Source organism: Enterococcus xiangfangensis, assembly GCF_005405365.1.
Lineage (GTDB): Bacteria > Bacillota > Bacilli > Lactobacillales > Enterococcaceae > Enterococcus_A > Enterococcus_A xiangfangensis.
In genome coordinates this window covers 56,643-114,313 of record NZ_BJDX01000010.1, presented here as the reverse complement: position 1 = coordinate 114,313, position 57,671 = coordinate 56,643, and the positions used below count along the sequence as shown (strand labels likewise).

Here is a 57,671-nt window from a genome sequence, read left to right as displayed (position 1 = left end):
GGTTAGAGGCTTCAATTTTAGCAGATTATGGTACACTAATGATAAGAAAATTGTTGGAAATGTAGGTGAGAAGTTGGTTCACAAGATAGACACAATCGAGCATCATAAAATTATTTCTGATTTCCGTCTCTTGTCAGGGCTGACCGTCTCAATTGAAGACTGTGCCAAGCTGACGAAAGCGTTTCGAAAATACGGCGTCGATGATTATTATATCAGCGGTTATGAAGGAAACAGCTACTTGACGCGGTATGTTGATTATTTTATCGAAGGCATTCCTTGTTGGGAATACAAAAAGCAATACTTGATTCCGCTAATTTTTCGCGACATGCCTGATACACAAAAAATGTTTCATGATACTTATCGTTGGGAAGCCTTTTTTATTCTCTTAGATTGGTATTTGAAATACAATCCAGAAAAAGTCATCATCAAATGCAAAAAGCAAAAAAAACAGCAAATGATCGATACAGCTTTTTTAGTCTTTCGTTTATGGGAGATTTGTGATGGGGCGGCTTTTCCAATCGCTAATTTTAATAATCTTTCTGAATTTGAACAGTGGAATCAGATCTTTCACTTGATCGATACAGGGAAATCCTTTAGACGCACCAAAGAATTTGATGCGACTAGAGTAGAGGATCTAACTCAGTTAGAAGCTGTTATTGCAATCATTAAATTAAAATATCAAGCACTTTTACAAAAACAAGGCTACCAAGTTTAAGTTGGTAGCCTTGTTTGGTGGGCGCAAAAGCGCATTTTTTTAAGATAGATGGTAAAATAAAAGAAATAGATTTCCTCTGTAGGTGATGAGAATGAAATATTTTATAGCAGACACACATTATTTTCATGAGAACCTGTTAGGCGACAATGACTTTGCGCCGCGCTTATTTGATACTGTCGAAGAGATGAACCAGCAGATGGTCACCGCTTGGAACGCAGTGGTGAACGAAAAAGATACAGTGTATCATTTGGGCGATGTAGCGATGCATCCGTTGTACGAAAAAGGGTTTCCCGCCATTTTAGAACAACTGCTACAATTGGAAGGAAAAATCATATTTATTAAGGGAAACCATGACTCGCGCACTTTTTTCAAATATTTGGCAGCTCATAATCCAAAACTTGCAAATGGTACGGCTAAGTTTGAATTTGAAGATGTCGGAGCAATCGTCAAATTTAATCACCATCAATATTATTTGACCCATTATCCAATGCTTTTAGGCAAAACGGTGAATATTCGCAACTTGCATGGTCATATCCACAATTATAGTATGCCGATTGCAGAAGATATCAACGTTGGAGTCGACGCGCCTGAACGTAATTTTTTGCAGACGCCATTGCCATTTGGAACGCCCATCTCTGAAAACTTGATCGATGAGATTGCGGCTTATAAAGAAATTGAAGTAAAAAAATTAAAATAGCCAGAGTTACCACTAAAAAAACCATCAGACTTATTCACGAATCAATGGAATAAGTCTGATGGTTTTTTAGTGATTGAAGTGTTGGATCATTTGATACAACTTTTTCGTTTCTGCTGGTTTTTTATTTGTATAGTAATAAGAACGATCTTTGGTATGGATTATTAAAATGGGTTTTGACTGATGGTCAACGAATAAAATTGCAGATTCTCCTGCGATTCGATAATGACCAATGTCATAGTCATTAGTTGCAAGCCCATTTGTTCGAACACCTGTCGGTAGTTGTTTGGTCAACTCTACTTTTGTGATTTGATCAAATGGAATGTTCTGCTCTTTGACAAAATGACCATCGAGGATGACTGTTTCATTTTTTATTTCATAACTAAGCGGATCGGGATGATAATCCAATACGTATAATGGGACAAAGGTAACCGCCATAGCCGCGATCAAAATTATCGGGACCAATCCCAAAAAGATTTTTCCAGCGGTTTTGCCTAAATTAATGGAGATATTCATACCAATTCGATCGGGAATCATCAAGCGATTATCATCTGGATTATAATACATCCCATAACGCCAATAATAATCCTCACCGAAATAACGAAAAGTAGCGGTACTAGTCAATAACTGATCTTGCTTTCTCCGAAGTCGGATCAACCACCACAGAGAAACACCACAAAATAAAAGGATCAAACTGATTTCGAAAATCGTCAGGATAGTAAAAAATGAGGCCGCCATTTTCATCGTCAACAATGGAACAAAAACGATCAAGCTGATAATGCCACTCATGAAAACGGAGAGACTTGACCAGTAAAATTTCGTGAGATCATTGTATTGTTGATTGATTTTTTGATCGTCGGTCAATGGGCGAACCGGCAAACGGTTAATGACCCGCCAAGTAAAAAACATCATGCCCCAGATGAGTATGTTAACAATCAAGAACATCAGTGCCAGATCCGGCATCGCTTGTTGATAAAGCAGCCCGCAAAGTAACAGGATCAGACCTAAAGACAATAGAAACCACCCGGCCGAGACAAGTTTGCGATTTTTTTCAAGGACTAGACGAGTATCGATCTGGATCGGTTGAGCAGTTAGCTGCCAATGATTTTCAGCAATCAGCTGATGTCCCTTACGGATGTAGCGCAAGGTGATCAAATAATTTGTACCGATAGTCAAATATAAGAGTAGGAAGAACAGCAGCATAAAACTAGAATCTTTCATAGGAATCAATAGCATGAAATCGAGAAGCGTTAAGATCAATGCTGCTTGGAATTGCCGAGTACGGAAACTTTTTGAAAAGTTTAGTACCTTTGGATCATTGATTTTATCTGCTGGAAAAGTATTTTCAACAATCACATAATTATGTGGTTTCGCAGCCAAACTGCTGACAAAAGCCATAATAAAGTTGCAAGCGATTAAGACTACTAAAATAATTGGAGCCATCATTAGTTCTCACCCTTTCTAAAAGAAGATAAAATTGTTTGAATCTTATCACGCAATTTCTCTTCATCCGGTTCAGCCAAATAAAGTTCGGCTAATAAAAGTGTTAAATTTTCTTCATTGGTTTTACTTGAAGGAACGGGTAGCGGCGCAACGATAGTTCCTTTGCGGCGATCAGTCAGCAAATAGCCTTCTTCGCGCAACTGCTGATAGCCCTTTGAGACAGTCATTGTGTTGATGCCGATCTCATCAGCGATTTGGCGAACAGTGGGCAGTTGTTCAGCGGGATTCAAGTCACCTTTTGCAATCCCAATAATGATTTGTTTGCGCAACTGTAAATAAATGGGTTCATCTGAATGAGGATTGATTTCTAAAATCATAGTAGCAACCTCCTTTGTATTGTTTATATTAATACAAACGATACAAAAAGACAAGAAAAACGCCAATGAGGAATAATTTATCGAAAATTTAGGATTTATGTTGTATAATGCATGTTACTGAAAAGTTGCGACCTTCAAATCGTAGAGTTTTCGGAATCTAGATTGAAATGATGGTGATACTGTGTCTAACAGCAACACACGAGTCGTCGTAGGAATGAGCGGCGGCGTCGATTCATCAGTAACTGCTTTGTTGTTAAAAGAACAAGGTTATGATGTAGTCGGCATTTTTATGAAAAATTGGGACGACACCGATGAAAATGGTGTTTGTACCGCGACGGAAGATTACAAGGACGTGGCGAAAGTCGCTGCCCAAATTGGGATCCCTTATTACTCTGTCAACTTTGAAAAGGAATATTGGGATCGTGTCTTTGAATATTTCTTAGCAGAATATCGTGCCGGACGCACGCCTAATCCAGACGTAATGTGTAACAAAGAAATCAAATTCAAAGCTTTCTTAGATTACGCGATGGAATTAGGAGCAGATTATGTAGCAACTGGACATTACGCCCAAGTCGAAAAAGACGAAAATGGTGTCGTCCATATGTTGCGCGGTGTTGATAACAACAAAGACCAAACCTATTTCTTGAGTCAATTATCACAAGAACAGTTGGCAAAAACGCTATTTCCATTAGGCGGAATGCAAAAACCAGAAGTTCGTGCGATTGCTGAACGTGCTGGCCTTGCAACGGCTAAGAAAAAAGATTCAACGGGTGTTTGTTTCATCGGTGAAAAGAATTTCAAACAATTTTTAAGCAACTATCTGCCTGCCAAAAAAGGGAAGATGGTAACATTAGACGGCGAAGAAAAAGGCGAACACGATGGATTGATGTATTATACGATCGGCCAACGTCAAGGCTTAGGTATCGGCGGCGGCGGAAAAACGCAAGAACCGTGGTTTGTTGTTGGTAAAGATTTAACAACAAATACATTGTATGTCGGTCAAGGTTTCCATCATGAAGCATTGTATGCGACGAGTTTGGATGCTAGTGAAATTCATTTTACAACGAACGAAAGTCAACCAAAAGAATTCAAGTGTACCGCGAAATTCCGCTATCGTCAGCAAGATGTTCCTGTGACGGTTCGATTGTTGGATGGCGACCGGGCTGAAGTAATTTTTGATGAACCCATTCGTGCGATCACACCAGGACAAGCAGTTGTCTTTTATGAAGGAATGGAATGCTTAGGCGGCGGATTGATTGATCACGCGTACCAAGCAACAAAAGAATTACAATATATTTAAAAAAAGTTGGCAACAAAAAAAGTAGTCACCGTTGAATTTGACGGGTGACTACTTTTTATTATGCAAGGCCTTGAGAAAAATGGGCCATTGCGACTTTGACTTCATCTAATTTTTCCGGTTTGATTAAGGGAAAAAGTTGTTCTTGCAATTGTTTGAATTCTTGTAAGTTTAACGCAGTTGTTTCTTGGTCCGCAAAACTTTTAATTAAGATTTTCTTTGCCTCGTCCTCTTTACCTTCAATGGTGTTGTTAAGGAAGAAATCAAGAAATTTTAATTGTCCATCAAGCATGTTCGTCACTTCTTTCATTAGAATTATTTATTAGTATAAAAAACTAACGAAAATTTTACCATTAATAAGACTTATAATTTATAAGTTTCTTGTCGAAGGAAGGCCTGCTGAATGCCAAGAGGGCTCCAAAACAGTTTTCATTCTTCTTGCAAAAATTATATAAAATTCTTTTGCGTTGTGGTAGGATACAATTAAGAAAAAAGCAACATTTTTCTGCAAAAATTTTATAGTTTTCAATTTTTTGTTGAACTTATTTCAATTGAGAACATTTTTCTTGTATTTTTATTTCATGATACTTATGATTGGGGTAGAAAGAAGGAGAGAGCAAGATGTATCAGGTGATTACCATGTATGGCGACAATGAACCTTGGTGGTTCTTTGAAGAATGGCAAACAGATATCCAAGAGACCGCGACTTTTGAAGAGTTTGATGCGGCAGTAGCTTATTATGAGCATCGTTGGAGCGAGCTCCAAAAAACCAATACATATAGCAATGCGAAACAGAATTATTTAAGCGCATTTTGGAAAGATCAAGACGAGCGCTGGTGCGAAGAGTGTGATGATTATTTGCAACAGTACTGGGGACTAGCGCTATTAAAAGATGAACAACCATTAACGGTTGCTAGCAGAAAGGAATTTTATGAAACAGCTCATTATAGCGGAAAAGCCAAGTGTTGCAAGAGACTTGAGCAAGGTGCTTAACGCCAATCAAAAAAATAAGAATTATTTTGAAGGACCCAATGTTGTTGTGACTTGGGCCCTTGGTCATTTATTGAGTCTAAAAATGCCCGAAGATCTAAATAGCGAGTGGCAAAGTTGGCAAATGGAGACATTGCCGATGATTCCAAAATATATTGGAATCAAACCATTGCCGAAAACCCGCGGACAATTGAAATCAATCCAGCAACTAGCCAAACGCAAAGATATTTCAGAAGCCGTGATCGCGACAGACGCTGGTCGCGAGGGCGAACTTGTTGCCCGCTGGATCTTGGAATATGTGCGCTTTGAAAAACCTGTCAAACGGCTGTGGATCTCTTCGCAGACCAATAAAGCAATCAAGGATGGCTTCAAACAATTAAAACCAGCCAAAGAATACGATAATTTGTATCAGTCCGCTTTAGCACGAGCAAAAGCAGATTGGCTAGTTGGACTGAATGTCACACGTGCATTGACGGTCAAATATGAAGACAGTTTATCCGCAGGTCGGGTACAAACACCGACACTTGCGATGGTCCGCCAGCAAGAAAAGAAAATTGAAAAATTCCGTCCGCAGAATTATTTTGTCATTTCTTTAGAAGTTGATGGTCAAAAAGCTAAGTTGAATCAAAAGAACCCGTATAGTATCACAGAGCGGGAAACTGCAGAAGAGCTAGTCAAAGAAATGATGCGGGCAAAAGGGACAGTATCTGATATTACTGAAAAAGAAAAAACTGAACCCGCACCGCTTCCTTATGATTTAACAGAAATTCAAAGAGAAGCCAATGCTCGGTATCAATTTTCTGCGAAGAAGACGCTGACGCTCGTTCAAAGCTTATATGAAACGCATAAAATCGTGACCTATCCACGAACAGATAGTAAATATCTGACAAATGATATGAAAGCGACCATGAAAGAACGATTGCAAGCAATCAGTGATTTTGCACCAGAAGTGAAAACATACATTAAAAACGGCGCGCAAGTAAAACAAACGCGCGTGTTCCAGGATAATAAAGTGACGGATCACCATGCCTTGATTCCAACGGAACAACGTCCGCGCTTTGAAAAACTGTCGACGGATGAACAACGGATCTATAACTTGATCGTGACACGTTTCTTAGGGTTATTTGCAGAAGCGCATAAAGAAAGACAGCAAAAAGTAACGGTAACTTTCCAAAACGAAACATTTACTTTCCGTCAAAACACAGTTTTAACAGCTGGCTGGAAGCCGGCTGAAGAAGCAAGAAAAACGGTTCAATGGTCTGCTGGAATGAGAATCGTCCCTAAATTCACAATTGAAAAAGCCTTGACCACACCGCCAAAACCGTTGAATGAAGGCACATTGCTTGCTCAGATGGAAAAACACAGCTTGGGAACACCCGCAACGCGAGCAGAGATCATTGAAAAATTAATCAAGTCTGAATTGATGGAGCGGACGAGTACGGGACTAGCCGTCTCGCCAAAGGGCAAACAACTATTAGAGTTGGTGAACCCGTCATTAGTGACTCCAGAACTAACCGAAAAATGGGAAAAACAATTAGAAGCGATCGCTAATGGTAAGTACAGCAGTAAACAGTTTTTACAAGAAATCGAAGCGGATACGAAAAAATTAGTCAGCGAAGTTAAACACAGCGACAAAAAATATCAAGATTTCTCCATTACAGCTAAAAAATGTCCAGAGTGTGGATCACCGTTGCGAGAAAAAAATACTCGTGATGGCAAGATTTATATTTGTACCAATTCTGAATGTACGTATCGCCGTCGGAAAGATCCTAAAGTCTCCAATCATCGCTGTCCACAATGTCACCGCAAGATGGAAATCATTGATGGCAAAAACGGGGCGTATTTCCGTTGCAAGTATGATGGGACGACTGAGAAAATGTTAGATAAGAAAGAGCGTTCGAAAAAAATGACGAAACATGAAGAACGTCGTTTATTGAAGAAAATCAACGATCAAGAAGAACCACAAGAAAGTCCGTTGGCTGCGGCATTAAAAGCAGCAATGAAAGGCAATGACTAGAAAGCCAAGACAAATTTTATGTCTACCATTTCATTTACCGACCATTATGATGAGGTCTTGTAAGAACTAAAAGCAAAGGGTGTGACAGTTGTCACATCCTTTTTTTTCGAATAAGTGGTGTTCCGACTTCGGTGGCAATAAGCGTAAATTTTTTTAAGGGACTATTTCGTTTTCTTTATACTTTTTTTATCTTTTACAGCGGGTTTCTTTATGCTTCTTCGTTAAACTACAAAAAAAGGAGTGAAAGCATCCATGCAGGAAATAGTCTTGAAAACAACCAATGTTACCAAAAAGTATCAAGGAATTCATGCGCTAGATAATGTATCCATCGCTATTAAGCGTGGCGCGATCTATGGTTTGATTGGTGAAAATGGCGCTGGAAAATCTACGTTTATGCGAGCGATTATGGATTTGATCGCAATTGACGGAGGAGAAATCGAATTATTTGGACGAACTGACAAAAAAGGGTTGCAGCAAGCCCGCCGTCAAATGGGACAGTCCATTGAATCTCCAGCTTTGTATCCAGAGTTGACCGCTAAAGAAAATTTACAAGTACAGGCCGCAAATGGAGGCGTCGGGGACAGTCGAATTTCTGAATTGCTAGAGCTGTTGAATCTTCAAACTACCGGTAAAAAGAAAGTGAAGAATTTTTCTTTAGGCATGCGTCAACGGTTAGCGATTGCGATGGCATTAATCACAAATCCAGAATTTTTAATTTTGGATGAACCGACAAATGGATTGGATCCATCCGGAATCGTCGAGATTAGAGAAATTATTCAACAGTTAGTGACTGAAAAAGGGATCACCGTTTTGCTTTCCAGTCATCTATTGAATGAGTTGGCAGAAATTGCGACAGATTATGGAATCTTGCACAAAGGTAGGCTGATCAAAGAAGTGACGAAGGAGGAATTACAGCAAGAAAGTCGGCAATTTATTGAATTAGAAACACCTGTTGTTCAACAAGCATTGGTAGTTTTGGATGCACAACTGATTACTGACTATAAAGTAATCGATCAAAAGACGATTCATATCTATCAACAAAATGATCAGGTGGCACAACTCAATCAAAGTTTGGTCTCAGCGGACATACCCGTCACGCGCATCGGGGTGACCCGTCAAAATTTGGAAACTTATTTCTTGGAACTTACGGAGGGAAACGAACATGACAAACTTACTTCGAGCCGATAAATTAAAACTATTGAAAAGCCGGAAGTTGTGGGTCGTTCTCGAACTTTTTGCGTTCATCCCGATTTTTCAAGTCGTCAATAGTTGGGTTGAAACGCAACACGGTGTTGTGCTGGCCCCAATAAAAGATTTAGTGATCAATGGTGCTTCTGGGGTGTTGGGTGTAGCAAAAAATAGTGAGGTCGTTTTATTTATTTTAGCGGCATTGGTCAGCTTTTTTATCAATGAGGAATTTCAACAAGGAACGATCCGCAACGCGCTATCGATCGGTCGCAGCCGTAGCAGTTTTTATTTTGCCAAGGGTGTGACTTTAGCTGTCGTCACATTAGTTGCGTGTCTCTTGCTGACTTTTTTTGAAATCATCTGTTTCACGATTTTCTTCGGCTTTGGTTCAATGGACGGAATCGATCATTATTTTCTTTATGCAGTTAACACTTTTTTGACAATTTATTTATTGATACTGGCGAACATAGCGGTTTTTGTCATGATCTCTTTCATTACAAAAAATATTGGGGTCTCATTGATCTGGAATTGGTTATATATTTTGGGCATCATCTTTGCCCCTTCTTTATTGCAACGCAGTGCAGCAACTCAATTTCTTCTGGATTGGATCACCGGAACTTTCCTATTTTATACTAGCTTTACGCAACCGGCAGAAATTGCTCGTTTTCCATGGATGATCCTCGTGAGTTTGCTGACGATTGTGGTATCATCAGGAATAGGAATTTTCTTTTTTAAACGATCAGATATCAAGTAGGTGAGCAAATGACCAAAATTTTGTTGGTGGAAGACGATGCAGAGATTCAAATGATGATCAAAGAATTATTAACTGAGTATGAAGTAGTCAGTGCCTATTCTGGAACAGAAGGACAATTACGCGTTCAACAGGAGTCTTTCGATTTGATTTTGCTGGATTTGATGCTGCCAGGATTGAATGGAGAAGAATTATTGGCGTGGATCCGTCAGCGTTCTGCTTTGCCGATCATCGTAATCTCCGCAAAAAATGATCTAACAGAAAAAATTGCGCTGCTGCAAGCAGGGGCAGATGATTATTTGGTCAAACCGTTTGATTTATATGAATTATTAGCGCGGATTCAGATCCAATTACGCCATGCCGCGAAGGAACCAACGAATCAGATACTGAGTTATCAAGAGCTTTCCATTGATTTAGAGACACGGGAAGTGCGGGTAAATGAGACCATTTTGCATTTAACTGCTAGAGAATACGCGATCTTGCTGCTCTTTTTGCAATTTCCTAAAAAAGTATTCAGTCGCAGTAATATTTATGAAAATGTTTGGCAGGAACCTTTTTTTGAGAGTGAAAAGACGATTAACGTGCACATCAGTAATTTGCGGGGGAAACTGCAGCAGGCAGGTGCGGAATATATCAAAACAGTTTGGGGCGTAGGCTTTAAATTCGATTAAGGAGTCAATGACATGTGGGGAATAGCAAGTATCGTAGGTCTCTTACTGCTGATAGGTGGAAGCTATCTGTATGGTCTTAAACGGGAGTTGAGACGCTTGCAGCAGCAAGTCAAAGAGCTACCGGAACATGCTTCTCATGGAGGAAGGATAGCGGTAGAGTTTCACGAAAACGATCTAGTTCAGTTGGCAGAAGCTGTCAATCAATTAGTAACAGGCTATGAGGAGCAAAATATTCATAGTAAACAATTGGAAAAAAATCTACAGCAGGCGATAACAGGCTTGTCTCACGATCTGCGTACGCCATTGACCGCTATCAGCGGCTATACACAATTACTGGAAAAAGAAAATGATTCGCAAAAACAGCAACAATATTTGCAAAATATCCATAAATCAGTGGAACGATTGATTGAAATGAATGAGCATTTTTATGAATTAGCAAAAATCGAGTTGAATCAACAGCCCATTCAACAAGAACGCTTTTCTAGTTATCAGCGGCTGGAAGAATTATTTATCACGTATTATGAACAATTCACGGCACAGCAGTTAACAGTGCGATTCCCAGAAAATGTACCTGAGACTTGGATTTTAGGAGATCCGCTTTTGTATACTCGTATCGTTCAAAACATCATTCAAAACAGTCTACGGTATGCCAAAGAACAAATCATTATTTCGGTGAACGTGGATAAACAAGTGGTTTTGCAGATCAAAAATGATTTGAACGATCCGTCACTGGATATTCAGCGGGTATTTGACCGCTTTTATACAGGAAATACTAGTCGAACCAATGCCGCCAGCGGTTTGGGCTTAACAATCGCTAAAACCATGGCAGAAAAAATGGGCGGCACGATGACCGCTGAAATAAAAGACCATTTTTTCTGTCTGACGATGTCTTTTCCTAAAATAAGGTAAGCAGTAAACATAGAAGATAAAAAACATCAAAGGATGACCTTTGATGTTTTTTTAGTATAGTGGGATCTATAAAGACCGTTCATATTTTTCTTTTGCTGCTTGCAACAGTGAGTCGAGCTGTGGAGCGGGTATTGTCTGATAACGTTCGAACGACTGGATCAAATGATAGATTTCTTTAAAGGTACCTTGAACAAGCTGACTGATAGGCAGCCGGTAGTATATAGTGAAAAATAATTTTATTAGCCGCGGGTGGTGCAAGAATCTTTTTTGACCGCTTGGCAATATTTCTACACCAGCTGTTTCTAAAAGGGCAAAAGCCTCTTTCGTAGCAAGCGATAGCGCCGCTAAATCACCTGACTTGCGAATTTTTTCAGAGGAAAAATCATACAGGTATTCAAAAGAATTCTGAATCATAATCAAGACTGCGTGGCTTTTCAGCCAATCATCTATTTTTGTTTCGTAACTCCAAGTAGAATCGCTTTGGCTGAATGCAGCATTTAAAAGCTGGGTGATTTTAAAATCAGTATGCAGCGAGCCGACTTTCAGTTTTCCTTTTCCAAAGCGCAAAATAGAAATCCCTTTTTCAGTATTCGTTCCGCCAGTCATTTGAAACCCAAAATAAATAGTTTTAGGAGACTTGCTTTTTTCTTGCAATTCTTTTTCTAAAGCAGTTGCATCAAGTTGGTTGCCGATAAAAAGAATCGTGGAGCTATTGTTTCTTGCCAACGGTTCGATGATCGTTGGAAAATCACTATATTTCATTGTAACAAAAACCAAATCATATCGGTCATCTGGGTGGAGGGTCTCAATCACACGAATGGAATTTTTGGTTTGCTTTTGCTGAAGCGAGTGGTACAGCACTAGACCATCCGTTAACAATTTTTCCTTCCTTTTTCCTCGCGCTAACAGTGTAACTTCATTGTGTTTATTCATCAGTGAATGCGCAAGAAAACTTCCTTGGATACCCGCGCCATAAATTAATAGCTTCATTTATTCCATCCTTTCAATAATCAACAAGTGTTGATTATTCAACTTGTGTACAATATGATAGAGGAACAGGTAAAAAGTTGCAATCAACAAAATCTTATTTGTGTTGATTACTCAACAGAATCGAAGAAATGATTGGAGCAAAATGATGGATCGACGGAAACGAAAAACCCAAAAAGGGATCACGGTAGTTTTTTATCAACTGTTAAAAGAAAAAAGCTATGAAGAAATATCAGTCAGTCAAATTTGCCAAATTGCAGATATCAATCGTGGAACATTCTATCTTCATTTTATTGATAAAGATGATTTACTTGAAAAAAGTATTGCTGATGAAATGCAAAGATTAGTCGAATATTGTGAGCAAAATGGCGAAACAGATAATCAGAAAAAACTCGAAAAGACCTTTGAGTATATCACTGAACATCGTGAAAAATTGAAACGACTGCTCAATGCGGATAAACAAGGTTTTTTTACTCAGTTTCAAATCGATTATTTGCTGGAGCAGTTGACCGGTCAATCACATTTAACTAGTCTGTTTTTTGCGCATGGAATTGTTGGGCTGTTGGAATATTACTTGCTGAACGATATTTCTAAAATTGAAATCTCACAGGAATTGGAAAAAATCACGCAGTTACTTCGTTAGAACCGTCTGAAAACTTTCTCAAGGATAATTTAGTAGAAATCTAAAAAGAAAAGGGTTACAATGATAAATGGTTTAGACCATTTGCAGGAGGGATTTTTTTGAAATCAAGAAAAGATGAAGTATTGGATGTATTGAGAGCAAATCCTAACGAACAAACGGCACAAGAGTTGGCAAATCAACTAGGGGTCGATCGGACGAACGTCAGCCGCTATTTGAATGAATTAACAAAAGAAGGGGCAGTCAAAAAAATAGATGGCCGTCCGGTAAAATTTCAAATTGCTACAGTATCAACAGAAAAACATATCAATTTTGACAACCTGATTGGTCGCGAAGATTCATTAAAGAGTCAGATCCAAAAATCTAAAGCGGCGATTTTGTATCCGCCGCGAGGGTTGCACACGATTATTTTTGGTGAGACAGGAACCGGGAAAACGATGTTTGCAGAATGTATGTATCGTTTTGCTGTTTCCGCTGCTGTTTTAGATGAGAGTGCACCGTTTATCACGTTCAACTGTGCAGATTATGCTCAAAATCCGCAACTGCTTTACGGTCATATTTTTGGAGTGAAGCGCGGAGCGTTTACCGGAGCAGAACAAAATCGCGAAGGTTTGATGGAAAAAGCCGACGGCGGGATTTTATTTCTAGATGAGATCCATCGTCTGCCGCCAGAAGGTCAAGAGATGCTCTTTACTTTTATTGATAAAGGAACGTTTCGTTCATTAGGCGATGGTCAAGAAAAACAAGCATCGGTCCAAATCATAGGAGCTACGACAGAGACAAGCTCGGTGTTTTTATCGACGTTCAATCGTAGAATCCCTATGCAGATCGAACTGCCGTCTTTAGCAGAACGCTCATTAGATGAACGATTAGCAATCATTAAAGAGTTTTTGCAGCAAGAAGCCAATCGTCTGATGCAAGAAATCGCGATCGATAAACGCAGTCTGCTAGCTTTTCTTTTATATAATGCCGAAGGAAATATCGGGCAGTTGAAGCGCGATTTGAAATTAGTTTGTGCTAAGGCATTTTTACACCATCAAACGACTAGTGAATCAGAAAAATTGATGATTGTAGAAGAAGATCTACCATTAGTCGTCCAAAAAGGCTTGCTACGGATGAATGAGGTTCAAGACAAGTTGACACTTTTTATGGATAAGAAAAATCTTTATTTGACGTTGAAGCCGGGAACTGAAGAAGTTGTTTGGGGACAAGATCCAAATAAAGATATGGAAGTTTATCATTCGATTACTTATAAATTGGAAAAGTTAGGACGCGAAAACTTATCAGAAATCGATCTAGAGGAGCTGATCTCTGATGATGTCGATCAATATTTTGAGACGTATGTCGAGGAGCTTTCCCATACGAACGCGTATCGAGAAATCATTTCAGATGATCTTTGGAAACTAGTGAACAGTCTGTATGATTTTGCTTCTAAGCAAATGCAGCGAGAATATGACGAAAAAGTGCGCTTTGCTTTTGCCTTGCATATCAGTTCGACGATCGAACGGATTCGCGGAAATCAATTTATCTCCCATCCTAATTTGAATGATATCCGTCGCAATTATTCAAAAGAATTCCAATTGGCTATTGAATTGTCCAATCAGATCGAAGAAGCCTATAATATTCTGATTCCGTTAGATGAAATCGGATTTATCACAATGTTTTTGACGATGGACAACCAAGAAGCGAAAAAGGTCGATGAACGGCAAGTAGCGGTATTAGTGGTCATGCATGGGAAATCAACGGCCTCGAGTATGTTAGAGACCGTTCAGGATCTATTGGGGACGACTAACGGGATTGCATTCAATATGCCGCTGACGTTGGACACTGAGGCGATGTATGGTCAGATTAAAAATTATATCCAAGCAAGACGCGAAACTTTTTCAGAAGGAATCATTTTACTGACAGATATGGGATCACCAAATAATTTTGGTAATTTGATCTTTCATGAGATGGAAATTCGGACTCGCGTGATTTCGATGGCAAGTACGATGCTGGTGTTAGAAAGTTTACGGCTGGCAACATTAGGCCGCTCTTTGGAAGAAATCTACACGAGCGTTATCTCGATGTTCCAAAACATGGTTCGATTAGAAGAGCCGACCCAAAAAGATGAAAAGAAAGTGATCATCGTAGCTTGTTTTACCGGTGAGGGTGTTTCCAAACGTTTGAATGAAGTGGTTTCGCAAATCGTCAATCTGGAAGAATTTGAGATCATTCAGATGCAGTCTTTGGAACGGGAAAGTTTCAAACATCGGATCGATCAGCTGATCACTCATAAAGATATCGTGGCGATTGTAGGAACGATGGAGATCCATTATCAAAAGATCCCATTTATTCCCGCAATGAATTTATTCAAGCGGGATAAAATCTTAGAATTTCAAGATTTATCGGGCAGTACGATCTCTCTACCGGAAATGGTCGATTCATTGACGAAAGATTTTTTACCCGAAATAGATGTAAAAACACTTTTTTTACTGATCGATGATGTGCTGCAAGGAATTCGTAAAGAACAAGAACTAATTATTGAAAATACGGCGGTTCAGGCATTGAGTGTCCATCTCGCTTTTTTGGTGGACAAAATCAAAAAAGGCGAAGAACGTCCAGCATTTGAGAATGTAAAATATTTTCACCAACAGCATCAATTACGATTTAATCAAACGGCTATTAAGCTGACAGTCATTGAAAAACAATTTGGTATTCGGTTTACGGAAGATGACATTGCATACATTGTAAAAACACTTGAAGATAATCGAGTAGAACTAGGATCGCACAGTGTGTAATCCTAGTTTTTTTGTGTGTAAGATGAAAACCTTATCATACGGGCTTCTGTGCAACGGAAAAGTTGGCACACAACTTGCATTATATAAAGTGAATAAGAAAAAACGAAGGGGTGTCAATTATGAAAAGAATTATGTTAGTTTGTGCAGCAGGCATGAGCACGAGTTTATTAGTGACAAAAATGGAAAAAGCTGCTGAAGCTGAGGGAGTAGAATCAGACATTTTTGCAGTTTCATCTTCAGAAGCAGATGCGAAATTAGAAGATGCAAGCAAACCAGTTGATGTTTTATTATTAGGACCGCAAGTTCGATTTATGAAAGGGCAGTTTGAAACAAAATTAGCAGATCAAGGTATTCCAGTCGCAGTTATCGATATGAAAGATTACGGTATGATGAATGGCGAAGCTGTTTTAAATACCGCACTTAATCTGATGAAGTAGGAGTGGAGCAGATGAGCGATGCAATGAGTCAAGAACAATTAGAAGCAGTCATGGGTTTGATCATCAACGCGGGTAATGCAAAAAGCGATGCAATGGAAGCGATTCAAGCAGCTAAAACCGGCGATTTTGCCTTAGCGCAAGAAAAGCTTGAAGCAGCGGATCATGCCTTAGTCGAAGCACATCATTCTCAAACCGGATTGTTAACAGAAGAAGCCAGCGGAACTCCGATGACATTGACATTGTTAGCTGTCCACAGTCAAGATCATTTAATGACGAGTATTACTTTCAACGATATGGCAAAAGAAGTCGTCGAGCTATATAAACGTTTGGGGAATGAATAGGAAGTGATCTGGTGAAACTAACGCGTGATCATCAATCATTGGAAGCAATCACAAGTTTAATTGAATACGCTTTTAAAAAACAACAACCGATCATCAATGATCCGCTCTTTTTATCTCGTTATGAGCATGCGGATTGTTATGGCGTGTATCAAGACGCAGAACTGACTAACTTAGTCATGGCGAATCATTTTGAGATCCAACTTTTTCAACAAAGAGTCAAAATGGCCGGCGTTGGGTATGTAGCAAGTTATCCAGAATATCGTGGTCAAGGCGGTATCAGCAGTATCATGTCTGAACTGTTATCCGATCTTCATGCACAAGGTGTCGCTGTTTCTCAATTGGCTCCTTTTTCTGAAGCATTTTATCGGCAGTTTGGCTATGAACCGACAAGCCGCAGAAAAACCTACCGCATTCCAGCAAAAGCCTTTACTTATTTACCAAGTGAAAGGAGAGGGCAGGTCAAACGTGGAACTTGGCAACAGATGAAACCGCTTATTCAAACGGTTTATCAACGTTTATTGATGCAGCAGCAAGTTGGAACAGTCGTACGTGAAGACTGGTGGTGGGAACGCTTAAATGAGTATTACCCGCATCGTTTTTATGCCGCAGCTTTTGATGATATGGGTGCTGCTAAAGGGTATATCATTTATCGAATGCAAGGAAACACATTAGCTGTTGATGAATTAGCCTATGAAAATGACTTTGCTTTACGAAAATTATTAACGTATCTAAAAGCCCATGTCTCATCATTTGAAGAATTTCTTTACCATGCACCCGTTTGCGAACGGATCGAGAAATGTTTTCTTGAGCAAGAAGAGCTCACGATCACTTTAGAACCTTATATGATGAGTCGAATTATTGATATTGAGCAATTATTAACAAAATTTCCAATTCAGCAAAAAGAAATTATTTTAGAAGTAACCGAAGATAAAGAATGTCCTTGGAATGTCGGCAGCTGGCTAGTCAGTCAGGGATCTTGTCAGAAGGTACAAGCTGCAGGCGATATCAAAGCAACGATTCATGGGTGGAGCGAATTATTATTGGGAGAACTAACTTTAGCTGAAGGGATCTTCTTAGGCAAAGTCACAGCTTCAGAATTTGAAACTGAAATTTTCCCCAAAGGTCAACAACAGTTTTATGATTATTTTTAAAACAGTTAACAAGTTCATTTTTATTAAAAAATGAATCAATTAAAATTATTTAGGAGGATTTAAAAAATGGATGGATTTATTAATTTCATGGAAAAACATTTTATTCCGTACGCATCAAAAATCGGTAATCAACGTCATTTGATCGCGATTCGGGATGCATTTACAGTAACCATGCCGCTGATGATTTTAGGGGCGTTGGCGGTAATGCTAAATAACTTGCCGATTCCAGCTTTCCAAAATTTCATGAATGGAATTTTTGGCGGTGAAGCTTGGAAGGGTTTCGGCGGAGCAGTCTGGAACGGAACATTTGGTGTTCTTTCTGTATTTATCGCATTTTTAGTGGCTTATAACTTGGCCCATCACTACGGTAAAGATCCAATCGGAACAGGGATTGTTTCTGTCGCATCTTTCTTCACTTTAGGTGCAGCACTTACTGGGATGAACTCATCTGGTCTATTCGTAGCCTTGATCGTAGGGATCCTTGTTGCAGAAATTTTCACTCGTTTAGTTGGAAATGAAAAATTAGTAATCAAAATGCCTGATGGTGTGCCACCAGCAGTTGCACGGTCATTTGCTTCATTATTCCCAGCAATGATTACTGTTTCAATCTTTGGTTTGATCGCAGCAATTATTGCCGCTTTCGGTGTAGAAGATATGTTTGCCGCTTTCTATGGAGCAGTTCAAGAACCATTTATGGGCTTGGCAAATTCTTATGGCTCAGCATTATTGATCGCCTTTATTACACCGTTCCTATGGTTCTTTGGTTTACATGGTGCCAACATGATTGATCCATTCATGCAAGCGATTAATGCACCAGCGATCGAAGCAAACAATGCCGCACTTTCAGCTGGTAATGCCGCACCTTACATCGTCAACAAACCATTCATCGATTCATTCGTAAATATGGGTGGTACTGGGGTGACAATCGGTTTGATCATCGCGATCTACTTAGTTGGTCGCAAAAACAAACCATTCATGGTCGTAAACAACTTAGCAGCAGCACCTGGTATTTTTAACATCAATGAACCATTGATGTTCGGTCTGCCGTTAGTATTGAATCCAATCATGTTCATTCCATTTATCTTAACACCAATGGTCTGTGTAACGACTGCTTATTTTGCAACTAGTTTTGGTTGGGTGCCGGCAGCAACGGTTATGCCACCATGGGTAACACCACCAATTATCGGCGGATTCTTAGCAACACAAAGCTTCTCAGGTGCCATTTTAGCCGCTGTGAACTTAGTAATCTCAACGGTTATGTACTTGCCATTTGTATCATTAGCAACAAGACAAGAATTAAAAAAAGTGAATGAAGCGTAAGCATGACTAGGGGGTTATGGATCAACTCGATCCCTGCCCCTTTTTTCAGTTTTACTCTAAGACTAAATGTGACAAGAATCAGATTGCTATTTAAAAAAATTGTGTTAGGAGATTTATTATGAAAATATTTCCCGAAAACTTTTGGTGGGGGGCGGCAACATCAGGCCCACAAAGCGAAGGACGATTTAACAAAAAACATGCAAATGTCTTTGATTATCATTTTGAGATCGAACCGGAGAAATTCCACAATCAGGTAGGACCGGATACGGCTTCAAATTTTTACAATAGTTACAAAGAAGATACGCATATGATGCGATCAATCGGCATGAATAGTCTACGAACAAGTATTCAATGGAGCCGGCTGATCGATGATTTAGAAACAAATACAGTGAGCCAATCAGCAGTCGATTTTTATAACAATGTGATCGATACTATACTTGCAGAAGGTATGACACCAGTAATAAATCTGCATCACTTTGATTTGCCAGTCGAATTGTATGATAAGTACGGCGGTTGGGAATCAAAAAAAGTTGTGGAATTATACGTTGGGTTTGCACAAAAATGTTTTGAATTATTTGGCGATCGCGTGAAATTTTGGACAACCCATAATGAACCGATGGTCGTAGTAGAAGGGGAGTATTTGTTCCAATTCCATTATCCAAATATTGTTAATGGAAAAAAAGCGGTACAAGTAGCTTACAACTTGAATCTAGCCTCAGCTAAAGCGATCCAAGCGTTTCGCAAACTAGCGATCAACGATGCACAAATCGGAACGATTTTGAATCTGACACCGACTTATGCAGCGTCTGATGCACCAGAAGACCAAGAAGCGGCACGAATCGCGGAACTTTGGAACAATAAAATGTTTTTAGAACCAGCAATCTATGGACATTTTCCAGCAGAATTAGAAGAGCTGCTAACGAAAGATAATGTGTTGTGGGAAACGACTGATGAAGAAAAAGAAATCTTGAAAAATAACACGATTGATTTTCTAGGGGTGAACTTCTATCATCCTAATCGAGTAAAAGCACCAGATGTAGCACCGAATTCAGTTGGTGAATGGATGCCGGATCGTTACTATGATGCGTATGATATGCCGGGACGTCGTGTGAATTTAGATCGCGGTTGGGAGATTTATCCTAAAGCGTTGTATGATATCGCAGTGAACATCAAAGAAAATTATAAAAATATTCCTTGGTATGTGTCTGAAAACGGAATGGGTGTCTCAAACGAAGAACGTTTTATGAATCCTGACGGCATGATCGAGGATGATTATCGAATTGATTTTGTGCAAGAACATTTGGCTTGGCTGCATAAAGGAATCGAAGAAGGATCGAATTGTTTTGGTTATCATATGTGGACACCGATTGATTGCTGGTCATGGCTAAACGCTTATAAAAATCGCTATGGTTTCATTTCAAATAACATCCATACTCAAATCAAAACGATCAAAAAGTCTGGTTACTGGTTCAAAGAAGTAACCGAAAGAAACGGGTTAGAAGAATAGTTGAGCCAACAAGGAGGAAGAGAAATGAAACGGGAATTAGGCATTTCAGTTTATCCTGATCATAGTGATCCGCAAGCTGATCGCGAATATATCAAAAAGGCAGCGGAATTAGGTTATAGTAGAATTTTTATGAGTATGTTAGAAGTTACTGAAGGAAAAGAAAAAGTTAGTGAAAAATTCGGCAGTATTATTCATTATGCAAAAGAGTTAGGTTTTGAGACGATTTTAGATATCGCACCAGCTATTTTCAATGATCTGGGTATTTCTTATGATGATCTAAGTTTTTTTGCCGAGTTAGGTGCTGCCGGGATTCGTTTAGACGAAGGCTTTGACGGAAACAAAGAAGCCATGTTGAGCTACAATCCTGAAGGGTTAGCGATCGAGCTGAACATGAGTAACAATGTTGCATATCTTGATAATATTTTGTCTTATGAAGCCAATGAACCATTTATTTACGGCTGTCATAATTTTTATCCACAAGAAGGCTCCGCATTGCCGTACGACTTTTTTATCAGCTGTAGTGAACGTTTTAAAAAACATGGAATCAAAACAGCAGCTTTTATCACAAGTCATGACGCGCAATATGGACCGTGGGATATCAATGATGGTTTGCCGACTTTAGAAATGCACCGTCATTTGCCAATCGATCTGCAAGCACGTCATCTGTTTGCGACTGGTTTGATTGATACGGTGATCATCGGCAATGCCTATGCTTCCGATGAGGAATTAGAAAAAGTAGCCGCAGTAAATCGCTACAAATTAAGTTTAGGTATTGAACTTTCAGAAAAGATCACAGAAGTTGAACGCAAGATTATTGCTGATCCAAAACATTTTCGTCGCGGTGATATTACAGCAACCGCTGTCCGTTCTACAATGGTACGGGTAAAATATGCCGATGTCGAAAATCCAGTCCACGACAATACACAAGAATTTCAAATTGGCGATGTGGTCATCGGCAATGATGATTTTGGCAAATATAAAAATGAATTACAGATTGTTTTAGTCCCTCATAGTGATTCACGGAAAAATCTAGTGGGGAAAATCCCACCAGAAGAGCTGATCATGCTGGACTTTTTAAAACCGTGGGCAAAATTTCAGTTTGTTCCTAAAAATTAAATTTGAAACAAATGAAAAAAAGATGAAGATTATCGGTTGACAAAATCTGCGAAGGCGTGTAAAGTATGACTCAACTTAATCAAACGACAATGAAAAGAAGAGTAGCAGTTCATTTGTTTTTAGAGAGTCTCTGGCTGGTGGAAAGAGACAGCAATGATTTGTGAACCACATCTTTGAGTCGATCAGCTGAAATAAGTAGGTTGATCCGGTAGAGCCCGTTAGCGCAGAGGTCAGACTGACCAATCGAGATCGTCCGTTGTGAAGCGGCGATAAAAAAAGGTGGAACCACGTAATTACGTCCTTTAGTCCTAGCGGCTAAAGGGCTTTTTTATTTCACTGATTGGACACTGACCCATAGAGGTTCTTTTTGCGAAAAAGGAACAAAGATGAGGTGGAACCACGTAGTGAACGTCCTCTGGTAGAAATACCAGAGGACGTTTTTTTTAACCACTGATTCTGTTTCAGCTAGAGTTGACCGAGTCAAAATGAGGAAATTCGAAAGATTAAGCTTTCGAACACATGGAGGGGTATTGAAATGAATTATTTGATCGACGTCATGCCGCAATTATTACAAGGCGCGACGACCACACTGAAATTATTTGCTTATACGATATTGGGTTCGTTGCCGTTAGGAGTGTTATTGTCTTTTGGCTTAGCCAGTCATTTCAAACCATTGCAATGGATTTTACGGTTTTATGTTTGGATCATGCGAGGGACACCGTTACTTTTACAATTGATCTTTGTTTTTTATGGCTTACCGTTAGTCGGAATTATTTTTGATCGTTTTGAAGCCGCACTTTTTGCGTTCGTATTGAACTATGCTGCTTATTACGCAGAAATATTTCGCGGCGGTATTCAATCTATTCCAGTTGGTCAGTATGAGGCTTCCAAAGTGATCGGATTGACACCTGTTCAAACCGTTACACGGATCATTATTCCACAAGTCGTTAAAATCGTGTTGCCGTCAGTTGGAAATGAAGTCATCAATTTAGTAAAAGATACATCGCTTGTTTATATCCTAGGTTTATCTGACGTGATGCGCGCTGGGAAGATTGCGATGGAACGAGACACCACTTTACTTCCGTTATTTGGAGTAGCCATTATTTATTTATTATTGACAGGTGTGACTTCTGTCATCTTGAAACAACTAGAAAATCGTTTGAACTATTATCGTTAGGTGGGTGAGAAAAATGATTGAATTAAAAAAAGTAAACAAATCTTTTGGCAACAAAAAAGTGATTGATAATTTGGATCTGGTGATCCCTGAAGGTCAGATCTTAGCGATTGTTGGACCATCTGGCGGTGGGAAAACAACTTTGTTAAGAACGTTGGCTGGTCTAGAGACCGCAGACAGCGGTACCTTTTTATTAGATGGAAAACCTTTTGATCCGACGTCTTCGAAAGAACAGGAACAAGTCGTCGGTGTGGTCTTCCAAGATTTCCAATTATTTCCACATTTAAGTGTCTTAGACAATATTACGATCGGCCCGCGTTTGGTCTTGAAAGAAGACAAAGCAACGTATACGAGTAAAGCAGAACATTTGGCAAAAATGCTAGGTATTGAAGAGCTGTTAAATAACTTTCCTTATCAATTATCCGGCGGACAAAAACAACGGTTGGCGATTGCTCGGGCAATGGCGATGAACCCTAAAGTTTTGGCTTACGATGAACCGACCAGTGCGTTGGATCCTGCATTGCGTCAACAAGTTGCAAACTTGATTTTGGAATTGAAAGCCGATGGCGTGACACAGATCGTCGTGACCCATGATTTAGTTTTTGCTGAAGAAATTGGTGATCAGTTATTGAAGGTAGAACCGATCAAATAAAAAAAATGATTAGCTAGTAGCGTCATTTTAAATACTAAAAAAACTAGGAGGAATAAGTATGAAATTGAAAAAGATTGTTTTGGGAATGGCAGCTGTTTTAGCATTGGTAACGTTGACGGCTTGCGGCAAGAAAGAAGCCAGCGGTGACGACAGCTGGAAAACGATTGAGAAAGATAAAAAAGTAACCATTGGTTTAGATGACACTTTTGTTCCGATGGGTTTCAAAGATAAAGACGGAAAAATCGTCGGTTTTGACGTAGATCTAGCAAAAGAAGTCTTCAAAGAATACGATATCGAAGCTGATTTTCAACCAATCGATTGGTCAATGAAAGAAAGCGAATTAGATAACGGGACGATTGATTTGATTTGGAACGGCTATACGGTTACAAAGTCACGGGAAAAGAAAGTGTTGTTCTCTGATGCTTACGCTCAAAATGAACAAGTCTTAGTCACTAAAAAAGACAGCAACATCACTAAAGCAGAAGGCATGAAAGGCAAAATTTTAGGTGCGCAGGAAGGTTCTTCAGGTTATGAAGCCTTCAACAATCAAACGAAAATCTTAAAAGATATCGTGAAAGAAAATGATGCAACTTTATATGCCAGCTTTAACGAAGCAATGATCGATTTGGAAAATGGTCGAATCGATGGCCTATTGATCGACAAAGTATACGCAGATTATTATTTGAAACAAGCCGGTAAATTAGCTGCATTCAATATTTTCAGTGTCGGCTTTAAAAATGAAGATTTCGCAGTTGGTGCACGTAAAGGCGACAAAGAGTTAGTCAAAAAAATTAACAGTGCTTTCAAAGAGTTACAAGAAAATGGAAAATACGGTGAAATCTCAAAGAAATGGTTTGGCGAAGAATTAACTTTACCTAAATAATTAAGAAGAAATCAGCTTATAAAATACAAATGCAGATCAACTAGAAAGAAAAGGCGAACAAAACTTTTGTTCGCCTTCTTTTTTTTGTATAATGGTACAGAATGGAAAGAGGGATAGCATGGCGCAAAAAAAGCGTACAAAGAAAAAAAGAAAAACAAAAAAACAAAAACAACTGCAAGAACAGCGCCTGATTATCGGCATTGGGCTTTTATTCATTTTGTTCACGATTTTTTCCTTATTCAAACTCGGTTTTTTAGGAAATTTGATCGCAAATGTATTGCGGCTGATTGGCGGCAACACGTATCAGTTTCTAGCCTTGCTGCTGGGAATGTACGGCGGCTTGCTCGTAGCTAAGAATACGAAGTTGCGCTTGACTAAACCGCGGCGTTGGATCGGAGTCGGCGTTTTTTATTTAGGTATTTTAGTGATTTTACACGCGCGATTGTTTGCGAATGTCCAAAGTAAAGATCCAAATATTTTAAAAACGACGTGGGATTTACTGATGTCGGATCTTTTAGGCAATCGAATCACGCAAAATGTCGGCGGTGGGATGTTGGGAGGCGTGCTCTATAATTTAACACACTTCTTAGTTTCACAAGTCGGCAGTTATTTGATCGCAGGGTTGCTATTAATTTTAGGAATCTTTTTATTCAGTCTCTTAGAATTCAATCAAGTAACCGATTATTTAGCAGAATTTACCGAAAAGATGCAAGCAAAATTTTCTGAATCAGACGAGAAAAAAGCACTGCGCGCTGCGAAAAAAGCAGAACGGCAAACGCAAAAGGCACAAGTGCAAGCTGAAAAGCGTGCTGCGGAAAAAGCTAGGATGGCTGCTGAATTGGCTGAACAAGAAACCGTTGCTTCAGCGATACCAGAGGAACCGATAAAAAATAGTCCAGAGCCTTCAGCAGAACCGGAACAGATGACGTTGGTGCCGATTGAAGGATTCCAAGAAAACTTAGAACCGGTAAAACCGGCAGTTGCGAAAAAACCGCAGCTTGAAGAAGAGATTGACGATCCGGGTGATTTAGAGTTTGAGATTAATGCAGAACCGGAAGATCACGATTATCAATTGCCGCCGTCGACTTTATTAGATTCGATTCCGGCAACCGACCAAAGCGATGAATACAAAAAGATCGAGCAAAACATCAAAGTTTTAGAAAAAACATTCAACAGTTTTGGTGTTGATGCAAAAGTCGTCAAAGCCAGTTTAGGTCCATCCGTCACCAAATTCGAAGTTCAACCAGCTGTGGGTGTGAAAGTCAGCAAGATCGTCAATTTGACGGATGACATCGCGCTAGCATTAGCTGCCAAAGATGTTCGGATGGAAGCACCGATTCCCGGCAAATCGTTGATTGGGATCGAGGTACCGAATAGTACGATCAGTACAGTATCTTTCCGAGACATTATTGAATCGCAGCCTAATCATCCAGATAAGATCTTGGAAGTTCCTTTAGGCCGAGATATTTCTGGCATGGTGCGGACAGCCGATTTAACCAAGATGCCTCATCTGCTGATTGCTGGTTCAACAGGGAGCGGGAAATCAGTTGCTATCAATGGAATCATCACAAGTATTTTGATGCGAGCCAAACCAAATGAAGCCAAACTGATGATGATTGATCCAAAGATGGTCGAGTTGAATGTTTACAACGGAATCCCGCATTTATTAACTCCCGTTGTAACAAATCCGAGAAAAGCGGCGCAAGCCTTACAAAAAGTCGTGCAAGAAATGGAAGAACGTTATGAAAAATTTGCAGCGACTGGTGTGCGCAACATTTCAGGTTTCAATGAGTTGGTCATTCAGAAAAATTTGGAAGACGGACAAAACCGGCCAATCTTGCCGTTTATTGTAGTTATTGTTGATGAATTGGCTGACTTGATGATGGTGGCAAGCAATGAAGTGGAAGATGCGATCACACGTTTAGCTCAAATGGCGCGTGCGGCAGGAATTCACATGATTTTAGCGACACAACGGCCAAGTGTAGATGTCATCACAGGGATCATTAAAGCCAATGTCCCATCGCGGATCGCGTTTGCTGTTTCAAGCGGGACCGATTCACGGACGATTATTGATGGAAACGGCGCGGAAAAACTTTTAGGTCGCGGCGATATGCTGTTCTTGCCGATGGGTGAAAATAAACCGATTCGGGTCCAAGGCGCGTTTATTTCTGATCACGAGGTCGAGCAGATCGTAGAATTTGTTTCCGATCAGCAAGAAGCTCATTATGAAGAAAAAATGATGCCGACAGAAGAAACGACTACTTCACCGTCAGAAAATCCGCAAGACGAACTATATGAAGAAGCAAAAGCATTAGTCGTTGATATGCAGACGGCAAGCATCTCCTTGTTACAACGGCGTTTCCGGATCGGTTACAATCGAGCCGCACGCATCGTTGATGAATTGGAGGATCATGGAGTCATCGGACCATCGACTGGCAGCAAGCCGCGTGAAGTCTTTTTACAAAAGGCTGAAGAAGAACCAGAGAACCCATTAGAAAACTAGGAAAATAGTCTAGAGAAATCTAGACTATTTTCTTGTTTTTCCCAAAGTTAATTGTTTTCTCTTTGTGAATCAGTTATAGTATGTAGCGAATGTTGCCAGTTTTTTAGATGATTGATTCATAAGAAAATAGTCGTCAAGCTTGTTTGAATAAGAGAATGCAGGTAAAAAGCAGCAGAATATTTAATAATTTCTGATTTCGTGATTGAACTAGCAAAGCTAGCACTTTGATACAATATAGTAGGAGGTAATACTTTGGAAAAGCCCTCAATTTATGGTTTAAGAAGAGAAGAATTAGTCGAATGGTTTTTGGAACATGGAGAGAAAAAATTCCGAGCTGTGCAAGTTTGGGAATGGCTTTATCGCAGCCGCGTGAGCGAATTTGCGGAAATGAGCAATTTATCAAAACAAACGATCGCGCTGTTGGAAGAAAACTTTATCATCAATCCATTGAAACAATTAGTCGTGCAAGAAGCCAGCGACGGTACAGTCAAGTATTTATTTGAATTACCGGATCATTTGATGATCGAAACGGTTCTGATGCGTCAAGAATACGGTTTGTCCGTTTGCGTAACGACGCAAGTTGGCTGCAATATCGGCTGTACTTTCTGTGCGTCTGGTCTGTTGAAAAAACAGCGTGATTTGACAGCGGGTGAAATCGTCGCTCAAATCATGTTAGTCCAACATTATTTTGATGAACGGGGAGAAGAAGAACGCGTTTCTCATATCGTTGTGATGGGAATCGGCGAACCATTTGATAATTACAACAATGTCATGAATTTTCTTCATGTCATCAATGACGACAAAGGAATGGCGATCGGAGCTCGTCATATCACCGTTTCAACAAGTGGTTTGGTTCCTAAAATCAAAAAATTTGCGGAAAATGGGTTGCAAGTGAATTTAGCAATCTCATTGCATGCGCCAAATAATGAGATTCGTTCAGCGATCATGCGGATTAATCGCAGTTTTCCAATTGAGAAATTGATGGATGCGGTAGATTATTATATTGAAGAAACCAACCGCCGGGTCACATTTGAATACATCATGTTGGCAGGCGTGAACGACCAGCCGAAACATGCCCAAGAGTTAGCAGACTTAATGAAGAACAAGAAAAAATTGGTTTATGTGAATTTGATTCCTTATAATCCAGTCAGTGAACACGATCAATATTCTCGCAGCAGCAAAGCAGCTGTGCTACGTTTTTATGATGTCTTGAAAAAGAACGGGATTAATTGCGTGATTCGAAAAGAGCACGGAACAGATATCGACGCAGCTTGTGGACAATTGCGAAGCAAACAAATGAAAAAAGCCGCAGTAAAATAAATTTTATCAAAAAAACAGCCAAACATACATCGAATGTATGCCTGGCTGTTTTTTGTCTTAGGCTAAGATCGTGCCAACTGGAAAAATTCTTCTGAAAACTTTTCGCACGAGCGGACCAGCGATAAGCAATTGGAAAGGGAGTGCCATTACGATATTTTTTAAAATATTCGTGCCCCAAACAATCAAGAGCTGATCCCAAGCCTGTGTATGGCTCAATACTTCAACTGCACCGTAAAGAGACATGAAGAAGACCATTGGCAAAACCATACAGCAAGAAACGGTAAGAACCATCCGAACAGGGCTAGCTGAAGCGGGCAATAGTTTGAATGCGAATTTTTTGGCTGGTGCTGATACGACAAACCAATCTAAAAGTAGCGCGCATAGGTAACCTAAAGGCAAACCTATCCAGGCAGTTCTTAAAACGTCTAATGTGAAAGCTCCCGTATGTAAATAAACATTGTACAAACTCATCCAAAGCACCATCACAAAACACATCATTACAGTATAAACAAAACTTTCTCTTTTATTTCTTGGCATAAAAATCCTCCTATAATTATGAATACAAAAAAGTGGCAATCGTATAACTCGCTACGACAACCACTTTGGGAATCTTCACTGCGTTATGGAAAGACAATTTTTTTGCTTCTCCATTATATACAGACTTTTCCATTTGATGTAAGTAAAAAGTTTATTTTTTTTCACCAATCTCATCTTTTAGACGATAAATCTTCGAAGGACGGCCGATTCCAACTGGTCGTTCGCCAATTTCGTCAAAATATTGCAGCATTGCTTTTTTAAAATTAGAGTGATCAACTGTTCTAAAATCGACACCTAAAAATTTAGCAAAGACTTTCCGTGCTTCGGTAATCGTAAACTCAGCACCCAAGACTTGCAAAATCAGCGGTTCATGATCCATTTTATTTACGACCCGATTGAAAGCTTTGCGGATGATCTCGTTGTGGTCAAACGCCAGTGTATCTTTGCCAAGCGATTTTCCGGTTTCCAAATCAATTTCGATGGAAATATCCTCTTCACTTGTTAAATAGATCGTTTTTCCGCGTCGTTCCATATTGAACCAGCGTGCGTCTTGTGTATCATCACCTGCAGTCGGCGGAACTTGACCGATAAAAGCTAAATAGCTGACAGTGATAACCCAGCCACGGGGATCGCGATTGGGTGAACTGAACGTATGAAGCTGTTCAACATTTTTTCTACCGATCACTAAACCAGTTTCTTCAGTCGTTTCACGTCGAACGCTGTCATTTGTTGATTCATTACGTTCAACAAAACCGCCAGGTAGCGCCCAAGAGTTGCGGTAAGGATTGCCGCGTCGCTGGATCAACAAGATCTTCAATTGATCTTCTGCTTTGTTATAACCCATGATCACAATGTCGACAGTGACAGAAGGTTTTTCGTATTCTGGATGAGCTTGTTCTTTGTACCAAGCAATGAATTCCGCTTCATCTGCTTCGTGTTCATAATAATCTTTTTCTGCTTCCTTAGAGGCAAATTCTTTCATGTAGTGTTCACCCATTTTCTTATAAGTATTTTCTACTTTATTGTAGCATGAATACTAAAAAAAGGGGAACTCCGCATGGAATTCCCCTTTGTTCATTTAAATTATTTTGATGAATCAGTCGTTGTTTGTTTGCCAGAACTATTAGTAGTCAAGAATTCAGATAAGATATTTTCAAATGCATCATCTTTGATCTTAACATTGGCTTTTTTCAACTCTTTTGAAATAACTTCAGAAGAGAAGGTTTGGTCAGCCATTTTTGTATCTTCAGCGATTTGTTTCAATTCTTTTTTGTATTTATCCATGTCATTGCCTTTAGATGAAGTTTTTTCCATCTTCACAAGGTAATAACTTGTTTGATACGTAGATGAATCTGTGGTAGTGATTACGTCAGAAACTTCGCCATTTTTTAACTTGAAGGCTGCTTCTTTTACTTCAGAAGGAACAGTTGTTGATTGTGAATCAAATTTGATTTGACCACCATCTTTTTTTGTTGTTGAATCTTGTGATTTTTCTTTTGCGATTTTAGCGAAATCACCCTTATCGTCTAACTGTTTCTTGATTTCTTTAGCGTCGTCTTCACTGCTTGCTAAAATAATTCGAGCAGTTACTTCTGGGTGGAATGAATCCCAAGCTGATTTCAAGTCCTTGTCAGTAATCTTCAAATGTGCTTTCAAGCCTTCTTGGAAAGCAAGGGATTGTTTCAAATATTCTTTATATGATTTTTTTGTGTAACCGGCAGATTGCAATTGCGTATCAAAAGTATCGCCCAATTGTTTTTTCTGTTTGTTGTATTCTTTGTCGACTTGTTTGTCGGTTACTTTATCACCATAAGCATTTTCAAATACTTTATAGATGATCATGTTGCGAACTAAACTTTGGTTGGTTTGTTCTTTTTTTGCTTCAGTATAAAAGTCTTCGACGGTGATTTTTCCGCCTTTCATAGTTGCGATGTCTTGATTGGAACTTCCTGAACAGGCTCCTAATACAATCACGCTAAGCAAGCCTGCTGTGGCTAAAAGGATCTTTTTCTTCATTTCTATGCTACAACTCCTAAAATTAAAATGTACATCTGTTTGTTAATCCGTCCCAACTATAACATATCTAAAATTACAAAGGAAAGAGATAAAAATAGTTTCCGAGAAAATTCATAATTAAAACACAATTACTTAAACAAATCAGTGGTTATTCACCAATTTCTGCAGGCCTTGTCAACAAAAAGCGGCCTTTTTTGATCACGGTCGTGTCTTTGGTCTGTGGCAAGGCTTGATTGATCTTTTCCAATTGCGCTTGGATTTGCTGAATTCGGGGATCTGCTTGAAAACGAAATTCTTCAAGATCTTTTTCTACCCCAGATTTAAAAGCAGGAGCCAGAGTATCAAAGGTATTTTTTAAATTCGTCGCTGATTCACGAAAAGCGGTCAAATTATCATTCAGCTCATCTGTCAGCACGACGAGCTCGCGCGTATTGGTAATTAATTTCTCGCGTGTTTCTTCACCTTTTCGCGGAGCTAACAAGAGTCCGCCCAGTGTACCAAGGCCTGCGCCAAAGAGAATTCCTTTGAAAAATCCCATCTATTTCACCTGCTCTTTGATCTTATCAGCGATCGCTTGCATCTCTTCTGGTTTTTGTTGTTCCGCATGATTGCCGAAATGAATGGAGAAATCGTCTTTTTTACTGTAACGTGGAACTAAATGAACGTGTGAGTGGAAGACCGATTGATAAGCAAGTTCTTTATTATTATTTAAAATATTTAAACCTTCCATTTCAGGAAATGCTTTTTCAAGGGCACGCGCGATTTTAGGAATGCGAGCAAAAATATCTGCTGCCAAGTCTTCATCGTAATCAAAAATATCTGTCACATGTTGTTTTGGCACAACTAATGTGTGGCCTTTTGTGGCTTGAGAGATATCTAAAAAGGCATAGACTTTTTCATCCTCATAAACTTTGTAGCTAGGGATTTCTTGATTGATAATTTTACAAAAAATACAATTTTCCATTGCAAACATCCTTTCTAATTACTCATCATCACTTTATTTTGGATCACTGCTAGTGAAAAGCAGCCTGACAAGTGTAATTTCTACTTTTACTTTACCATAACTTGTAATACTTGTGCGGGAAAAGGTCAAGTGAAGCGTAATTATTTGTGGGATTCTGCTATAATACTAACTAAGAAATTGGAGGGGACAAAATGAGCTTAGCAATTCAGCATGTTACAGGCGGTTACGGCCATGTGCCTGTTTTAAAAGATATTGATTTTGAGGTCAACAACGGTGAAATGATCGGTTTGATCGGTTTGAATGGCGCCGGAAAATCTACTACGATCAAAAATATTATCGGTTTACTGACACCGCAAAAAGGAACGATCACAGTTGATGGATTAACACTGCAAAAAGATCCTGAGAACTATCGGAAAAAAATCGGCTATATTCCTGAGACGCCTTCATTGTATGAAGAGTTGACATTACGCGAACATATCGAAGTAACGGCGATGGCTTACGATATTCCAAAAGAAACAGCGATGCAACGAGCAGAATCTTTATTGAAGACCTTTCGTTTAGAAAATCGGTTGGACTGGTTTCCAGTGAATTTTTCTAAAGGGATGAAACAAAAAGTGATGGTCTTATGTGCTTTTTTGATTCAACCTAGTTTATACATTATCGACGAACCATTTTTAGGATTGGATCCGCTGGCGATCAATGCCTTACTGGAGTTGATGGTGACGATGAAAAACCAAGGTGCAGCAATCTTGATGTCGACCCATATTTTAGCGACAGCTGAAAAATATTGTGATCGTTTTGTTGTGCTGCATGAAGGAGAAGTACGCGCGCAAGGAACATTACAGGAGCTGCAGGCAGAGTTCGAGCTGCCCGGTGCTTCTTTAGATGAAATCTATATCGCGCTGACAAAGGAGAAAGAACATGCTTGATTTTTTTCTATTGAGGCGCCAGCGTCACCAGAAAAAAATGATGAAATATATGCGCTATGTGTTAAATGATCATTTTGTTTTGGTGTGTTTGTTCTTAGTTGGCGGATTGGCTTTTTACTATTCAAATCTACTAAAACAGTTATCACCGGACTTCCCTTGGAGTTTGCCAATCGTTGGAATCATTTGGTGGCTGATTTTGCCATTTGGTAGATTGGCGACCTTAGTAGAACCGGCTGATATGGCATTTTTATTACCAAAAGAAAAAGAGATGGGCGGCTATCTATCGCGTGGCTTACGCCACTCGCTAGCTTGGCCATTTAGTATTGAAACATTTGTCTGCGGCGCGCTGCTTCCGCTAGTTGTGTTAGCTAAACAAGTGAGCTTTGTCCATTTTTTCTTTTTCTTGGTGATGCTGTGGTGTTTGAAAGTAGGAAATTTACGGATTCAGCGTTTTGCTTGTTACCAAACAACAAAAAAACAAACTCAGCAATTTATGTTCTTATGGTTTATCGTCAGCGGCGGAATCATTTTTATCAGTTTGTATAGTTTTGCTTGGCTTGGGACGATCCTTGCATTGGCTGCGGCGTTAGGGTTTATTTTGTTAACACAAGAAAAAGATCGGCTGCTAGATTGGAGCAGCATGATCGAACGAGAAAACATGCGGTTACATCGTATGTATCAATTCATCAATTTATTTACAGATGTTCCCGAAATTGAAGCGAAAGTTCGTCGACGAAAATATTTAGACGGGTTATTAGCAAAAATTTCCTTCAAACAAGAGAATACCTTTTTGTATTTATTTGCGCGGGGAGCCTTGCGCGGGGCAATCTTTGGCGGTTTGTTTTTCCGCTTGCTGATCGTTGGAGCAGTCTTGATCGTTTCATTAGCAGATTTTCGGTTTGTTGTCGGAGTCAGCGTATTATTTATTTATTTGATCGGGTTTCAGATGATCCCGTTATATAATCAATTTGATTACATTGGCGCGACTCAGCTATATCCTGTAGCAAAAAAATATAAGAAAGCCGCTTTGCAACGCTTGATGGCGATCTTATTGTTTGCGGCTGCAGTTATTTTCAGTTTATGCAGTTTGGTCCATTTATCAATTTTTGAGACACTGATTTTGTTTGCAGTACTTTTAATTGAAATCGGCTTGTTTGCTTGGTTATATCTCCCAGCGAGAATCAAGAAAATGGAGGGTTAGCAGATGAAAGTATTATGGAATGAACAAATTGTGGATGAATCGGCAGTGAAAATCGATTTAGAAGATCGTGGGTATCAATTTGGTGATGGTATTTATGAAGTGATCCGCATTTATGATGGCTGTCTGTATATGGAAAAAGAACACTTGGATCGTCTGTGGGACAGTGCGGCAAAAATCCATTTGACGCTGCCTTTTACTAAAGAAGAATTAAGTCGGCGTTTGCGGCGTTTAGTGAGAGAAGTTGGATTGACCAATGCGCGTGTTTATTTTCAAGTGACACGTGGGACCGCAAAACCACGGTTGCATGATTTTCCTGATCCTGCAGTCGTTCAACCGGTTTTATTGGCAGATATCCAACCGGTATCACGGCCGAGTGCCAAACAAAAAATTGGTATTCGTGCTGGATTTGTTGAAGATAGACGCTGGCTGCACTGCGATATCAAATCGATCAGTCTACTAGGCAATCTTTTAGCATTGGATGAAGCCAAACAAAATGGTTATGATGAAGCCATTTTAGTGCGTGACGGCAATGTGACAGAAGCCTCCGCTTCTAATCTATGGATGGTAAACGAAGGAATTCTTTATACGCATCCCGATGGACAGTTGGTTTTACCAGGAATCACAAAAATAAAAATTCGTGAGTTAGCAAAAGCATTAGGTATCGAACTAAGAGAAACAGCCTTTACTAAAAAAGAATTATTAGCTGCTGATGAATGTTTCAAGTCTAGTTCAGTAGCTGAAATCATCCCGATCATTGAGATTGACGATCAAAAAATCGGCGAGGGGATGCCTGGCAAAGTGACGAAAAAATTACTGGGCGCGTATCATGACGCCGTAAAGTTAACGGTTCAGACGCATCATAATGAAAAATAATCAAAGAAGAACATACATGCCCTTGACGCGGCCCCTTTCCGCGACTAAAATAGTAAATACGTTTAAAATGCTAGGGGAGGGCCTTGGGAATGGAATTTCAGTTGGATAGTGACTGGCGCGTACAGCCGATCAAAGGCGATACGGGAAAAACGTATATTGGTTACCGTGACGAAGATCGCGTCTTCATTAAACGAAATACCACCCCGATGTTGGCGGCTTTATCTCGTGAAGGCATTGCACCAAAACTTGTTTGGATCAAACGGACAGGAAATGGCGATACATTGACCGCACAAGAATGGTTGGATGGTCGAATTTTAGAGCCGGAAGAAATTTCGCGCCGCAATGATGTGGTCGATGTACTATATCACTTGCACCACTCGCCTTCACTGAAAGTGATGCTAAAAAAAATGGGTGGGCGTCAAGTTTCGCCACAACAGTTATTGGCAGACTATGAAGCAAATTTGCCGAAGATGATCGAACAAAATGCTTTTATTGAATTGGTGTATGATTATTTGAAAAAGAATGTTCCAACGTATGCTAAGAAGAATTATACTGTGGTGCATGGCGACGTGAATCATAGAAATTGGTTAGTTTCTTCTAACTATTTATATTTAGTCGATTGGGATTCAGTAATGTTTGCGGATCCGGCGTTGGATATCGGAACGATTTTAGGAAGCTATGTTCCGCTGTCTAGTTGGAGCAAATGGCTTGTCCGTTATGGAATACGACCAACAGATGAAAATGTTGAGCGAATCTATTGGTACGGATTGATGAGTCTGTTATTAGAAATCGCCCGTCAATACAAACGAGATGAATTACATCACATGAATCAAGCAATTTTACAATTAAAACGAATTTTTGCCGGAAGCTGAACGTTTTGTTCGGCTTCTAGTTTTGTCAGGCACAAGTTCGATCCTCATTTCAATAAACACAAAATGAAATACATAGGGAAAAAATAAAAACAAAAAGGATTCTAGGAGGAAAACAATGCGTGTTAGAAATCGTCCAGGAGCGGCAGAAATGTTAGCGGCTCGGCCTGAATATGTCATACAAGAACCGGATGCTTGGAAAGGCCGCTGGTCTGAGCGTTTTGGAAATGATCATCCGATCCACATCGAGATTGGCATGGGCAAAGGACAGTTTATCATCGGGATGGCTGCGGCTCATCCTGAGATCAATTATATCGGTATAGAAATGCAAGTCAGTGTGATCTCCATCGCTTTAGATAAATTAGTTGAAGCAAAATTGCCTAATTTACAATTATTGCATGTTGACGGCTCTGAGCTGACAAATTATTTTGCTGATAGTGAGGTCGACCAGATTTATTTGAATTTTTCTGATCCATGGCCTAAGAAAAAGCATACAAAACGCCGCTTGACTTCACCTAGTTTTTTAGCAGTAGATGAAGAAATCTTGCGTCCTGCTGGAGAGATCCATTTTAAAACAGACAATCAAGGATTGTTTGAATATTCATTAAGCAGTTTTTCAAAGCACGGTATGACCTTAGAACAAATATGGTTAGACTTGCATAAAAGTTCGTATGAAGGAAATATCATGACTGAATACGAAGAAAAATTTTCAAACAAAGGGCAGCGGATCTATCGAGTAGAGGCCCGCTTTCAGGACAAAACAAAAAAATAATCAAAGTTGAAAGATGAGCCAGATTTTTGGTTCATCTTTTTTTAGTTTGGAGTTTTTTTACGTATCTTATTTATGAGGTGAGGAGATGGAGATCGAACAACTTTCAGATGAATTGATCCAACATGGTTTTAAACATCAAATGCAAGATTTGTATTTACTACCCAAAAAAGAAACGTATCGCTGTTTTTTTCGCCGCGGCCCGTTTTACGATTATAAAAATCTATCCCAAGGCAAGGCTGAGTTATGTAACAGGACTGCCTTGCAGCTGATCAATCGGTTCAAATATTTAGGTCAGATGGATGTCAGTGAAAAGCGAAAAGTCCAGCTCGGTGCGATTTCTTACCCCTTAGCACAGGGCAAGCAACGGTTGCGTTTGTCGGCTGTCGGGGATTATTTGCAACAGGAAAGTTTAGTCATTCGCTTTTTGCATCAATTCGGTAGCAGTCCGGAAGTCTACCATCTGCCGGAACAAATCGATCTGCTCCAAGAATATACGAAAAAACGCGGGCTCTATTTGTTTTGCGGTCCGGTTGGTTCAGGAAAAACCACTTTGATGTATAAGTTAGCACGAAAAAATAAAGGGCAAGTCATTACGATTGAAGATCCTGTAGAAATTGAAGAACCAAACTTTTTACAGTTACAGGTAAACGAAAAAATTCAACAAAGCTATGATGAGCTGATCAAGCTGTCATTGCGGCACCATCCAGACGTTTTGATCATCGGCGAAATTCGCGATCAAAAAACCATCCAAGGGGCGATTCGAGCAGCATTAACAGGACATTGTGTCTACGCCACACTGCACGCAGCCAGTTTGGAATCTGCTCATGCTAGGATTTTTGAATTAGGTGGAGAGGCCGCTTTATTGAAAGAATGCCTACGAGGGATTATTTACCAAGAATTATTAGCAGTAAATAAAACAGTAGGATTATTAACGAGCTATCGTTTCTATCAAGAAAATTTGTATTTCACCTGGAAAGAAGGGCTGCAGTGTGTGGGACAAAAACAAATTGACAAAAAAACAACGCATTGACTTTGTTCAACTGCTGGGGGATCTATTAGTAAATGGGTTTAGTTTGCAACAAGCTTTTGTATTTTTCGTGCATGCGAATCTCTTTTCGCCGAATATTTTAATAAAGCTGCAACAAGATCTCCAACAAGGAAAAAGTTTAGCGCAAAGTTTTGTCCAGCTGCAGTATTCAAATGATCAGATTTTACAGATCGAATTAGCTGAATCCCATGGTGACCTCGCTCAAACACTGTTGGGGATTGCCAAACAAATGCGTTTAGTTCAACGTCAGCAAGAAAATTTTCTCAAGGCGGTCTCATACCCGTTACTGTTATTTATTTTTTTGCTCACAATTTTGTTGGGCATGCGATTTTTCTTGCTGCCGCAGCTGGTCGCTAGCGGCATGATCCATGCTGAATCCTTTTCAGTCCAACTGATAAAAGGAGTACCTGTGATTGGACTAGGTGTGCTTATTTTCTTAATCATTTTAGCGATGTGTTGGCAAACCTGGGGGAAAAGGCAAAGCTATCTTACGCGGTTTAGTCTGTTAACTAGAATTCCTGGTATTCGCACTTTGTTCAGCAATTATTACTCAGCATACTTTGCTCTGGAATGGGGCAAGCTTTTTCAGCAAGGACTGGAGCTGCATCAGATTATCGAGTGCTTACTTATAATCGAAGGAAAATCTTTGATGCAGGAATTAGCTGCCGACTTGAAAACTCGCTTAGCTCAAGGAAGCACTTTAGCAGAAGAATTGAAACGTTATCCTTTTTTAACGAAAGAATTCAGTCGGATTGTCTTTCAAGGAGAAGCTCGGGGAAATTTAGGCAAAGAGTTGATAACCTACAGTCAATTAGTTTGGCGCCGTTTTTTTAATCAATTGGAGTTCTTATGTTCATGGATACAGCCGTTGGTCTTTTTATTTGTAGCACTTTTAATTATTAGTTTGTATTTAACGATGCTTCTGCCATTGACAGACTTGGAGAGGATTTTATGAAAAAACAAGCTTCAGGCTTCACGTTATTAGAGATGATCGTTGTGATTTTCGTCATCAGTTTGTTGTTGTTATTGTTTGTCCCTAAATTGATCAAGCAAAAAGAAAGTGCCAGCAAACAAAGCGATGGTGCGATTGCCAAAGTAGTTGAAACGCAAATCGAAGTTTTTGAATTAGACCATGGGAAGAAACCTAGCAAAGCTGAATTGATAGAGCAAGGTTATGTTAAGGAGAAGCAATATGAAGCCTACGAACGTATCGAAGGAAAATAATGCTGGATTTACATTGATCGAGTCGGTAATCGTGTTAGCCCTAGTTTGCAGTTTCGTATTATTACCGACGGTCGCGCTTAGAAGTTGGCAAGCTAAGTTAGAGAAAGCCTTCTTTTATTACCAGTTCGAAAAATCAATTTTGCATTTACAGCAAGTAGCGATTGCCGATCATAAAGGCACCCGGATCGATCTTTATAAAAATGCGCAATTGATCATCTTTTTTACAAACCATACAGAGTTGCCATGGAGAGAATTACCAGTCCCCGAAACACTCAAACTGGAGAGCAGTTACGCGGTGTTATTCAAAGCGGGAACTGGCAACATTTCTACGACACAGCCTGGAACGGGCAGCATCCCCAAAATCGTTTTTACAGATGAGGGAAAAATAGTTACTTATCAATTTCAACTGGGAAGTGGTCGCTTTGAAAGGAAATAAAGGGTATATCTTACTAGAAAGTCTGATCAGTCTGACGATTTTGTTAATCCTTGTTGCTAGTTATGTCGGAGTAACCGCAAAAATGCAAAGTGCTAGTCAAGAACGATTGGCGTTACTAACAAATTATCGTGATCTTTATACAGAAGTACGCCGCTGTCGCTTGCATTCAGTAAGCTCAATGAAGCCGCAAATTGAAATCTCATTGGAACAAGGAAAAGCTGTGAACCATCAAGGAGGGATCGTAGTTGCCAAAAAATAGCGGCTTTACTTTGTTGGAAAGTCTCGTTGCTTTGCTGATGCTTAGCGGCATTTTATTGCTGCTTTCCAGTTTGATCCAGCATGCGCATAAACTGGAAGAAAATTTGAGCAGTTACCAACAGATTGAAGGGGAGATTTTTTTGCTTCAATTGGACAATGAAATGGAGAATCTTCAATATGAACAAACAACTTCACGAGAAATCTGGGCGCAGACTGCGCAAAAGGAACAAGTCATCATTAAAAAGTATCAAGATAAATTAATCAAGGAACAATCCAAAGGGTATCAGCCATTACTGACGGGAGTGAAACAATTTGTTTGCCAAGAAAATAATTATGGTGTGGACTTTGTTGTTACTTTTACTGACGGAAAACAAAAAAAGGGAACATGGATCTTTGAATAGCCAAGGCGGAATACTGTTGTCTGTCTTACTGGCTATTTTTTTGTTTAGTTTTTTACTCTTGAATCTAACCACCAGTTATCATCAAACAGCTGACTTAACAGCACGAACGGAACAATTATATCAAGCCAAAATCGCCAAAGAACTTTTTTTAGCCGATTTTCCTAAATTGAATAAGAAACAAGGAATATGGAAATTTAATAAAGGGGAATTGACGTATAGCGCAGAACATGAGCAACTGAAATTGGTAGTGAAAATTAAAAAGAAAACATATCATTTTTATGAAAAAATTAGCACATCGACCTCAAGCGATTGATATAACATAGGGAATTAAGCGGACGAAGAAGAATGTAGTGTAAATGATAGCTTTGTATTGAATTAGGAAAACAATGATAAAAAAAAGAAAGCGATTGATTAATTGGAATATGTTCGCTAAAATAGAACAGGTATCGTGAGTGTTATATTAGTTTGAGAGGTGCAAGATGAACCCAGAAAAAATTGAGACAGCTTTTTCTTTGATGGAAGAAGCGATCATTGCATTGCAGCAATCGCTAGGAACTTCTTTTTTTGACGCTTACATCGAAAATGCAGAGAACTTAGTCGACAATGCGAAAGTACGCGTGCTTGATCAGCAGCCAGATGCGGCTACTGTTGCAAAAGTAGAAACACTATATCAAGAATTATTAGCGTTAGCTTTAGACAAAGAAGATTGGCGGAAATTAACGCAATTGATTTTGCTGAAAGGCTCAAAAAATGAAAATTTACAGCCTAATTACCAATTAACGCCAGATAGTATTGGTTTTTTATTTGTCTTTTTGATTGAACAATTGACGTTAAAAAAAGATCAGCCATTAGAAATTTTAGATATCACTGTCGGAATGGGCAATCTATTGCTGACAGCGCTGATCAATTTGCAAGTAGCAGGCTATTCAGTCAACGGAATCGGTGTTGATAATGATGAAACCTTACTTGCAATCGCCGCTTCAGATAGCTTATTGATGGGAGAAACAGTAAAATTATTCCACCAAGATAGTTTGCAAGATTTATTAGTAGATCCAGTAGATTATGTGATCGGTGACTTGCCAGTCGGTTATTATCCGAATGATCAGCAAGCGCAGAAATTTGCGACGCATTCTGAAAAAGAACACAGTTATGCCCATCATTTGTTGATGGAACAAGCCATGAATTATGTGAAGCCGGCAGGTTTTGGTTTATTTTTAGTACCAAGTAATTTCCTTGAAGCAGAGCAAGGTCCATTATTGCAAAAATGGTTGAAAGACGATGTGTTATTACAAGGGATCATCCAATTGCCAGATGAGTTATTTAAATCAGAGCATTCACGAAAAAGTATTTTACTGTTACAAAAACAAGGTGGAACAGCAGAACAAGCGGAAAAAGTTTTACTCGTTCATTTGCCTTCGTTGAAGGATCCAACACAAGTAACAGAGTTCTTCAAAAAATTCGAGGACTGGAAGTCTTCTAATTTATAAGCCTAGTGGGCGAAAAGCAATTTAATTATAGAGGAGAGTTAACATGTCAAAAACAATTGCAATCAATGCCGGTAGTTCAAGTCTAAAATGGCAACTGTATCAAATGCCTGAAGAATCAGTCATTGCAAAGGGAATCGTTGAACGAATTGGTCTAAGTGATTCAATCTTTACGATCAAGTATGGCGACGGACAAAAATTCGAACAAGTTTTGGATATTAAAGATCATGAAGTAGCAGTTCAAATGTTACTAGATCAATTGATCGACTTGAAAATCATTGCGTCATTTGATGAAATCGCAGGTGTTGGCCACCGCGTAGTAGCTGGAGGCGAATACTTTAAAGATTCTGTTTTGATCGATGATGATGTCTTAGCAAAAATTGAAGAGTTAAGCGAGTTTGCACCATTGCATAATCCAGCAAATGCTATGGGGATCAAAGCATTCCGTCATATTTTACCAAATATCGTCAGCGTAGCTGTTTTTGATACTTCCTTCCATGCAACAATGCCAGCAACGAATTATTTATACAGTATTCCAAAAGAATATTATGACAAATATGCTGCTCGTAAATATGGTTTCCACGGAACAAGCCATCGCTATGTTTCTGAACGTGCCGCAGAATTATTAGGCAAACCACTTGAAGAAACAAAAATCATTACTGCTCATATCGGAAATGGCGGTTCAATCACAGCCGTTGAAGGCGGGAAATCTGTCGATACATCAATGGGCTTCACACCATTAGCCGGTCTTACAATGGGTACGCGTTCTGGTGACATCGATGCATCATTGTTACCCTACTTGATGGAAAAAACAGGCATCAAAGATATCAATGAAATGATCGATGTATTGAACAAAAAATCAGGCGTCTTAGGTCTGACTGGTATTTCAAGCGACATGCGCGACATCGAAAGCGGTGCAGAAGAAGGCAATGAAGATGCGATTTTAGCGTTAGATATTTACTGTGATCGTATCCGTAAATATATTGCACAATACATTTCAGTAATGGATGGCGTGGATGCAATTGTCTTTACCGCAGGTGTTGGTGAAAACGCAGATCCTGTTCGCCAAATGGTTCTAGAAAGAATGACTTGGTTCGGTATTGAAATCGATAAAGAAATCAATCAAAACACTCACGGAAAAGAAGCAGAAATTTCAACAGAAAATTCCCGGGTAAAAGTTTATGTGATCCCAACGGATGAAGAAGTAATGATTGCTCGTGATGTGGCACGTTTAGGAAAATAACTATAAATAATTATTTTGCTAAGTGATCGACTTAGAAGTATATTTCTTAATCTTATAGAGCGTTGAACAAAAAAGTTCAATGCTCTTTTTTGACTGTTCATCGGTCCGCGTATCATTCCTCTTATTTCTCTAGTAGAAAATTATTCTCTATCCGGCAAATTTCTGTTCTTTGTTTCTGCTCAGATAGTTATTTTATTCCGGAAGAAATTGGTAGGCAGAATTGATACCTCATTGAAAGATCATTTAACTTTATCATGTTTTTAGCGTGCTTGAAATCAAACTGAAATCGAATTGCAATGAATTAATGGTATTTTTAATAAAAAGGGGTAAGGGGAAGTTGGCATGACAACAACATTGATTATTGACCATCCGTGGAAGGGAAGCTTTAATCACGGAGTGTTGAACCATCTGATTGAAGGATTGGAACAGGATCAGAAAATCTATCAAGTGATCGACTTGAACAAAGATGGCTTTGATCCAGTGATGACGGCTGAAGAATTAGCGGTTTATCAGCGCGGTTCGGTGTTAGATCCGTTGGTTTTGCATTATATGAGTCTGTTACGGGAGACGACTCAGCTAGTTTTGATCTTTCCGATTTGGTGGTATAGTTCACCCGCAAGTTTAAAGGGCTTTCTTGATAAGGTATTGTTGAATGAATTTGCTTTCTTTGATGGCGGCAACGGTATTCAACCATTACTGGCGATCGATTCAGTCGTGGTCTTTACTACTTCAGACCAGTCGACGGAAAGTTTGGATCAGCATTGTACCCGTAGTTATAAGCATCAATTAACGACGACATTAGAAGATATTGGGTTGCGAAATATTTCGTGGCATCATTTAGGCTCGCTGAAAAATTTAAGCGAAGAAGAACGACAAGCGTATTTAACGACAGTCTATGAGAAGTTGTAAAATTGGATAACAAAAATAGGTGCCGCTTATTTTTAAGCGGCAAAAATCTAAATATAGTTGAATCTCAAAACTTTCTTTAATTTTTGACGTAAGACCTTGAGCGGGTCTTGCGTCAATTTCTTTTTATCGGTACACTGGCTAAGATATAAAAGAAAGATGAGGATTATTTTTTTATGGAAAACGAAAAGGTTACGCAGCCGAATAAAAGCGACTGGATTTTGCGCTTTATCAAAGGGATGTTCATTGGCTCAGGATTTATTTTGCCAGGGGTCAGCGGAGGGGCCTTGGCGGCGGTATTTGGTATTTATGAGCGGATCATTTCATTTTTGGCTCATATCACAAAAAACTTCAAAGAAAATGTGCGCTTTTTTATCCCTGTAGGATTAGGCGGCATCGCGGGGGTGTTTGTCCTTTCTTTTGCGGTTAGTTTTTTATTAGGGCAATTTGAAACGATTATGTTGTGGTTTTTTGTCGGCTGTATTATCGGTACAGTGCCGGCACTGTGGAAAGAAGCTGGGAAAAAAGGTCGCACAACAAAAGATTATGTTATTTTAGCTATCAGCTTTGTCGTTGGTTTTTGGTTCTTGTGGCAAGGTTCAAGTTTATTTGGTCACGTAGATCAAAACTTTGTCACGTGGATGATCGCTGGTGCATTGATCGGGTTGGGTTTGATCGTGCCGGGGCTTAGTCCTTCAAACTTTTTAGTTTATATGGGCATGTACAAAGCGATGGCAGATGGCTTTAAAACAATTGATATGGGTGTGATCATTCCGATTGGAATCGGCGGATTAGTCACTGTTTTGAGTTTATCAAAAGTAATGGACTGGGTATTCAGTCGTTTTTATACAGCAATGTATCATTTTATTTTAGGAATTGTTTTTGCGTCAACAGTGATGATCATCCCAACGGATTATAGCGGAATCGGCTTCCTTGGTTTCGTTGGTTGTGCGATTTTATGTGTATTAGGTGCAGCGCTTGGCTGGTGGATGAGTCGTTTGGAAGAACGGTATGTTCCAGAAGATTAAAAAATAATTTGAAATTTAAGCTTGCAATTTTGATGAGAAGTCTTTAAGATGATGGTAAGCATTTGGAATAGTAATAAATTTTATCGGCAGCAGAGAGTTGATTCACCGGCTGAAAGATCAACGTGCCCACTGAGATTTATGAACCTACCAGAGAAGATTGATGCGAAAGCAGCACGCGACTCTAGCGTTATTAGAGCTGAAAGTTGGGTCAATAAGATTTGACCAAGCAAGGTGGTACCGCGAAATTATCCGTTTCGTCCTTACAGTTGTAGGGATGGAACGGTTTTTTTATTTTTATTTTTAGGAGGATGCATGAATGACAAACTTACAAAAAGAAGATTTTTCAAAATGGTATTTACAAACGATTCAAAAAGCTGACTTGATGGATTATTCACCTGTTCGCGGTTGTATCATTTTTAAAGCTGACGGCTATGAACTTTGGGAACATATTCAAGAAGATTTCAACAAATGGTTGCGAACACAAGATATCCGCAATGTCTACTTCCCAATGCTGATTCCTAAACATTTCCTAGAAAAAGAAGAAGAACACGTAGAAGGTTTTGCACCAGAATTGCCTTGGTTGACTAAAGTTGGGGATGAAGAATTAGAAGAGCCTTATGCATTACGGCCAACATCCGAAACATTGATCGGCGATGCTTTTTCTAACTGGATCAATTCTTACCGTGATCTTCCTTATGAAATCAACCAATGGGCAAATGTTTTCCGTTGGGAGAAAAAAACAATGCCATTTTTACGAACTTCTGAGTTCTTATGGCAAGAAGGGCATACTGCCCATGATTCTGAAGAAGCCGCTCGTGTACGGACGATGAGCGCTTTAGAAGCTTATGCTGATCTAATTGAAAATACATTGGCAATCCCTGTTTATCGCGGACAGAAAACGCCGTCTGAACGTTTTGCTGGTGCGGTAGATACGTATTCTGTCGAGGCAATGATGCGTGACGGAAAAGCCGTCCAAGCAGGAACGTCTCATTACCTTGGTCAAAACTTTGCAGAAGCGTTTGATATTAAATTCTTGAATCGCAACAATGAACATGAATATGCATATACAACATCTTGGGGAATCTCAACTCGTTTGATTGGTTCATTGATCATGGTTCATGGCGACGAACAAGGATTGGTTTTACCGCCAAAAGTTGCACCAACGCAAGTAATCTTAATTCCAGTTGGCCCTTGGCAAAAACAACCAGCTATTTTGGATCGTTTGCATGAACTGAAAGCAGCATTAGTTGAGAAAGGTTTACGCGTTCGAATCGATGAAACAGACAACACACCAGGTTTCAAATTTAACGAATGGGAATTAAAAGGGGCACCGTTACGAGTTGAATTTGGCCCGCGTGATTTGAAAAACAATCAAGCTGTTATCAAAATGCGTGATCTAGAAGACAAAGAATCTGTTTCATTAGAAGGCATTGAAGAGTACATCGTCGAACAATTAGATATCATGCAAACGCGTTTATTCGAAAGCGCACAAAAACGCTACGGTGAAAATGAACATACGGATATCGATACGTTAGATGAATTAAAAGCTCATATCGAACAAGCCAAAGAATCAGGTGAAACACCAGGGTTCGTTTTAATTGGTTGGGATGGTACGGAAGAAACCGAAGCTAAGATCAAAGAAGAAACTGGCTTTACAACTAGAAATATTCCGTTTAACCCGCCTGTTGAAAAAACGGTCGATATCGTTAGCGGGAAGCCAGCGAAATATACGGTTTGGATCGCACGCGCGTATTAATTTGAGGAAGTCCGCACAGCATCGCCAATTTATCAAAAATTTTTTGCAATTACTGTTTTATCAATCAGCCACCAGTAAGCAGAACGGTCGGGAATTTGGTTTCCTAGGTTGATCTGTGCGGTTATATTCTTAGAGTTTGAGAAGGTCAATCAAATTTGATTGATCATCTCAGACTTGTTTTTTTTTGAAAAAGATTGGTAGAATAGTCATAGGATGTGAGGGGGATTTCAATGAAAATCGTTGTACTAGATGGCTATGCGTTAAATCCGGGTGATCTGACTTGGAAAGCTTTTGAAAAATTTGGAGAAATAGAGACCTATGATCGCACGTCGTATACGAATAAACAAGAAATCATTGAACGAATCGGTCAAGCCGAGGTGATCTTGACGAATAAAACACCGATTGATGAAGTAGTATTGCAAGCTGTGCCGCAAGTAAAATACATCGGAGTGTTAGCAACTGGCTACAATGTAGTAGACCTTGCCGCAGCGAGCAGACGAGGAATCTTAGTCACAAATATTCCGTCATACGGAACGGCTGCTGTGGCACAATTTACATTTGCGCTATTATTGGAAATTGCTAACCAAGTGGGGCTGCACAGTATGTCCGTTCATCAAGGAGCATGGCAAAACAGCCAAGATTTTACGTATTGGAAAACGCCGTTGATGGAGTTGCAAGGAAAAACAATCGGCTTGATTGGTTATGGCGAAATTGCCCAGGCAACGGCTAAGATTGCTCATGCATTCAATCTGAAAGTCATCTACTGGAACCACCGTCCCAAACAAGCGCAAGCAGTCTGGGCAAAGCAGGTCACATTAAACGAATTGTATCAACAAGCTGACATCATTAGTTTGCACGTTCCACAAACAGCTGAAACAACGAAAATGATCGATCAGGCGGCAATCCAGCAGATGAAAACTGGTGTGATCTTATTGAATACCGCTCGGGGTGGTTTGCTAGATGAAGTCGCGGTAGCAGCAGCTTTAAACAAAGAAAAAATTTATGCGGCGGGAGTCGATGTAGTTTCGAAAGAACCCATGAGTAAAGAAAATCCGTTACTACACGCTAAAAATTGTTTCATTACACCGCATATCGCCTGGGCTCCTGTGGAAACACGACAACGGCTGATGGAAATTGCCGTAGACAATCTGCGTGCTTTTTTAGCCGGTGAAGAAAAAAATTGTGTAAATCAAAAATTGTAGCAGATTTTTTATAAAAAACCTGTGATCGCTTGTCCCTCAAAAGTTTGACTTTTAAGGGTGCAATGATCACAGGTTTCTTCTATTTAAATAGTTGATCGATCTTGTCAAAATCTGCAGCAGTTAGTTGGATATCCACCGCTTTAGCATTTGTCGCTACTTGGTCAGGACGTTTTGCACCAGGGATTACTACATCGATTTGTGGATGTTTTAAATACCAAGCCAAAACTAATTGTGTAACGGTCGCATCGTAGTCTTTTGCGAGTGGTTTCAATTGGTCCACTTTAGTAATGATTTCTTTAAAGCGTGGGCCTTTAAAATCTGGATTTTTGCTACGAAGGTCACTTGCAGCAAAGTGAGTTTCTTCACTGTATTTTCCAGTCAATAGACCAGAGTCCAGTGGATAATATGGAACGAAACTGATTTTATTTGCTTTTAAATAAGGAAACAGATCTTTTTCGTGTTCGCGGTGGATCAAACTGAACCGATCTTCCACAATATCGACATAGCCGTCTTGATTGGCTTCTTTTAATTGTGCTAATGAAAAATTTGAAACGCCGATCGCACGGATCTTGCCTGCTTCTTTTAATTTGTGTAGTGCGGCGACTGCTTCGTTTTTAGGTGTCGTTTCATCTGGAAAATGGATATAGAAAATATCGATATAATCTGTTTGCAGTCTTTGCAACGCTGCTTCAACAGCGTTTTGGAGAAATTCGGGCGAGTTATTGAATTTTCCATCTTGTTGCAGATCGTGAGCTGCTTTGGTCGCTATAATTACTCGAGAACGATCAAATGCTTCTTCTTGCAAGACCTCGCCGATCAATTCTTCTGAGCGACCGTGACCATAAGAAAAAGCAGTGTCTAATAAGGTGATCCCATTGTTAAGGGCAGTCCGAATCACGTCTTTTCCCATAGTTTCAGATAGATCTGGATAGAGATTGTGTCCGCCTACAGCATTTGTTCCTAAACCCAAAGAACTTGCATAAACTTGTGATTTTCCAATTTGAACATCTGTCATTTATTATTCGCTCCCCTGTGTTTATTCGCTTCCTTAACGAAGCGGTCTTTCTAATTTAGTCTAAAATAAACGGTTAAAAAAAGCGAATATTCTTGCTCCTTTTTAATTTATGATAGGAAAACCGCTTGACTTTCAGACCTTTTTTTAGTAGCTTAGTAAGAGGTAAAAACATCAATGAAATATCTATGAAGGAACTAGTAAATTACGAAAAAACGTACAGAAAAAATTGCCTCGGCTGAAAGCAATTTCGTAAAGAGTAATTGAAAGACAGTCTGGAGATGAGCGCGTGCAAAGCCGCTCCGTTACGCAAGCGTTAATTGCTAAAGAAAAAGAGTGAGACTCTTTTTAAAAATAGGTGGTACCGCGATGATTTTCGCCCTTGTTCAATTCGAACAAGGGCTTTTTTTCGGTTTTGTAGTGTAGAAGATCGTAAGCTATTCATCTTAGATAGAATTACTTGCGCTATTAACGGAATGATCTGCGTGGGAAGGAACCGCCAGTTTTTAGTTTTGGAAAAATGATGACTGCAACGATGAGTGAGCTGTTGATCGTACTTTTTGTATCAAACGAGATCGATTTAGTAGAATAGATTTTATGATGAGTCAAATACATAAAAATGAAAAAGGAGATAAACCATGAGTTATCAGCGACCAAAAGGGACCAATGATATTTTACCAGGAGAAAGTGAAAAGTGGCAGTTTGTCGAAGAGACGGCACGTTTAGTATTTAATGATTACCAATATCAAGAGATCCGCACGCCGATTTTTGAACATTATGAAGTGATAGCTCGCAGTGTAGGAGATACGACGGATATCGTATCAAAAGAAATGTACGATTTTTATGACAAAGGGGAACGTCATGTGACTCTTCGTCCTGAAGGTACGGCACCGATTGTTCGAGCATATGTAGAAAATAAATTATATGGTCCGGAATTTAGAAAACCTTACAAAGTTTATTACACTGGTCCGATGTTTCGTTATGAACGTCCGCAAAAAGGACGGCTGCGTCAATTTCATCAAATCGGAGTTGAAGCTTTTGGCAGCGAAAATCCTAGTCTAGATGTCGAAGTGATGGCAATGGCGATGGATTTCTTCAAACAGTTGGGAATCAGCCAATTGCGGTTAGTAATCAATTCATTAGGCGACAAAGAAACACGGATAAATTATCGTGAAGCATTGATCACGTATCTTGAAGCGCACGAAGAAGCGTTGAGCGAAGATTCACGCCGTCGTTTACATGAAAATCCATTGCGGGTATTAGACAGTAAAGATCGCAAGGATCAGCCAATCGTCGCGAATGCACCAAGTATTTTGGACTATTTAAGCGATTATGCGAAAACATATTTTGAAGGTGTCACAAAAACATTGGAATATTTAGCTATTCCTTATGAAATCGATCATCGTATGGTTCGCGGATTAGATTACTATAATCATACGATTTTTGAAATCATGAGCGACGCACCGGGAATGGGCGCACAAACGACTATTTGCGGCGGTGGACGTTATGATGGATTGGTTGAAGAGCTTGGCGGTCCTGAAACACCAGGTATCGGTTTTGCGATGGGGATCGAACGAATTCTTTTAACATTAGAACAAGAAGATGTAATGATCCCAAGTGCTGCTAGCTTGGATGCTTATGTGGTTGGTCTTGGCGAGAGCACGAATCTAGAAACATTGAAAGTCGTTCAAACGATTCGTGGCTTCGGTTTCTCTGCTGATCGCGATTTCATGGGAAGAAAAGCCAAAGCCCAATTCAAAACGGCTGATAAAGAAAATGCGAAATTAGTTTTAACTTTAGGCGAAGAAGAATTGACCAAAGGTGTGATCAATGTCAAAGACTCAGCGACTCGCGAAGAGAAAACTTTTTCTTTGGCAGAAGTATACGAAGACTTTGCGGCAATCTATGACAAAATGACGGCACCAAAATTCGACTAATGATCAAATGAGACGTAAATGATTTTGTCTCATTCAAACAGTAATACACGGGATAAAAATTCTTCTGTTTTTTCTTGAAAAAATAGAAATATTCACAAAAGATGAAGGAGTGGGAAAAATGGCTAGACGTACAGTCTACTGCGGACGTGTGTCCGATAAATATTTAGATCAAAAAGTAACATTAAAAGGATGGGTTCAAAAACGTCGTGACTTAGGCGGATTGATTTTTATCGATCTACGTGACCGTGAAGGCGTGGTACAAGTGGTCTTCAATCCGGCTGAATCAAAAGAAGCTTGGGAAATCGCGGATCAATGTCGCAGTGAATTTGTTGTTGAAATCACAGGAACGGTCATTCGTCGTGATGCAGGTTCTGTGAACAAAAAAATGGCAACCGGTGATTTCGAAGTCAAGGGAGAAGCTATCACGATTCTGAACAGCGCCAAAACACCGCCGTTTTCAATTGAAGATGAACAAAATATCAGCGACGAAGTTCGTTTGAAATATCGTTATATGGACTTGCGTCGTCCAAAAATGACACAAAATCTAATGATGCGTCACCGTTTGACACAATCTGTTCGTCGTTTCTTAGATGGCAATGATTTCTTAGATATTGAAACACCTTACTTAGCAAAATCTACGCCAGAAGGTGCCCGTGATTATTTAGTACCCTCACGTGTCCATGCCGGTCATTTTTACGCATTGCCGCAATCACCGCAAATTTTGAAACAGTTATTGATGACAGCTGGCTTTGACCGCTATTATCAAATCGTTCGTTGTTTCCGTGATGAAGATTTACGTGGAGACCGTCAACCAGAATTTACTCAAATTGATATTGAAACAAGCTTTTTAACCGCTGAAGAAATCCAAGAATATACAGAAGCGATGATCGCACAAGTTATGAAAGATGTTCGCGGCGTAGAAGTGACATTGCCGTTTCCACGGATCACTTGGGATGAAGCGATGGAACGTTACGGTTCAGACAAACCGGATACTCGTTTTGAGATGGAACTGATCGATGTAACAGAAATTGCTGCAGCGACTGAATTTAAAGTCTTCCGCATGGCATCTGATAATGGCGGTGTCGTAAAAGCGTTGAATGCAAAAGACGCAGCCGACAAATATTCACGTAAAGAATTGGATCGTTTGGGCCAATTTGTCGGACAATTCGGTGCAAAAGGATTGGCTTGGATTAAAGTCGATGAAAATGGCGAATTAACTGGACCAATCGCGAAATTTATGGGCGGTGTCAGTGAAGAATTGAAACAAGCAACAAATGCTGAAGCAGGCGATGTGTTGATGTTCGCTGCGGATCAATTTTTAACAGCCGTAACTGCGTTAGGCGCAGTTCGTTCAAAAGTCGGAAAAGAACTTGGTTTGATCGATGAAGATTGCTTTGACTATTTGTGGGTCGTAGATTGGCCACAATTTGAATTTGATCAAGAATTAGGCCGCTATGTTTCTGCACACCATCCATTTACAATGCCGATGGAAAAAGATATCCCTAACTTGAAGGATCATCCAGAAAAAGTTTACGCGCAAGCGTATGATATCGTCTTGAACGGTTATGAATTGGGTGGTGGTTCACTACGTATCAATACACGTGAATTGCAAGAACAAGTCTTTGAAACACTAGGTTTCACTCGTGAAAGTGCCAATGAACAATTTGGTTTCTTATTAGAAGCATTGGATTATGGATTCCCTCCAATCGGCGGGATCGCTCTTGGGCTAGATCGTTTTGCGATGTTGCTAGCAGGTGAAGACAATATTCGTGAAGTGATTGCCTTTCCTAAAAACGGAAAAGCTGCTGATCCAATGTCAGATGCACCAAGTACAGTTTCTCCATTGCAACTTTACGAATTGAGCATCGACGTTACGAAAGTAGAAGAATAAGAAAACACTAAGATAAGCGCCTTCCTTTGTGGCAGGTGCTTTCTTTTTTTCTTAGGAATACGTATAATGTGAGTGAAATTTTGAAATGAGGCGAGAATAACATGATGAAAAAGAAGATAGAAGGCTGGCCGCACCATGATTATGCCACCCGATTATCTGTCGCAGTTGTTTATGCATTTTTAGCGGCGATTGCCGTGAACTTTTTTTACCAGCCAGGTCATATCTATTCCAGCGGAGCCACTGGATTTGCCCAAATCTTGACCACTTTATCGCATCGAGTCATCGGTTTTACCGTACCGGTATCTGTGACGCTCTTTTTGATCAATGTGCCGCTTTTTTTCTTAGCTTGGTTCAAGATTGGTCATAAGTTTACGATCTTCACTTTCATCACTGTTTTTTTAACATCGTTTTTCATTCATATCATTCCAGAGACGACGTTGACGAGCGATCCAATCATCTGCGCAATTTTTGGCGGAGCGATCATGGGAGTCGGCATCGGATTTGCGTTAAAAAATGGTTTGTCTTCTGGCGGACTCGATATTTTGAGTATCACGATCCGCAAACGAACGGGAAAATCTGTCGGTTCTATCTCGATTATTTTTAATGTACTAATCATGTTGATGGCAGGAATTTTATTCAGTTGGCAATACATGTTTTACTCTGCTTTAGCAATCTTCATGAGCGGAAAATTGACGGATGCTCTTTATACGAAACAACGGAAGATGCAAGTCATGATCGTGACAAAATGTCCGGAACGCGTGATCAATGGTATCCAAGATCAGATGCGCCGCGGGATCACCATTATCAATGAAGCAGAAGGTGCGTATAAACATGACAAACAAACCGTTTTATTTACTGTTGTGACTCGTTTTGAATTGCCTTTACTAGAATCAATTATGCGGGAAAATGATCCAGATGCGTTTGTCAGCATTTCAGAAAATGTGCGGATCATGGGCCGTTTTTATGAAGAATCAATGGATTAAAGTTGGGAAAATGATCCCAGCTTTTTTCTTTAAGGCAAGATTGGTCTGAATCGACCGATAGAGGCATTTGAATTTTTTAGGAAATCCTTTTTTTATGAAGAAATTGTTGCAGTTTATTAGATTTATACGTATAGTTAGTTTGATATTCTATAGTAAAGTTGGAAAAGGAAAATATGGGAAAAAGACTAAAGCATAGCCGTTATATTACAGGTTTTGACGGCATCCGTTCATTGGCTGTAATCGGCGTCATTTTATATCATTTAATGCCTGCTCAAATGCGTGGCGGATACTTAGGAGTCACTGTTTTTTTTGTAGTTTCAGGTTATTTGATCACCGATTTGCTGCTGCAGGAATGGAATCAGACGAAGCGTATCGATATAAAACAATTTTATTATCGACGAATGAAACGATTGTATCCGGCATTGGTTACGATGTTGATCGGATCTGCTGCTTATATCACTTTGTTTCAGCGAAATCTTTTGAATAATTTAAGAGGCAACGTTGTCAGCAGCCTGCTCTATGTCAACAACTGGTGGCAGATCAATCATGGGATGTCATACTTTGACCGTTTTTCTAGCGAGTCGCCGTTTACACATATTTGGTCGCTGGCGGTCGAAACACAAAATTATTTAATCTGGCCAATCATTTTTGTTTTACTGATCAAGTTGGTAAAAAATAAAGGAAAAATATTTCTGGGGATCATGGCAGCCGCTTTGCTATCTGCTATTTTGATGGCCGTTTTATATGTTCCCGGACAAGACCCGACGCGTGTATATTATGGGACCGATACTCGGTTGTTTTCTATTTTGTTGGGCGGAGCCTTAGCCTTTATTTGGCCAAGTACTCGCTTGAAAGCACAAATTCCAGTACAAGCAAAGCAAGTATTAAACGGTATTGGGTTAGGGGCGTTGATCTTATTGATCTTAGCTTTAATATTTTTACGCAACGATTTATCTTTTGTGTATTATGGCGGGATCTTTTTAGTAAGTTTGTTAAGTGTCTTGCTGGTTGCTATCACAGCACATCCTGGCGCAAGTTTGAATCGTTGGCTGACAAATCCGGTCTTTGCATGGATCGGTAAACGTAGTTACGGTATTTATTTGTATCAATTTCCGGTGATGATTTTTTATGAAGCCAAAATAAATGTAGCCGATCACACGATGCTTCACACAATTATGGAAATTATTTTAATTTTGTTTGTCACGGAGCTTTCTTACCGTTATGTGGAAAAACCGTTGCGGACATTCGATTATCGTCAAACCTTTGCTACCTTGAAGACAACTTTTTGGGCACCGCTCAAAAGCCGCAGAAAGATTGGTTTTATCTTTTCTAGTCTGTTCACCTTGATCGCGTTGATTGGGATTATCATTGCGCCGACGAACAAAGTAGATGCAGAACAGCAAGCGTTGCAGCAACAAATTGAACAAAATAAAAAAGCTGCAGAGAAAACGGAGAGTTCAACGGCTAGCGATTCGGCTGAAACAGAGCAGACGACTGACAGTTCTCAAAAACCGCTAACCTTAGGTGAAAAATATCACCTTAACAACCGTGAAGTGACGAAAGCGAAAAAACTGAAAGTTACAGCTTTTGGCGATTCTGTTTTGTTAGCAGGTTCTAAGGGACTGACAGAGATTTTTCCGAAAATGATAGTTGACGGTGAAGTTGGTCGACAATTAAAAGATAGTCCAGCATTGTTGCAAGCATTGAAAGATAAAGGCGAACTGAATGATACGATCTTATTGAGTCTGGGGACGAACGGTCCATTTAGTCAAGATGATTTTGTACAGATTATGAATGTACTCGGAAACAAGCATCAAGTTTTTGTTATCAATACACATGTACCGACTCGCCGCTGGCAAAATGATGTCAACACTACATTGGCAGCCGCAGCGGAGCAATATAAAAATGTCCATCTCATCGACTGGTATGGTTTCAGTAATGATCATATTGATTGGTTTTACGACGATCAAGTCCATCCTAACGAGGTTGGTTCTGTTCAATATTGTCACTTGATCGCAAAAGAAATACTTAAAGGACAATAACAGCGAAAAAAACTGCTGATTTCTTGCATTGAACAAGAAATCAGCAGTTTTTAGATATTTTTCGAAAAAACATTTTTGTTTTGGTTAGATTGTAAGTAGTTTTCTTTTTGTTTCCGGGATAATTTTTTAAAAGCAGCTTCGGCTTTTAATGCCTCACTGCGAGTAGCAAAGCGTTCCGCGTGAATCATTTGAAGCGGCCGGCGGCTTTGCGGATGGGTATATTTTGCACCTGTGCCAGCGTTGTGTTGTGCCAGCCGTCTAGTTGCATCCGTCGTATAACCACCGTAAAAACTATGATCTTTACATAATAAAACATAAAAGAAATGATCAGTTGCCATAAAGCATCTCCTGTAAAGCGGCAGAGTAGTTGCCAGATTCATCATAAGTATATAATGGAGGAAGAAAACGCAGTCCTTCATTTTTACCGTCTTTGATCCCTTCAATCAGTAAGACGTTGGCTTCTTTTCCTGGTTTAGGATAAACAAATTGGATTCGTTTTGGTGCAATGCGATGCGCACGCAAACAATCGATGATCTCTAAAAAACGGTCTGGACGATGGACCAGCGCAAAACGGCCATTCATTTTTAATAATTTGGCAGCTACACTGACAACATCTTCTAATGTCGCATGGATTTCATGACGCGCGATCGCCAGATGCGGATTGGGATTTTTTTGGCTCGTGGGTAATTCCTTAAAATAAGGTGGGTTGCAGACGACAAGATCTGCCGAATCAGCTCGGACGACTTCAAAAGAATTTTTTAAATCTAGCTCATGCATCGTGAGCTGATCTTCTAAATGATTCAGCTGAATACTGCGCTTGCCCATATCTGCTAGTCGCGGCTGTAATTCGATTTGTTCGATTGCAGCAGAGGTCTTACGACTTAAAAAAAGACCGACCGCGCCATTGCCGGCACAAAGATCGATGATTTTGCCGCGTTTTGGAACTCGCGGAAAGTTTGCTAATAAAACCGCATCAATAGAAAAAGAAAAGACTTCTGAGCTTTGGATGATCTGGATATCCTCAGCATAAAGTTGATCGATTCGTTCACCTTTTCTTAACAATTTCTTTTGCCCCCTTAAAAAAATCATACCGTTGTATTATACTACGTTTAGTTAGGTAACTGAAAGGAAGAAAAAATGTTTTTTAAATTTATCCGCGCCATCGTCCGTGTTCTTTTAGCGGTTATCAATGGCAATGCTCATTATCAAAATCAAGAAAAACTGCCGAAAGGAAATTATATTCTCGTTGCCCCGCATCGAACTTGGTGGGATCCATTTTATATTGCGTTAGGGGCGGCACCTAAACAGTTTAGTTTTTTAGCGAAAGCAGAATTGTTCAAAAATCCGATACTGCGTTTTATCTTAGTCCATCTGAACGCTTTTCCAGTGGATCGAGACAAACCAGGACCAAGTGTAGTGAAACGTCCGGTCAAAGTATTGAAGGAATCTGATAAAAGTTTGATTATGTTTCCAAGCGGGACACGCCACTCGTCAGAATTAAAAGGCGGGATGACGTTGATTTCACGTTTATCAAAAAAACCGATCGTGCCTTCAGTTTATCAAGGGCCAACTAAATTTTCAGATTTGTTCAAACGAACACCTGTAGTTATCCGTTTCGGTGACCCCATCGATATTTCGGATATCAAAAAAATGGACAAAGACGGTTTGGCAGAAGTTGAAAAGCGGGTCCAAACAGCTTTTGATCAATTGGACCGTGAGATTGATCCAAATTACAAATACATCGCGAAAGAAAAAAACACTGATTGATTCAGTGTTTTTTCTTTTTGAGGATAGTTTTCGGTCCGGTTTATCAGTTAAACGTGCCGTAATAACTAGTTACAAGGCAGAAAAAAAGCCCAAATCATGTTATAATTTTGGGAAGGACTTAATTAGGAAAAGGGTGGATCGATGAAAGTTTTACATACTGCTGACTGGCATATCGGAAAAAAACTTCATGGCTATGATTTATTGCCGGATCAAGCATACATTCTTGACCAGATATTAACGATCGGGAAATCAGAAACAGTCGATGCGATAATGATCGCTGGTGATTTGTACGATCGTTCCGTACCATCTGAAGACAGTGTACGTTTATTAAATCAAACAATCGCTAAGTGGAACCTCACAGAAGGAATCCCTTTATTAGTGATTTCAGGCAATCATGACAGTGCGACTCGTTTAGCGACCGGAGCACCGTGGTTCAACCAAGCAAAATTTCATCTTCAGACTCGTTTGCAAGATGCCTTTACCCCGATTGAAATGGGAAATACTCAATTTTATTTATTACCATATTTTGAACCAGTTGATGCACGTATTTATTTTGAAGATCCCGACTTGCGTACGATTCAAAAGGCGATGCCGAAAGTGATCGAAAAAATGCAAGCGAGCTTCGATCCAAATAAGAAACATTTTCTGATCAGCCATTTTTTTGTTGCAGGCAGCAGCAAGACGGATTCAGAGACAAAAATCGAAGTCGGTGGATTAGACGGGATTAATGGGAAATTATTAACAGAATTTGACTATGTGGCATTGGGTCATCTTCATGGAAAAGACGCATTGAAACTAGACAATGCCCGCTATAGCGGCTCGCCGTTAAAATATTCTTTATCAGAGAAGGATCAGCAAAAAGGCGTCTGGATTGTGGATACGCAGACGAACGAATTTTCTTTTCGGGAATTGACACCGCTTCATGAAATAAAGGAGCTGCAAGCAAGTTTTTCAGAATTATTGGCTCCCGATTTTTACAACGCAGTGAATCGTGAAGATTATTTATCGATTTTGTTAGAGGATCGTGCG

General features: G+C 39.6%; 57 protein-coding genes, 1 pseudogene and 2 other annotated features (1 of these 60 only partly in view). Of the genes and pseudogenes, 46 read left to right on the top strand and 12 right to left on the bottom strand.

Features of this window, described 5'->3' with window-relative positions:
- Positions 1–73 precede the first annotated feature (73 nt).
- Together FFM68_RS11325 and FFM68_RS11320 are read left to right on the top strand one after the other, a co-directional pair.
- Complete coding sequence (locus FFM68_RS11325; RefSeq protein ID WP_137619418.1) at positions 74–715, top strand: hypothetical protein; 642 nt, start codon at positions 74–76, stop codon at positions 713–715.
- Between the two features lie 91 nt (positions 716–806).
- On the top strand, positions 807–1,412 hold the full coding sequence (locus FFM68_RS11320) for a metallophosphoesterase (RefSeq protein ID WP_137619417.1): 606 nt from the start codon (positions 807–809) through the stop codon (positions 1,410–1,412).
- A gap of 66 nt (positions 1,413–1,478) precedes the next feature.
- Here FFM68_RS11320 and FFM68_RS11315 read toward each other — a convergent pair whose 3' ends face one another.
- Both FFM68_RS11315 and FFM68_RS11310 read right to left on the bottom strand, forming a co-directional pair.
- Complete coding sequence (locus tag FFM68_RS11315) at positions 1,479–2,852, bottom strand: PH domain-containing protein (RefSeq protein ID WP_239585156.1); 1,374 nt, start codon at positions 2,850–2,852, stop codon at positions 1,479–1,481.
- A gap of 2 nt (positions 2,853–2,854) precedes the next feature.
- Positions 2,855–3,229: a GntR family transcriptional regulator gene (locus FFM68_RS11310; protein WP_137619415.1), complete on the bottom strand. Its 375-nt coding sequence runs from the start codon at positions 3,227–3,229 to the stop codon at positions 2,855–2,857.
- Positions 3,230–3,410: 181 nt separating this feature from the next.
- Here FFM68_RS11310 and mnmA point away from each other — a divergent pair, with 181 nt between their 5' ends.
- On the top strand, positions 3,411–4,529 hold the full coding sequence (mnmA, locus tag FFM68_RS11305; RefSeq protein WP_137619414.1) for a tRNA 2-thiouridine(34) synthase MnmA: 1,119 nt from the start codon (positions 3,411–3,413) through the stop codon (positions 4,527–4,529).
- A gap of 58 nt (positions 4,530–4,587) precedes the next feature.
- On the opposite strand, the gene FFM68_RS11300 is transcribed toward mnmA, so the two are convergent.
- Positions 4,588–4,818 (bottom strand): hypothetical protein, encoded by a 231-nt coding sequence (locus FFM68_RS11300; protein ID WP_137619443.1) that lies wholly within the window; start codon positions 4,816–4,818, stop codon positions 4,588–4,590.
- Between the two features lie 329 nt (positions 4,819–5,147).
- On the opposite strand from FFM68_RS11300, the gene FFM68_RS11295 reads away from it, so the two are divergent.
- The 6 genes from FFM68_RS11295 (at position 5,148) to FFM68_RS11270 (ending at position 11,052) form a co-directional block, all read left to right on the top strand.
- Positions 5,148–5,519, top strand: coding sequence for a DUF1033 family protein (locus FFM68_RS11295; protein WP_137619413.1), 372 nt, complete (start codon positions 5,148–5,150; stop codon positions 5,517–5,519).
- The gene (locus FFM68_RS11290) at positions 5,458–7,533 is read left to right on the top strand and encodes a DNA topoisomerase III (RefSeq protein WP_137619412.1); all 2,076 of its coding nucleotides are present in this window, start codon (positions 5,458–5,460) and stop codon (positions 7,531–7,533) included. The genes FFM68_RS11295 and FFM68_RS11290 overlap by 62 nt, the downstream gene beginning before the upstream one ends.
- Before the next feature lie 252 nt (positions 7,534–7,785).
- Complete coding sequence (locus tag FFM68_RS11285; RefSeq protein WP_137619411.1) at positions 7,786–8,721, top strand: ATP-binding cassette domain-containing protein; 936 nt, start codon at positions 7,786–7,788, stop codon at positions 8,719–8,721.
- Positions 8,696–9,475, top strand: a complete 780-nt coding sequence (locus tag FFM68_RS11280; protein WP_137619410.1) for an ABC transporter permease — start codon at positions 8,696–8,698, stop codon at positions 9,473–9,475. Before FFM68_RS11285 ends, FFM68_RS11280 begins: the two co-directional genes overlap by 26 nt.
- Positions 9,476–9,483: 8 nt before the next feature.
- The gene (locus FFM68_RS11275; protein WP_137619409.1) at positions 9,484–10,143 is read left to right on the top strand and encodes a response regulator transcription factor; all 660 of its coding nucleotides are present in this window, start codon (positions 9,484–9,486) and stop codon (positions 10,141–10,143) included.
- 12 nt (positions 10,144–10,155) lie between these two features.
- Positions 10,156–11,052: a sensor histidine kinase gene (locus FFM68_RS11270; protein WP_137619408.1), complete on the top strand. Its 897-nt coding sequence runs from the start codon at positions 10,156–10,158 to the stop codon at positions 11,050–11,052.
- A 66-nt stretch (positions 11,053–11,118) separates the two neighbouring features.
- Here FFM68_RS11270 and FFM68_RS11265 read toward each other — a convergent pair whose 3' ends face one another.
- A complete protein-coding gene (locus FFM68_RS11265) occupies positions 11,119–12,042 on the bottom strand; it encodes a ketopantoate reductase family protein (RefSeq protein WP_137619407.1) in 924 nt (307 codons plus the stop codon).
- Positions 12,043–12,187: 145 nt separating this feature from the next.
- Between FFM68_RS11265 and FFM68_RS11260 the strand changes: the two genes are divergently transcribed.
- The 13 genes from FFM68_RS11260 to rlmN all read left to right on the top strand — a co-directional run bounded on the left by FFM68_RS11260 (position 12,188) and on the right by rlmN (position 27,863).
- A complete protein-coding gene (locus FFM68_RS11260) occupies positions 12,188–12,682 on the top strand; it encodes a TetR/AcrR family transcriptional regulator (RefSeq protein WP_137619406.1) in 495 nt (164 codons plus the stop codon).
- A 98-nt stretch (positions 12,683–12,780) separates the two neighbouring features.
- On the top strand, positions 12,781–15,459 hold the full coding sequence (locus FFM68_RS11255) for a sigma-54-dependent transcriptional regulator (protein ID WP_137619405.1): 2,679 nt from the start codon (positions 12,781–12,783) through the stop codon (positions 15,457–15,459).
- 119 nt (positions 15,460–15,578) lie between these two features.
- Positions 15,579–15,896, top strand: coding sequence for a PTS sugar transporter subunit IIB (locus FFM68_RS11250; protein WP_137619404.1), 318 nt, complete (start codon positions 15,579–15,581; stop codon positions 15,894–15,896).
- A gap of 11 nt (positions 15,897–15,907) precedes the next feature.
- Positions 15,908–16,237 (top strand): PTS lactose/cellobiose transporter subunit IIA, encoded by a 330-nt coding sequence (locus tag FFM68_RS11245; RefSeq protein ID WP_137608770.1) that lies wholly within the window; start codon positions 15,908–15,910, stop codon positions 16,235–16,237.
- An 11-nt stretch (positions 16,238–16,248) separates the two neighbouring features.
- Complete coding sequence (locus tag FFM68_RS11240) at positions 16,249–17,388, top strand: GNAT family N-acetyltransferase (RefSeq protein WP_137619403.1); 1,140 nt, start codon at positions 16,249–16,251, stop codon at positions 17,386–17,388.
- A 66-nt stretch (positions 17,389–17,454) separates the two neighbouring features.
- A complete protein-coding gene (locus tag FFM68_RS11235) occupies positions 17,455–18,708 on the top strand; it encodes a PTS sugar transporter subunit IIC (protein ID WP_137619402.1) in 1,254 nt (417 codons plus the stop codon).
- A gap of 118 nt (positions 18,709–18,826) precedes the next feature.
- Positions 18,827–20,215: a glycoside hydrolase family 1 protein gene (locus FFM68_RS11230; RefSeq protein ID WP_137619401.1), complete on the top strand. Its 1,389-nt coding sequence runs from the start codon at positions 18,827–18,829 to the stop codon at positions 20,213–20,215.
- A gap of 24 nt (positions 20,216–20,239) precedes the next feature.
- Positions 20,240–21,331, top strand: a complete 1,092-nt coding sequence (locus FFM68_RS11225) for a DUF871 domain-containing protein (protein ID WP_137619400.1) — start codon at positions 20,240–20,242, stop codon at positions 21,329–21,331.
- A gap of 80 nt (positions 21,332–21,411) precedes the next feature.
- Positions 21,412–21,637: a binding site (T-box leader), on the top strand.
- A gap of 229 nt (positions 21,638–21,866) precedes the next feature.
- A complete protein-coding gene (locus tag FFM68_RS11220) occupies positions 21,867–22,508 on the top strand; it encodes an amino acid ABC transporter permease (protein WP_137619399.1) in 642 nt (213 codons plus the stop codon).
- A 13-nt stretch (positions 22,509–22,521) separates the two neighbouring features.
- Complete coding sequence (locus FFM68_RS11215; RefSeq protein ID WP_137619398.1) at positions 22,522–23,157, top strand: amino acid ABC transporter ATP-binding protein; 636 nt, start codon at positions 22,522–22,524, stop codon at positions 23,155–23,157.
- A 58-nt stretch (positions 23,158–23,215) separates the two neighbouring features.
- On the top strand, positions 23,216–24,040 hold the full coding sequence (locus tag FFM68_RS11210; RefSeq protein ID WP_137619397.1) for an amino acid ABC transporter substrate-binding protein: 825 nt from the start codon (positions 23,216–23,218) through the stop codon (positions 24,038–24,040).
- A gap of 118 nt (positions 24,041–24,158) precedes the next feature.
- Complete coding sequence (locus FFM68_RS11205; RefSeq protein WP_137619396.1) at positions 24,159–26,543, top strand: DNA translocase FtsK; 2,385 nt, start codon at positions 24,159–24,161, stop codon at positions 26,541–26,543.
- Positions 26,544–26,795: 252 nt separating this feature from the next.
- On the top strand, positions 26,796–27,863 hold the full coding sequence (rlmN, locus tag FFM68_RS11200; protein WP_137619395.1) for a dual-specificity RNA methyltransferase RlmN: 1,068 nt from the start codon (positions 26,796–26,798) through the stop codon (positions 27,861–27,863).
- Between the two features lie 57 nt (positions 27,864–27,920).
- Here rlmN and FFM68_RS11195 read toward each other — a convergent pair whose 3' ends face one another.
- From FFM68_RS11195 to FFM68_RS11175, 5 genes are all read right to left on the bottom strand, one after another.
- Positions 27,921–28,400: a DUF2798 domain-containing protein gene (locus FFM68_RS11195; RefSeq protein ID WP_137619394.1), complete on the bottom strand. Its 480-nt coding sequence runs from the start codon at positions 28,398–28,400 to the stop codon at positions 27,921–27,923.
- Positions 28,401–28,551: 151 nt separating this feature from the next.
- Positions 28,552–29,382, bottom strand: a complete 831-nt coding sequence (locus tag FFM68_RS11190; RefSeq protein WP_137619393.1) for an NUDIX hydrolase — start codon at positions 29,380–29,382, stop codon at positions 28,552–28,554.
- A 101-nt stretch (positions 29,383–29,483) separates the two neighbouring features.
- On the bottom strand, positions 29,484–30,416 hold the full coding sequence (locus FFM68_RS11185) for a peptidylprolyl isomerase (protein WP_137619392.1): 933 nt from the start codon (positions 30,414–30,416) through the stop codon (positions 29,484–29,486).
- Between the two features lie 148 nt (positions 30,417–30,564).
- Positions 30,565–30,954 (bottom strand): YtxH domain-containing protein, encoded by a 390-nt coding sequence (locus FFM68_RS11180; RefSeq protein WP_137619391.1) that lies wholly within the window; start codon positions 30,952–30,954, stop codon positions 30,565–30,567.
- Positions 30,955–31,380 (bottom strand): HIT family protein, encoded by a 426-nt coding sequence (locus FFM68_RS11175; RefSeq protein ID WP_137619390.1) that lies wholly within the window; start codon positions 31,378–31,380, stop codon positions 30,955–30,957.
- Positions 31,381–31,571: 191 nt separating this feature from the next.
- On the opposite strand from FFM68_RS11175, the gene FFM68_RS11170 reads away from it, so the two are divergent.
- The 18 genes and pseudogenes from FFM68_RS11170 to FFM68_RS11085 all read left to right on the top strand — a co-directional run bounded on the left by FFM68_RS11170 (position 31,572) and on the right by FFM68_RS11085 (position 47,010).
- Positions 31,572–32,309: an ABC transporter ATP-binding protein gene (locus tag FFM68_RS11170; RefSeq protein ID WP_137619389.1), complete on the top strand. Its 738-nt coding sequence runs from the start codon at positions 31,572–31,574 to the stop codon at positions 32,307–32,309.
- Entirely contained in the window at positions 32,302–33,510 is a 1,209-nt protein-coding gene (locus FFM68_RS11165; RefSeq protein ID WP_137619388.1) for an ABC transporter permease, read from the top strand. The genes FFM68_RS11170 and FFM68_RS11165 overlap by 8 nt, the downstream gene beginning before the upstream one ends.
- 3 nt (positions 33,511–33,513) lie before the next feature.
- The gene (gene dat / locus FFM68_RS11160) at positions 33,514–34,383 is read left to right on the top strand and encodes a D-amino-acid transaminase (protein WP_137619387.1); all 870 of its coding nucleotides are present in this window, start codon (positions 33,514–33,516) and stop codon (positions 34,381–34,383) included.
- Between the two features lie 89 nt (positions 34,384–34,472).
- The gene (locus tag FFM68_RS11155) at positions 34,473–35,255 is read left to right on the top strand and encodes a phosphotransferase family protein (protein ID WP_137619386.1); all 783 of its coding nucleotides are present in this window, start codon (positions 34,473–34,475) and stop codon (positions 35,253–35,255) included.
- A 112-nt stretch (positions 35,256–35,367) separates the two neighbouring features.
- A pseudogene (gene trmB, locus FFM68_RS11150) lies at positions 35,368–36,024 on the top strand (tRNA (guanosine(46)-N7)-methyltransferase TrmB); the annotation flags it as partial.
- Positions 36,025–36,109: 85 nt separating this feature from the next.
- Entirely contained in the window at positions 36,110–37,054 is a 945-nt protein-coding gene (gene comGA / locus FFM68_RS11145; RefSeq protein WP_137619384.1) for a competence type IV pilus ATPase ComGA, read from the top strand.
- Positions 37,032–38,027 (top strand): competence type IV pilus assembly protein ComGB, encoded by a 996-nt coding sequence (comGB, locus tag FFM68_RS11140; protein WP_239585162.1) that lies wholly within the window; start codon positions 37,032–37,034, stop codon positions 38,025–38,027. Before comGA ends, comGB begins: the two co-directional genes overlap by 23 nt.
- On the top strand, positions 38,024–38,296 hold the full coding sequence (gene comGC / locus FFM68_RS11135) for a competence type IV pilus major pilin ComGC (protein WP_137619382.1): 273 nt from the start codon (positions 38,024–38,026) through the stop codon (positions 38,294–38,296). The genes comGB and comGC overlap by 4 nt, the downstream gene beginning before the upstream one ends.
- Positions 38,265–38,732 (top strand): competence type IV pilus minor pilin ComGD, encoded by a 468-nt coding sequence (gene comGD, locus FFM68_RS11130; protein WP_137619381.1) that lies wholly within the window; start codon positions 38,265–38,267, stop codon positions 38,730–38,732. The genes comGC and comGD overlap by 32 nt, the downstream gene beginning before the upstream one ends.
- Positions 38,710–38,991 (top strand): competence type IV pilus minor pilin ComGE, encoded by a 282-nt coding sequence (gene comGE, locus FFM68_RS11125; protein ID WP_244925819.1) that lies wholly within the window; start codon positions 38,710–38,712, stop codon positions 38,989–38,991. Before comGD ends, comGE begins: the two co-directional genes overlap by 23 nt.
- Positions 38,978–39,391 (top strand): competence type IV pilus minor pilin ComGF, encoded by a 414-nt coding sequence (gene comGF / locus FFM68_RS11120; RefSeq protein WP_137619379.1) that lies wholly within the window; start codon positions 38,978–38,980, stop codon positions 39,389–39,391. Before comGE ends, comGF begins: the two co-directional genes overlap by 14 nt.
- Entirely contained in the window at positions 39,384–39,704 is a 321-nt protein-coding gene (comGG, locus tag FFM68_RS11115) for a competence type IV pilus minor pilin ComGG (RefSeq protein WP_174784517.1), read from the top strand. The genes comGF and comGG overlap by 8 nt, the downstream gene beginning before the upstream one ends.
- A 166-nt stretch (positions 39,705–39,870) precedes the next feature.
- A complete protein-coding gene (locus FFM68_RS11110) occupies positions 39,871–40,878 on the top strand; it encodes a class I SAM-dependent methyltransferase (RefSeq protein ID WP_137619378.1) in 1,008 nt (335 codons plus the stop codon).
- A gap of 43 nt (positions 40,879–40,921) precedes the next feature.
- Positions 40,922–42,118, top strand: coding sequence for an acetate kinase (locus FFM68_RS11105; protein WP_137619377.1), 1,197 nt, complete (start codon positions 40,922–40,924; stop codon positions 42,116–42,118).
- Between the two features lie 342 nt (positions 42,119–42,460).
- On the top strand, positions 42,461–43,027 hold the full coding sequence (locus tag FFM68_RS11100; protein WP_137619376.1) for an NAD(P)H-dependent oxidoreductase: 567 nt from the start codon (positions 42,461–42,463) through the stop codon (positions 43,025–43,027).
- 173 nt (positions 43,028–43,200) lie between these two features.
- Positions 43,201–44,052 (top strand): DUF368 domain-containing protein, encoded by an 852-nt coding sequence (locus FFM68_RS11095; protein WP_137619375.1) that lies wholly within the window; start codon positions 43,201–43,203, stop codon positions 44,050–44,052.
- A gap of 316 nt (positions 44,053–44,368) precedes the next feature.
- Positions 44,369–45,808 (top strand): proline--tRNA ligase, encoded by a 1,440-nt coding sequence (gene proS, locus FFM68_RS11090; RefSeq protein WP_137619374.1) that lies wholly within the window; start codon positions 44,369–44,371, stop codon positions 45,806–45,808.
- Between the two features lie 230 nt (positions 45,809–46,038).
- On the top strand, positions 46,039–47,010 hold the full coding sequence (locus tag FFM68_RS11085; protein WP_137619373.1) for a D-2-hydroxyacid dehydrogenase: 972 nt from the start codon (positions 46,039–46,041) through the stop codon (positions 47,008–47,010).
- A 79-nt stretch (positions 47,011–47,089) separates the two neighbouring features.
- Here FFM68_RS11085 and FFM68_RS11080 read toward each other — a convergent pair whose 3' ends face one another.
- Complete coding sequence (locus FFM68_RS11080) at positions 47,090–48,025, bottom strand: aldo/keto reductase (protein ID WP_137619372.1); 936 nt, start codon at positions 48,023–48,025, stop codon at positions 47,090–47,092.
- Between the two features lie 176 nt (positions 48,026–48,201).
- Positions 48,202–48,409: a binding site (T-box leader), on the top strand.
- Between the two features lie 251 nt (positions 48,410–48,660).
- Between FFM68_RS11080 and hisS the strand changes: the two genes are divergently transcribed.
- The 4 genes from hisS (at position 48,661) to FFM68_RS11060 (ending at position 54,875) form a co-directional block, all read left to right on the top strand.
- Complete coding sequence (gene hisS, locus FFM68_RS11075) at positions 48,661–49,959, top strand: histidine--tRNA ligase (RefSeq protein ID WP_137619371.1); 1,299 nt, start codon at positions 48,661–48,663, stop codon at positions 49,957–49,959.
- Positions 49,960–50,077: 118 nt separating this feature from the next.
- A complete protein-coding gene (gene aspS / locus FFM68_RS11070; protein WP_137619370.1) occupies positions 50,078–51,850 on the top strand; it encodes an aspartate--tRNA ligase in 1,773 nt (590 codons plus the stop codon).
- Positions 51,851–51,954: 104 nt separating this feature from the next.
- Positions 51,955–52,833, top strand: a complete 879-nt coding sequence (locus tag FFM68_RS11065) for a YitT family protein (protein ID WP_167483489.1) — start codon at positions 51,955–51,957, stop codon at positions 52,831–52,833.
- Between the two features lie 173 nt (positions 52,834–53,006).
- Positions 53,007–54,875, top strand: coding sequence for an acyltransferase family protein (locus FFM68_RS11060; protein WP_137619369.1), 1,869 nt, complete (start codon positions 53,007–53,009; stop codon positions 54,873–54,875).
- Positions 54,876–54,925: 50 nt separating this feature from the next.
- Here FFM68_RS11060 and FFM68_RS11055 read toward each other — a convergent pair whose 3' ends face one another.
- Together FFM68_RS11055 and FFM68_RS11050 are read right to left on the bottom strand one after the other, a co-directional pair.
- On the bottom strand, positions 54,926–55,213 hold the full coding sequence (locus FFM68_RS11055) for a GIY-YIG nuclease family protein (RefSeq protein ID WP_137619368.1): 288 nt from the start codon (positions 55,211–55,213) through the stop codon (positions 54,926–54,928).
- On the bottom strand, positions 55,203–55,937 hold the full coding sequence (locus FFM68_RS11050; RefSeq protein WP_137608837.1) for a tRNA1(Val) (adenine(37)-N6)-methyltransferase: 735 nt from the start codon (positions 55,935–55,937) through the stop codon (positions 55,203–55,205). The genes FFM68_RS11055 and FFM68_RS11050 overlap by 11 nt, the downstream gene beginning before the upstream one ends.
- A gap of 75 nt (positions 55,938–56,012) precedes the next feature.
- Between FFM68_RS11050 and FFM68_RS11045 the strand changes: the two genes are divergently transcribed.
- Together FFM68_RS11045 and FFM68_RS11040 are read left to right on the top strand one after the other, a co-directional pair.
- Positions 56,013–56,642, top strand: coding sequence for a lysophospholipid acyltransferase family protein (locus FFM68_RS11045; RefSeq protein ID WP_137619367.1), 630 nt, complete (start codon positions 56,013–56,015; stop codon positions 56,640–56,642).
- A gap of 141 nt (positions 56,643–56,783) precedes the next feature.
- Positions 56,784–57,671 carry the 5' portion of an exonuclease SbcCD subunit D gene (locus FFM68_RS11040; protein WP_137619366.1) on the top strand. 246 nt of this gene lie beyond the right edge of the window, so 888 of the gene's 1,134 nt are visible here — the first part of the coding sequence; the start codon lies at positions 56,784–56,786; the stop codon falls past the right edge of the window.

Bases quoted from the DNA above. Each gene is read 5' to 3' on its own strand.
- FFM68_RS11320 (WP_137619417.1), top strand. From the start codon at position 807: ATGAAATATTTTATAGCAGACACACATTATTTTCATGAGAACCTGTTA.
- FFM68_RS11315 (WP_239585156.1), bottom strand. From the start codon at position 2,852: ATGGCTCCAATTATTTTAGTAGTCTTAATCGCTTGCAACTTTATTATG.
- FFM68_RS11310 (WP_137619415.1), bottom strand. From the start codon at position 3,229: ATGATTTTAGAAATCAATCCTCATTCAGATGAACCCATTTATTTACAG.
- FFM68_RS11300 (WP_137619443.1), bottom strand. From the start codon at position 4,818: ATGCTTGATGGACAATTAAAATTTCTTGATTTCTTCCTTAACAACACC.
- FFM68_RS11295 (WP_137619413.1), top strand. From the start codon at position 5,148: ATGTATCAGGTGATTACCATGTATGGCGACAATGAACCTTGGTGGTTC.
- FFM68_RS11290 (WP_137619412.1), top strand. From the start codon at position 5,458: ATGAAACAGCTCATTATAGCGGAAAAGCCAAGTGTTGCAAGAGACTTG.
- FFM68_RS11285 (WP_137619411.1), top strand. From the start codon at position 7,786: ATGCAGGAAATAGTCTTGAAAACAACCAATGTTACCAAAAAGTATCAA.
- FFM68_RS11280 (WP_137619410.1), top strand. From the start codon at position 8,696: ATGACAAACTTACTTCGAGCCGATAAATTAAAACTATTGAAAAGCCGG.
- FFM68_RS11275 (WP_137619409.1), top strand. From the start codon at position 9,484: ATGACCAAAATTTTGTTGGTGGAAGACGATGCAGAGATTCAAATGATG.
- FFM68_RS11270 (WP_137619408.1), top strand. From the start codon at position 10,156: ATGTGGGGAATAGCAAGTATCGTAGGTCTCTTACTGCTGATAGGTGGA.
- FFM68_RS11265 (WP_137619407.1), bottom strand. From the start codon at position 12,042: ATGAAGCTATTAATTTATGGCGCGGGTATCCAAGGAAGTTTTCTTGCG.
- FFM68_RS11260 (WP_137619406.1), top strand. From the start codon at position 12,188: ATGGATCGACGGAAACGAAAAACCCAAAAAGGGATCACGGTAGTTTTT.
- FFM68_RS11250 (WP_137619404.1), top strand. From the start codon at position 15,579: ATGAAAAGAATTATGTTAGTTTGTGCAGCAGGCATGAGCACGAGTTTA.
- FFM68_RS11245 (WP_137608770.1), top strand. From the start codon at position 15,908: ATGAGCGATGCAATGAGTCAAGAACAATTAGAAGCAGTCATGGGTTTG.
- FFM68_RS11235 (WP_137619402.1), top strand. From the start codon at position 17,455: ATGGATGGATTTATTAATTTCATGGAAAAACATTTTATTCCGTACGCA.
- FFM68_RS11230 (WP_137619401.1), top strand. From the start codon at position 18,827: ATGAAAATATTTCCCGAAAACTTTTGGTGGGGGGCGGCAACATCAGGC.
- FFM68_RS11225 (WP_137619400.1), top strand. From the start codon at position 20,240: ATGAAACGGGAATTAGGCATTTCAGTTTATCCTGATCATAGTGATCCG.
- FFM68_RS11220 (WP_137619399.1), top strand. From the start codon at position 21,867: ATGAATTATTTGATCGACGTCATGCCGCAATTATTACAAGGCGCGACG.
- FFM68_RS11215 (WP_137619398.1), top strand. From the start codon at position 22,522: ATGATTGAATTAAAAAAAGTAAACAAATCTTTTGGCAACAAAAAAGTG.
- FFM68_RS11210 (WP_137619397.1), top strand. From the start codon at position 23,216: ATGAAATTGAAAAAGATTGTTTTGGGAATGGCAGCTGTTTTAGCATTG.
- FFM68_RS11205 (WP_137619396.1), top strand. From the start codon at position 24,159: ATGGCGCAAAAAAAGCGTACAAAGAAAAAAAGAAAAACAAAAAAACAA.
- FFM68_RS11195 (WP_137619394.1), bottom strand. From the start codon at position 28,400: ATGCCAAGAAATAAAAGAGAAAGTTTTGTTTATACTGTAATGATGTGT.
- FFM68_RS11190 (WP_137619393.1), bottom strand. From the start codon at position 29,382: ATGAAAGAATTTGCCTCTAAGGAAGCAGAAAAAGATTATTATGAACAC.
- FFM68_RS11185 (WP_137619392.1), bottom strand. From the start codon at position 30,416: ATGAAGAAAAAGATCCTTTTAGCCACAGCAGGCTTGCTTAGCGTGATT.
- FFM68_RS11180 (WP_137619391.1), bottom strand. From the start codon at position 30,954: ATGGGATTTTTCAAAGGAATTCTCTTTGGCGCAGGCCTTGGTACACTG.
- FFM68_RS11175 (WP_137619390.1), bottom strand. From the start codon at position 31,380: ATGGAAAATTGTATTTTTTGTAAAATTATCAATCAAGAAATCCCTAGC.
- FFM68_RS11170 (WP_137619389.1), top strand. From the start codon at position 31,572: ATGAGCTTAGCAATTCAGCATGTTACAGGCGGTTACGGCCATGTGCCT.
- FFM68_RS11165 (WP_137619388.1), top strand. From the start codon at position 32,302: ATGCTTGATTTTTTTCTATTGAGGCGCCAGCGTCACCAGAAAAAAATG.
- dat (WP_137619387.1), top strand. From the start codon at position 33,514: ATGAAAGTATTATGGAATGAACAAATTGTGGATGAATCGGCAGTGAAA.
- FFM68_RS11155 (WP_137619386.1), top strand. From the start codon at position 34,473: ATGGAATTTCAGTTGGATAGTGACTGGCGCGTACAGCCGATCAAAGGC.
- comGA (WP_137619384.1), top strand. From the start codon at position 36,110: ATGGAGATCGAACAACTTTCAGATGAATTGATCCAACATGGTTTTAAA.
- comGC (WP_137619382.1), top strand. From the start codon at position 38,024: ATGAAAAAACAAGCTTCAGGCTTCACGTTATTAGAGATGATCGTTGTG.
- comGD (WP_137619381.1), top strand. From the start codon at position 38,265: ATGAAGCCTACGAACGTATCGAAGGAAAATAATGCTGGATTTACATTG.
- FFM68_RS11110 (WP_137619378.1), top strand. From the start codon at position 39,871: ATGAACCCAGAAAAAATTGAGACAGCTTTTTCTTTGATGGAAGAAGCG.
- FFM68_RS11105 (WP_137619377.1), top strand. From the start codon at position 40,922: ATGTCAAAAACAATTGCAATCAATGCCGGTAGTTCAAGTCTAAAATGG.
- FFM68_RS11100 (WP_137619376.1), top strand. From the start codon at position 42,461: ATGACAACAACATTGATTATTGACCATCCGTGGAAGGGAAGCTTTAAT.
- FFM68_RS11095 (WP_137619375.1), top strand. From the start codon at position 43,201: ATGGAAAACGAAAAGGTTACGCAGCCGAATAAAAGCGACTGGATTTTG.
- proS (WP_137619374.1), top strand. From the start codon at position 44,369: ATGACAAACTTACAAAAAGAAGATTTTTCAAAATGGTATTTACAAACG.
- FFM68_RS11085 (WP_137619373.1), top strand. From the start codon at position 46,039: ATGAAAATCGTTGTACTAGATGGCTATGCGTTAAATCCGGGTGATCTG.
- FFM68_RS11080 (WP_137619372.1), bottom strand. From the start codon at position 48,025: ATGACAGATGTTCAAATTGGAAAATCACAAGTTTATGCAAGTTCTTTG.
- hisS (WP_137619371.1), top strand. From the start codon at position 48,661: ATGAGTTATCAGCGACCAAAAGGGACCAATGATATTTTACCAGGAGAA.
- aspS (WP_137619370.1), top strand. From the start codon at position 50,078: ATGGCTAGACGTACAGTCTACTGCGGACGTGTGTCCGATAAATATTTA.
- FFM68_RS11065 (WP_167483489.1), top strand. From the start codon at position 51,955: ATGAAAAAGAAGATAGAAGGCTGGCCGCACCATGATTATGCCACCCGA.
- FFM68_RS11060 (WP_137619369.1), top strand. From the start codon at position 53,007: ATGGGAAAAAGACTAAAGCATAGCCGTTATATTACAGGTTTTGACGGC.
- FFM68_RS11055 (WP_137619368.1), bottom strand. From the start codon at position 55,213: ATGGCAACTGATCATTTCTTTTATGTTTTATTATGTAAAGATCATAGT.
- FFM68_RS11045 (WP_137619367.1), top strand. From the start codon at position 56,013: ATGTTTTTTAAATTTATCCGCGCCATCGTCCGTGTTCTTTTAGCGGTT.